The organism is Bradyrhizobium sp. SZCCT0148 (assembly GCF_018129985.1).
Classification (GTDB): Bacteria; Pseudomonadota; Alphaproteobacteria; order Rhizobiales; family Xanthobacteraceae; genus Bradyrhizobium; species Bradyrhizobium japonicum_H.
The window spans coordinates 113,086-168,276 of sequence record NZ_JAFCKT010000010.1 but is presented as its reverse complement, the minus strand read 5'-3'; the positions used below and the strand labels follow the sequence as shown (position 1 = coordinate 168,276).

Annotated in this window: 57 protein-coding genes and 1 pseudogene (2 of these 58 cut by a window edge); 23 read left to right on the top strand and 35 right to left on the bottom strand. The window is 64.4% G+C overall.

Going from position 1 to position 55,191, the window contains the following annotated elements; genetic code table 11:
* The 6 genes from JQ580_RS25755 to JQ580_RS25730 all read right to left on the bottom strand — a co-directional run.
* On the bottom strand, positions 1-342 hold the beginning of the coding sequence (locus JQ580_RS25755; RefSeq protein WP_212282990.1) for an MFS transporter. It extends 1,080 nt beyond the left edge of the window; only the first 342 of its 1,422 coding nucleotides appear in the window; the start codon lies at positions 340-342; its stop codon lies off the left edge, out of view.
* Between the two features lie 89 nt (positions 343-431).
* Entirely contained in the window at positions 432-770 is a 339-nt protein-coding gene (locus JQ580_RS25750) for a c-type cytochrome (protein ID WP_212282989.1), read from the bottom strand.
* A gap of 11 nt (positions 771-781) precedes the next feature.
* Positions 782-946, bottom strand: coding sequence for a hypothetical protein (locus JQ580_RS25745; RefSeq protein WP_212282988.1), 165 nt, complete (start codon positions 944-946; stop codon positions 782-784).
* Between the two features lie 72 nt (positions 947-1,018).
* Positions 1,019-2,044, bottom strand: a complete 1,026-nt coding sequence (locus tag JQ580_RS25740; RefSeq protein ID WP_212282987.1) for an aldo/keto reductase — start codon at positions 2,042-2,044, stop codon at positions 1,019-1,021.
* Between the two features lie 174 nt (positions 2,045-2,218).
* A complete protein-coding gene (locus tag JQ580_RS25735; protein ID WP_212282986.1) occupies positions 2,219-3,613 on the bottom strand; it encodes a methyl-accepting chemotaxis protein in 1,395 nt (464 codons plus the stop codon).
* Positions 3,614-3,804: 191 nt separating this feature from the next.
* Entirely contained in the window at positions 3,805-4,761 is a 957-nt protein-coding gene (locus tag JQ580_RS25730; protein ID WP_212282985.1) for an AraC-like ligand-binding domain-containing protein, read from the bottom strand.
* 197 nt (positions 4,762-4,958) lie between these two features.
* On the opposite strand from JQ580_RS25730, the gene JQ580_RS25725 reads away from it, so the two are divergent.
* Positions 4,959-5,975 carry a carbon-nitrogen hydrolase family protein gene (locus JQ580_RS25725; protein WP_212282984.1) on the top strand — a complete coding sequence of 339 codons (1,017 nt, stop codon included), beginning with the start codon at positions 4,959-4,961 and terminating at the stop codon, positions 5,973-5,975.
* 28 nt (positions 5,976-6,003) lie between these two features.
* The gene (locus JQ580_RS25720) at positions 6,004-7,044 is read left to right on the top strand and encodes a phenylacetaldoxime dehydratase family protein (RefSeq protein ID WP_212282983.1); all 1,041 of its coding nucleotides are present in this window, start codon (positions 6,004-6,006) and stop codon (positions 7,042-7,044) included.
* Here JQ580_RS25720 and JQ580_RS25715 read toward each other — a convergent pair.
* Positions 7,041-7,679: an HAD family hydrolase gene (locus JQ580_RS25715; RefSeq protein ID WP_212282982.1), complete on the bottom strand. Its 639-nt coding sequence runs from the start codon at positions 7,677-7,679 to the stop codon at positions 7,041-7,043. The two genes, JQ580_RS25720 and JQ580_RS25715, sit on opposite strands and share 4 nt — an antisense overlap.
* 442 nt (positions 7,680-8,121) lie before the next feature.
* Between JQ580_RS25715 and JQ580_RS25710 the strand changes: the two genes are divergently transcribed.
* The 7 genes from JQ580_RS25710 (at position 8,122) to JQ580_RS25680 (ending at position 13,737) form a co-directional block, all read left to right on the top strand.
* Positions 8,122-8,319: a hypothetical protein gene (locus JQ580_RS25710; RefSeq protein ID WP_249134424.1), complete on the top strand. Its 198-nt coding sequence runs from the start codon at positions 8,122-8,124 to the stop codon at positions 8,317-8,319.
* 8 nt (positions 8,320-8,327) lie between these two features.
* Positions 8,328-8,564: a type VI secretion system-associated protein TagO gene (locus JQ580_RS25705; RefSeq protein ID WP_249134423.1), complete on the top strand. Its 237-nt coding sequence runs from the start codon at positions 8,328-8,330 to the stop codon at positions 8,562-8,564.
* A 214-nt stretch (positions 8,565-8,778) separates the two neighbouring features.
* Positions 8,779-9,579, top strand: coding sequence for a class I mannose-6-phosphate isomerase (locus JQ580_RS25700; RefSeq protein ID WP_249134422.1), 801 nt, complete (start codon positions 8,779-8,781; stop codon positions 9,577-9,579).
* Positions 9,576-11,861: a glycosyltransferase family 4 protein gene (locus JQ580_RS25695; protein ID WP_212282979.1), complete on the top strand. Its 2,286-nt coding sequence runs from the start codon at positions 9,576-9,578 to the stop codon at positions 11,859-11,861. The genes JQ580_RS25700 and JQ580_RS25695 overlap by 4 nt, the downstream gene beginning before the upstream one ends.
* A gap of 35 nt (positions 11,862-11,896) precedes the next feature.
* A complete protein-coding gene (locus JQ580_RS25690; RefSeq protein ID WP_212283013.1) occupies positions 11,897-13,195 on the top strand; it encodes a glycoside hydrolase family 130 protein in 1,299 nt (432 codons plus the stop codon).
* 59 nt (positions 13,196-13,254) lie between these two features.
* Positions 13,255-13,494 carry a hypothetical protein gene (locus JQ580_RS25685; RefSeq protein ID WP_249134421.1) on the top strand — a complete coding sequence of 80 codons (240 nt, stop codon included), beginning with the start codon at positions 13,255-13,257 and terminating at the stop codon, positions 13,492-13,494.
* Between the two features lie 42 nt (positions 13,495-13,536).
* A complete protein-coding gene (locus JQ580_RS25680; protein WP_212282977.1) occupies positions 13,537-13,737 on the top strand; it encodes a hypothetical protein in 201 nt (66 codons plus the stop codon).
* 72 nt (positions 13,738-13,809) lie between these two features.
* On the opposite strand, the gene JQ580_RS25675 is transcribed toward JQ580_RS25680, so the two are convergent.
* Complete coding sequence (locus JQ580_RS25675) at positions 13,810-14,850, bottom strand: TRAP transporter substrate-binding protein (protein WP_212282976.1); 1,041 nt, start codon at positions 14,848-14,850, stop codon at positions 13,810-13,812.
* Between the two features lie 19 nt (positions 14,851-14,869).
* Between JQ580_RS25675 and JQ580_RS25670 the strand changes: the two genes are divergently transcribed.
* The 4 genes from JQ580_RS25670 to tsaA all read left to right on the top strand — a co-directional run bounded on the left by JQ580_RS25670 (position 14,870) and on the right by tsaA (position 17,628).
* A complete protein-coding gene (locus tag JQ580_RS25670; RefSeq protein ID WP_409363232.1) occupies positions 14,870-15,907 on the top strand; it encodes a transglycosylase SLT domain-containing protein in 1,038 nt (345 codons plus the stop codon).
* A 111-nt stretch (positions 15,908-16,018) separates the two neighbouring features.
* Entirely contained in the window at positions 16,019-16,759 is a 741-nt protein-coding gene (locus JQ580_RS25665) for an AzlC family ABC transporter permease (protein WP_212282974.1), read from the top strand.
* Complete coding sequence (locus tag JQ580_RS25660) at positions 16,756-17,106, top strand: AzlD domain-containing protein (protein WP_212282973.1); 351 nt, start codon at positions 16,756-16,758, stop codon at positions 17,104-17,106. The genes JQ580_RS25665 and JQ580_RS25660 overlap by 4 nt, the downstream gene beginning before the upstream one ends.
* Positions 17,107-17,136: 30 nt before the next feature.
* Positions 17,137-17,628, top strand: coding sequence for a tRNA (N6-threonylcarbamoyladenosine(37)-N6)-methyltransferase TrmO (gene tsaA / locus JQ580_RS25655; RefSeq protein WP_212282972.1), 492 nt, complete (start codon positions 17,137-17,139; stop codon positions 17,626-17,628).
* Between the two features lie 120 nt (positions 17,629-17,748).
* Here tsaA and JQ580_RS25650 read toward each other — a convergent pair whose 3' ends face one another.
* The 4 genes from JQ580_RS25650 to JQ580_RS25635 all read right to left on the bottom strand — a co-directional run bounded on the left by JQ580_RS25650 (position 17,749) and on the right by JQ580_RS25635 (position 20,893).
* A complete protein-coding gene (locus JQ580_RS25650; protein ID WP_212282971.1) occupies positions 17,749-18,177 on the bottom strand; it encodes an HIT family protein in 429 nt (142 codons plus the stop codon).
* A 52-nt stretch (positions 18,178-18,229) separates the two neighbouring features.
* Positions 18,230-19,468: a GNAT family N-acetyltransferase gene (locus tag JQ580_RS25645; RefSeq protein WP_212282970.1), complete on the bottom strand. Its 1,239-nt coding sequence runs from the start codon at positions 19,466-19,468 to the stop codon at positions 18,230-18,232.
* Between the two features lie 205 nt (positions 19,469-19,673).
* On the bottom strand, positions 19,674-20,420 hold the full coding sequence (locus JQ580_RS25640) for a glycerophosphodiester phosphodiesterase (protein ID WP_212282969.1): 747 nt from the start codon (positions 20,418-20,420) through the stop codon (positions 19,674-19,676).
* Between the two features lie 5 nt (positions 20,421-20,425).
* Positions 20,426-20,893 carry a RidA family protein gene (locus JQ580_RS25635; protein WP_071913057.1) on the bottom strand — a complete coding sequence of 156 codons (468 nt, stop codon included), beginning with the start codon at positions 20,891-20,893 and terminating at the stop codon, positions 20,426-20,428.
* A 264-nt stretch (positions 20,894-21,157) separates the two neighbouring features.
* Between JQ580_RS25635 and JQ580_RS25630 the strand changes: the two genes are divergently transcribed.
* The gene (locus tag JQ580_RS25630; protein WP_212282968.1) at positions 21,158-22,018 is read left to right on the top strand and encodes a cell envelope integrity EipB family protein; all 861 of its coding nucleotides are present in this window, start codon (positions 21,158-21,160) and stop codon (positions 22,016-22,018) included.
* A 218-nt stretch (positions 22,019-22,236) separates the two neighbouring features.
* Positions 22,237-22,638 (top strand): RidA family protein, encoded by a 402-nt coding sequence (locus JQ580_RS25625; protein ID WP_212282967.1) that lies wholly within the window; start codon positions 22,237-22,239, stop codon positions 22,636-22,638.
* Between the two features lie 35 nt (positions 22,639-22,673).
* Here JQ580_RS25625 and JQ580_RS25620 read toward each other — a convergent pair whose 3' ends face one another.
* From JQ580_RS25620 to JQ580_RS25610, 3 genes are read right to left on the bottom strand one after another with little or no spacing between them, the layout of a single operon-like run.
* A complete protein-coding gene (locus JQ580_RS25620) occupies positions 22,674-23,081 on the bottom strand; it encodes an ACT domain-containing protein (protein WP_212282966.1) in 408 nt (135 codons plus the stop codon).
* Positions 23,081-24,370 (bottom strand): DNA polymerase IV, encoded by a 1,290-nt coding sequence (locus JQ580_RS25615; RefSeq protein ID WP_212282965.1) that lies wholly within the window; start codon positions 24,368-24,370, stop codon positions 23,081-23,083. The genes JQ580_RS25620 and JQ580_RS25615 overlap by 1 nt, the downstream gene beginning before the upstream one ends.
* On the bottom strand, positions 24,367-24,678 hold the full coding sequence (locus JQ580_RS25610; RefSeq protein WP_212282964.1) for a DUF3572 domain-containing protein: 312 nt from the start codon (positions 24,676-24,678) through the stop codon (positions 24,367-24,369). Before JQ580_RS25610 ends, JQ580_RS25615 begins: the two co-directional genes overlap by 4 nt.
* 241 nt (positions 24,679-24,919) lie before the next feature.
* On the opposite strand from JQ580_RS25610, the gene JQ580_RS25605 reads away from it, so the two are divergent.
* Complete coding sequence (locus tag JQ580_RS25605; RefSeq protein WP_094977510.1) at positions 24,920-25,285, top strand: response regulator; 366 nt, start codon at positions 24,920-24,922, stop codon at positions 25,283-25,285.
* Positions 25,286-25,299: 14 nt separating this feature from the next.
* A complete protein-coding gene (locus JQ580_RS25600; RefSeq protein ID WP_212282963.1) occupies positions 25,300-26,673 on the top strand; it encodes a PleD family two-component system response regulator in 1,374 nt (457 codons plus the stop codon).
* 181 nt (positions 26,674-26,854) lie between these two features.
* Here the strand turns inward: JQ580_RS25600 and JQ580_RS25595 are convergent, their stop codons facing one another.
* Positions 26,855-27,040: a hypothetical protein gene (locus JQ580_RS25595; RefSeq protein ID WP_212282962.1), complete on the bottom strand. Its 186-nt coding sequence runs from the start codon at positions 27,038-27,040 to the stop codon at positions 26,855-26,857.
* Between the two features lie 329 nt (positions 27,041-27,369).
* Positions 27,370-27,933, bottom strand: coding sequence for a TetR/AcrR family transcriptional regulator (locus JQ580_RS25590; RefSeq protein ID WP_212282961.1), 564 nt, complete (start codon positions 27,931-27,933; stop codon positions 27,370-27,372).
* A 140-nt stretch (positions 27,934-28,073) separates the two neighbouring features.
* On the opposite strand from JQ580_RS25590, the gene JQ580_RS25585 reads away from it, so the two are divergent.
* On the top strand, positions 28,074-29,312 hold the full coding sequence (locus JQ580_RS25585; RefSeq protein ID WP_212282960.1) for an MFS transporter: 1,239 nt from the start codon (positions 28,074-28,076) through the stop codon (positions 29,310-29,312).
* A 144-nt stretch (positions 29,313-29,456) separates the two neighbouring features.
* Here the strand turns inward: JQ580_RS25585 and JQ580_RS25580 are convergent, their stop codons facing one another.
* The 15 genes from JQ580_RS25580 to topA all read right to left on the bottom strand — a co-directional run bounded on the left by JQ580_RS25580 (position 29,457) and on the right by topA (position 49,415).
* Positions 29,457-32,669: an efflux RND transporter permease subunit gene (locus tag JQ580_RS25580; RefSeq protein WP_212282959.1), complete on the bottom strand. Its 3,213-nt coding sequence runs from the start codon at positions 32,667-32,669 to the stop codon at positions 29,457-29,459.
* A gap of 3 nt (positions 32,670-32,672) precedes the next feature.
* Positions 32,673-33,914 (bottom strand): efflux RND transporter periplasmic adaptor subunit, encoded by a 1,242-nt coding sequence (locus JQ580_RS25575; protein ID WP_212282958.1) that lies wholly within the window; start codon positions 33,912-33,914, stop codon positions 32,673-32,675.
* A 273-nt stretch (positions 33,915-34,187) separates the two neighbouring features.
* Positions 34,188-34,451, bottom strand: coding sequence for a hypothetical protein (locus JQ580_RS25570; protein ID WP_311982485.1), 264 nt, complete (start codon positions 34,449-34,451; stop codon positions 34,188-34,190).
* A gap of 167 nt (positions 34,452-34,618) precedes the next feature.
* Positions 34,619-34,915, bottom strand: a complete 297-nt coding sequence (locus JQ580_RS25565) for an ATPase inhibitor subunit zeta (protein WP_212282957.1) — start codon at positions 34,913-34,915, stop codon at positions 34,619-34,621.
* 214 nt (positions 34,916-35,129) lie between these two features.
* Positions 35,130-36,002: a LysR substrate-binding domain-containing protein gene (locus tag JQ580_RS25560; protein ID WP_249134419.1), complete on the bottom strand. Its 873-nt coding sequence runs from the start codon at positions 36,000-36,002 to the stop codon at positions 35,130-35,132.
* A 212-nt stretch (positions 36,003-36,214) separates the two neighbouring features.
* Positions 36,215-37,450, bottom strand: a complete 1,236-nt coding sequence (locus JQ580_RS25555) for an acyltransferase family protein (protein ID WP_212282956.1) — start codon at positions 37,448-37,450, stop codon at positions 36,215-36,217.
* A 241-nt stretch (positions 37,451-37,691) separates the two neighbouring features.
* Positions 37,692-39,446 (bottom strand): arsenical pump-driving ATPase, encoded by a 1,755-nt coding sequence (gene arsA, locus JQ580_RS25550; RefSeq protein ID WP_212282955.1) that lies wholly within the window; start codon positions 39,444-39,446, stop codon positions 37,692-37,694.
* Positions 39,447-39,681: 235 nt separating this feature from the next.
* Positions 39,682-40,134 carry a DUF6789 family protein gene (locus tag JQ580_RS25545; protein WP_212282954.1) on the bottom strand — a complete coding sequence of 151 codons (453 nt, stop codon included), beginning with the start codon at positions 40,132-40,134 and terminating at the stop codon, positions 39,682-39,684.
* 42 nt (positions 40,135-40,176) lie between these two features.
* Entirely contained in the window at positions 40,177-40,863 is a 687-nt protein-coding gene (locus tag JQ580_RS25540) for a DUF6064 family protein (RefSeq protein ID WP_212282953.1), read from the bottom strand.
* 387 nt (positions 40,864-41,250) lie between these two features.
* Complete coding sequence (gene rpmG / locus JQ580_RS25535; RefSeq protein ID WP_008139339.1) at positions 41,251-41,418, bottom strand: 50S ribosomal protein L33; 168 nt, start codon at positions 41,416-41,418, stop codon at positions 41,251-41,253.
* 124 nt (positions 41,419-41,542) lie between these two features.
* Positions 41,543-42,868, bottom strand: coding sequence for an LLM class flavin-dependent oxidoreductase (locus tag JQ580_RS25530; RefSeq protein ID WP_212282952.1), 1,326 nt, complete (start codon positions 42,866-42,868; stop codon positions 41,543-41,545).
* Positions 42,869-43,093: 225 nt separating this feature from the next.
* A complete protein-coding gene (locus tag JQ580_RS25525) occupies positions 43,094-43,843 on the bottom strand; it encodes an NUDIX hydrolase (RefSeq protein WP_212282951.1) in 750 nt (249 codons plus the stop codon).
* Between the two features lie 30 nt (positions 43,844-43,873).
* On the bottom strand, positions 43,874-44,314 hold the full coding sequence (locus tag JQ580_RS25520; RefSeq protein WP_212282950.1) for a DUF983 domain-containing protein: 441 nt from the start codon (positions 44,312-44,314) through the stop codon (positions 43,874-43,876).
* The gene (gene rnr, locus JQ580_RS25515) at positions 44,308-46,653 is read right to left on the bottom strand and encodes a ribonuclease R (protein ID WP_212282949.1); all 2,346 of its coding nucleotides are present in this window, start codon (positions 46,651-46,653) and stop codon (positions 44,308-44,310) included. Before rnr ends, JQ580_RS25520 begins: the two co-directional genes overlap by 7 nt.
* A gap of 20 nt (positions 46,654-46,673) precedes the next feature.
* Positions 46,674-49,415 (bottom strand): type I DNA topoisomerase, encoded by a 2,742-nt coding sequence (gene topA / locus JQ580_RS25510; RefSeq protein WP_212282948.1) that lies wholly within the window; start codon positions 49,413-49,415, stop codon positions 46,674-46,676.
* A gap of 227 nt (positions 49,416-49,642) precedes the next feature.
* Between topA and JQ580_RS25505 the strand changes: the two genes are divergently transcribed.
* Entirely contained in the window at positions 49,643-49,882 is a 240-nt protein-coding gene (locus JQ580_RS25505; RefSeq protein WP_212282947.1) for a hypothetical protein, read from the top strand.
* 3 nt (positions 49,883-49,885) lie between these two features.
* On the opposite strand, the gene JQ580_RS25500 is transcribed toward JQ580_RS25505, so the two are convergent.
* Positions 49,886-50,353: a winged helix-turn-helix transcriptional regulator gene (locus JQ580_RS25500; protein ID WP_212283010.1), complete on the bottom strand. Its 468-nt coding sequence runs from the start codon at positions 50,351-50,353 to the stop codon at positions 49,886-49,888.
* A 121-nt stretch (positions 50,354-50,474) separates the two neighbouring features.
* On the opposite strand from JQ580_RS25500, the gene JQ580_RS25495 reads away from it, so the two are divergent.
* Together JQ580_RS25495 and JQ580_RS25490 are read left to right on the top strand one after the other, a co-directional pair.
* Positions 50,475-51,248: an SDR family oxidoreductase gene (locus JQ580_RS25495; RefSeq protein WP_212282946.1), complete on the top strand. Its 774-nt coding sequence runs from the start codon at positions 50,475-50,477 to the stop codon at positions 51,246-51,248.
* 175 nt (positions 51,249-51,423) lie between these two features.
* Positions 51,424-51,606: a hypothetical protein gene (locus tag JQ580_RS25490; protein WP_212282945.1), complete on the top strand. Its 183-nt coding sequence runs from the start codon at positions 51,424-51,426 to the stop codon at positions 51,604-51,606.
* A 57-nt stretch (positions 51,607-51,663) separates the two neighbouring features.
* Here JQ580_RS25490 and JQ580_RS25485 read toward each other — a convergent pair.
* Positions 51,664-52,270 (bottom strand): annotated as a pseudogene (locus JQ580_RS25485) (FMN-dependent NADH-azoreductase).
* 83 nt (positions 52,271-52,353) lie between these two features.
* Here JQ580_RS25485 and JQ580_RS25480 point away from each other — a divergent pair.
* Positions 52,354-52,764, top strand: a complete 411-nt coding sequence (locus tag JQ580_RS25480; RefSeq protein WP_212282944.1) for a winged helix-turn-helix transcriptional regulator — start codon at positions 52,354-52,356, stop codon at positions 52,762-52,764.
* Here the strand turns inward: JQ580_RS25480 and dprA are convergent.
* A complete protein-coding gene (gene dprA / locus JQ580_RS25475; protein WP_212282943.1) occupies positions 52,761-53,903 on the bottom strand; it encodes a DNA-processing protein DprA in 1,143 nt (380 codons plus the stop codon). The two genes, JQ580_RS25480 and dprA, sit on opposite strands and share 4 nt — an antisense overlap.
* Before the next feature lie 91 nt (positions 53,904-53,994).
* Here dprA and JQ580_RS25470 point away from each other — a divergent pair, with 91 nt between their 5' ends.
* Positions 53,995-55,191, top strand: the 5' portion of a protein-coding gene (locus tag JQ580_RS25470; protein ID WP_212282942.1) for an amidase. Its footprint extends 48 nt past the window's final position; 1,197 of the gene's 1,245 nt are visible here — the first part of the coding sequence; the start codon lies at positions 53,995-53,997; the stop codon falls past the right edge of the window.

Sequence of the window (55,191 nt, the reverse complement as noted above, 5' to 3'; positions counted from 1 at the left end):
GCGCGCGATCGTCAGCAGCGGCAGCGTATGCGCCAGCGCGCAAAAGGCGGATGCCAGCGTGAACAGCACCAGCCCGACCAGATAGACGCGGCGATAGCCGATGATCTCTCCGAGCGAAGCCAGCGGCAGCAGCGAGATCGTGATGGCGAGCTGGTAGCCGTTGACGATCCAGATCGAGAAGGCCGGGCTCGCGTCGAGGTCAGCCGCGATCGTCGGCAGCGCGACATTGGCGATGGCGCTGTCGACCACCGCCATGATGATGCCGAGCGCAATGGTCAGCACCGCCTGGTTGCGCTGTGGCTGCGGCAGGCCGTCAGCGTGCTCGATTGTGATTGACGACATCGTGGAGCGTATTCGGTTGAGGCGGGTTTGCTGGTCCGCAACTTGAACCAACCCGGGATGGTTCCAGTCGAAGCTGCAGCCGTTCAGCCCTATTTCGCCTTACGCGGTTCCTGAATCGCCCTGAGGTAGCTTACCACGGCCTCGGCGTCTTCGCGGCTGAATCGGGCCGTCGGCATGGCACGGTGAATGCTGCTGTAGCCGTCCTGGAGACGCTGCGTGAAGTCGGGGTCGTAGAGTTTGTTCTCGCCGAGATACCGGAACGGCGTTGCCAACGCGTTGGGGCTCGTGCCCGTCCGGCCGACCGCGTGGCACCGCGCGCACATCCGCTGCAGCATTGCTTCAACGCGGCGCTGTTCGAGGTCCAGGGCCTCACTCTCGCTGCTCCACAGAACACCAATGGCCAGCAGCGCCGGTGCGAACCTGTTCATCGCGCCCTCCGTCATTCCCAGCGCGAGGTTGCTTTGGCCCAGACGTAGAGTGTGATCAAGGCGATCGTGACTCCCGTCGAGAAGATCAGGATGCGGCGATCCCAATCGATCCGCTTCCCTTCGGCGCGGCTCAGATTGAGGGCCGTGAACAGGGCCTTCATGGCAAGTCGGCGCATCGGGAGCCCTCGCGACAAGGCACGATGCCACGGCTGCGATGCGCCGGCTTGATGCAGCTCAAGGGCGGGCCGCTACACCGCCGGCGGATTGCGGTCGGTGAAGGTCGTGCGCTGGTGCCAGTACGGATAGGGCAGCGTCACCTTGCTGGCCGCGTCGAGCTTTGCGATCTGGTCCTTGGTCAGGGACCAGCCGATTGCGCCGAGATTTTCGCGCAGCTGCGTCTCGTTGCGCGCGCCGATGATGAGCGTCGACACGGTCGGGCGCTGCAGCAGCCAGTTCAGCGCGATCTGCGTGACGCTCCTGCCGGTCTCCTTCGCGACCTCGTCGATGGCGTCGACGACGCGATAGACGTGCTCGTCCGGCACGGGCGGGCCGAACTCGGCGGTCTTGGGCAGGCGGCTGACCTCGGGCTTCGGCTGATCTCGGCGAATCTTGCCGGTGAGGCGTCCCCATCCGAGCGGCGACCAAACCACGGCACCTAATCCCTGGTCGAGGCCGAGCGGCATCAACTCCCATTCGTAATCGCGCCCGATCAGCGAATAATAGGTCTGGTTGGCGACGTAGCGCGGAAATCCGTGCTTGTCGGCAACAGAGAGCGACTTCATCAGGTGCCAGCCGGAAAAATTGGAAACGCCGACATAGCGGATCTTGCCGGCGCGCACGAGCACGTCGAGCGTCGAAAGCACCTCTTCGGGCGGAGTGAAGGCATCGAAGCCGTGCAGCTGGAACAGGTCGATGTGGTCGGTACCGAGCCGGCTCAGCGAAGCGTCGATGGCTGCGAGCAGATGCTGCCGTGACGAGCCGATATCGTTGGGACCATCGCCGAAGCGGAAGGTGGCCTTGGTCGAGATCAGCACCTTGTCCCGGCGGCCCTTGATGGCTTCGCCGAGCACCCGCTCGGACTCGCCGAGCGAATAGACGTCAGCGGTGTCGAACATCGACACGCCGGCCTCGAGGCAGATGTCCAGCAGGCGCCTCGCTTCGGTCGCATCCGTCGTGCCCCACGCCGCGAGGCGACCGACGCCGCCGAAAGTGCCGGTGCCAAGGCTCAGAGCGGGCACCATGAGGCCTGACCGGCCCAAGCGTCGGTATTCCATCGATATGCTCCCTGGCTGAGCGCTGTTTGCGGCGCGCGTCGGCGTTGGCCGATGGTAGCGCAGGGATTCGGCCCGGACCATTGCGCGCGCACATGGCGGCCCTGCGTTCAGTCGACGCGCTACGCCGTCGTGATTTGCAGGCTCGCGGCCGTGATCGCCGCGCGCGGCCGGACCTCAGCGACTAAGGTCGTCAAGAAGTCTCAGCACGTCGGCCGATGCCTCTTCGACGAGCGCGATTTCCCTGAGGGCGCCGGCGAGGTCGCCGTCCGCGAAAAGCTTCGCAGCCCGTTTTCCGTGGTCGTGAACAAGGGCGTGCGGCTTTTCGAGCGGTCCGAACGCCCGATGACCGCGCATCGTCAGAGATCCATCGCCGTAGTACCATTTGCCCAATCGGCAGGAATGATGATCTGCGAGTTCATCGGCCTTCAGCGTCGCGCGGCCGATCGCCATGTCTGCAAGGCGCTTCTTCCAGATGACGTGGTCCGCCTTGGCGAGCCGCGGAATCTTGTTGTCGAAAGACAGGCCGGCAATGTCCTGAAGCTGCCTTCCGGCGATCCCCTGGGAGACGTCGAGCTGAGAGGAAATGCTCTTGATCTGATCGACGTTCGCCAGCGTCATCCGCGCAATCGCCGCGATGCCTTCGGCCACTTCGCGAGACGCCTCGGTCTGCTGATTGAGGATGTTGGCGATCTCGTCCATGCCGCCCGTCAGGGTGACTGTCCGAGCTTCGACGCTGGACATCTCCTCGCCCAGTTGCGTAACGACGCCCTTGCTCTCGGCGGCCGCAGACTTGCAACCGGCCATGGCGGTTACGATGAGTTCGACCTCATCTCTCAGGCGCTGGATCCGCTCGCGAATGTCCTCGGTCGCCTTGCCGGTCTGTTGCGACAGTCCCTTGACCTCCGAGGCGACCACGGCAAAGCCACGTCCAGCTTCGCCGGCGCGTGCGGCTTCGATCGTCGCGTTCAGCGCCAGAAGGTTGGTTTGCCTTGCAATCGCATCGATCGAACCCACGATGGCGCCGATTTCTTCGGATGCGGCACTGAGGGCCAGGATCTTGTCCGACGCGTCGTTCGCAGTCGCCTCGACCCGCTCCATCGCCCTCGCTGCGAGCCGGACGGTGGACATTCCCTGTTCGGCGCCGACCTTCATCTGCGCGGCGCTTGCAGCCGCATCCTCGGCATTGGATCGGATCTGGCCCACCGAAGCGACCATCTCTTCGCTGGCAGCGGCGAGGGCTTGCGTGCGTTGATCGACTTCCCCGCAGGCGGTAAGCATCCGGGCTGCGGAAATCGCGGTTTCATTGCTCTGGACGTTGAGATCCACGATGGCGTCGAGCTTGTTGGAGGCATCACCGGCCAATCTCGCCGCGAGCTTCGAGACGGCCTTGGACAAGCGATCGTCTCCGTCGCAACCGGGTGCGAGGAAATTGCCTTCGGCCAAGGCCTCGATGTATGTCGCCAGAGCTTCGTCGCGGGCTTGCAACGCTATCAGTTGGTCCGGCGCGGCATTGGATACCTTCAGTGCGGCGATCGAGTGCTTGCGGTCGGCATTGGCGAACAGGGACATGCGGCTTTCCGGCAAGCTTGTGGACGAACCCCTTCATTTTAGGCGCCGAAGCTGAATGGCTCGTAAGCTTTCCTATCGGAATTCTGCAAACGGAGGGCGCTCGGCCGCGTGATGTCCCGAGGCGCGACATCGCTGCATCACAGCGTCGCCTTCGTGCCGGAAATCTCCAGGGACGCTCCCGCTGACCGAACTTAGTGACGCAGCTGGCTCTGCCTGAAATCGCGCGGCGACATGCCGAAATGGTCGCGGAAGACGCGCCCGAAATGCGAGAGGTCGTTGAAACCCCAGGCAAAGGCGATCTCGCTGATGTGGCGATGGACGAGCGCCGGCGAGGCGAGGTCGCGACGGCATTGCGCAAGGCGCTCGGCCAGCACGTAACGCTGAAACGAGGTCTGCTCGTCGGCGAGAAGGTCGTTCACGTAGCGCGGCGAGATGCCGAGCGCAGCCGCAGTGTCCGACAATGTCAGGTCGGGATCGGCCAGGTGGGCGCGGATGTGCGCCTTGAGCCGGAAGACCAGCGCGGAGCGGTGGGTCGAGGACGGCAGCGACGTCTTGCCCAGCCGTTCGCTCAGCGCCATCGCGAGCAGGTCGACGGCCTGTTCGGACAGGACGGCGGCGTTGCCAGGGGCGAGGCGGTCGGCGCTCTGGCAAAGCCGGAAGATGAAGTCATAGGCGAGCCGCTCGAGCGGTGCCTCGGCGCCGAACGACATCGCCGTCAACGTTTCACTGCCGTCGAGCCGGCGCCGCAACATCTCGTGCGGCACCTTGAAGATGGTCTGCGTGAAGGCGTCGTTGAACTTCAGCTCATAGGGTCGCGTGGTGTCGTAGAGCGCGAACTCGCCCGGATGGATCACGGTCTCGCGGCCGTCCTGCACCACCCCGCCGTCGCCGTGATGACCGAGCGCGACCAGGACAAAATCCTGATCGGAGCGCGCGATGCGGGAGGGCGTGCGGAGGACATGCTGACGGTCGGAGCAGACCTCGGAGCATGCGGCCTTGCCGAGCGGGACTTGCGTGACCGAGCCGCGAAAGGCGCTGCCGAGATCGGACTTGCAGTCGAGCCCGACGAAAACGTCGCAGACGATGTCCTGCCAGAGCGCGAGCCGCCGGTAGCCGGGGCTGCCGTCCGTCGTGAACTGGATTGGCATCTGGCCAGCCTCCCTTTTCCTGTCCAGCAACATCACCTGTGGGCGGATCCGGCGTGACCGGAGGCAAATCCCGTACCGGACCCGAAATCCTGGCCGGTCGAGTTTTTGTTCCGCCGCGGTCGAGCGTCCGGTCGCGCGCTTTGGCCCAATAGACTGCATCGGAGACGGCTTCCGATCAACCGGCAAGGGAGGCGGCAATGGGCATCGAACATCCGAAATACAAGGTGGCGGTGGTGCAGGCGGCGCCGGCCTGGCTCGATCTCGACGCCTCCATCGACAAGTCGATCGCGCTGATCAAAGAAGCAGCCGAGAAAGGGGCCAAGTTGATCGCCTTTCCGGAGGCCTTCATCCCCGGCTACCCCTGGCACATCTGGATGGATTCGCCGGCCTGGGCGATCGGGCGCGGCTTCGTGCAGCGCTATTTCGACAATTCGCTGTCTTATGACAGTCCGCAGGCCGCTCGGCTGCGCGATGCCGCGCGGACAGCAAGGCTCACCGCGGTGCTCGGCCTGTCCGAACGCGATGGCGGTAGCCTCTATCTGGCGCAATGGCTGATCGGGCCCGATGGCGAGACCATCGCCAAGCGCCGCAAGCTGCGGCCGACACATGCCGAGCGCACCGTCTACGGCGAGGGCGACGGTAGCGATCTCGCCGTGCACGCGAGGCCGGACATCGGCCGGATCGGCGCGCTGTGTTGTTGGGAGCATCTTCAGCCGCTGTCGAAATACGCGATGTACGCCCAGAACGAGCAGGTGCACGTCGCGGCCTGGCCGAGCTTCTCGCTCTACGACCCCTTCGCGCCGGCGCTTGGGGCGGAGGTCAACAACGCTGCCTCGCGCGTTTATGCAGTGGAGGGCTCCTGCTTCGTGCTCGCGCCCTGCGCGACGGTGTCGCAAGCGATGATCGACGAGCTCTGCGACCGGCCGGACAAGCACGCGCTGCTGCATGCCGGCGGCGGCTTTGCTGCGATCTACGGGCCGGACGGCAGCCAGATCGGCGACAAGCTCGCGCCGGACCAGGAGGGACTATTAATCGCCGAGATCGATCTCGGCGCCATCGGCGTCGCCAAGAACGCGGCGGATCCGGCCGGGCATTATTCGCGCCCCGACGTGACGCGGCTGCTGCTCAACAAGAAGCGGTATCAGCGCGTCGAGCAGTTCGCATTGCCGGCGGATGCCGTCGAGCCCACGGACATTGCCGCGGCGGCGAGCTGATCACCGGGGGCGAGGGGAGGGGACGATCATGGAATCTGCAATTCCTCAGCATCTCGAGACCGTGCGCACGCGCCACAAGCGCGTGCCTGATGATTACCAGCCGCCGTATCCGTCTTTCGTCGCGCGCTACAAACTGGCCGTGAGCCGCGTCGTGATGGCTTATTTCGGCGTGCAGTATTGCGGCCCGGCGCCGGCGGCCGCAATGGAGGCATTGCTTGAGATCGCGAAGCGCTTCTCGGCGGAGAGCGGGCCCTTGCATTGGGATCGCGCGCGCTATGTCGACCAGGCCGGCCATGAGACCATCGTTTCGGTTGGCTATTGGGACGACACCGCACGCTTCGACGCCTGGTTCGAACCGGCGCGCGCGGCATGGACCGGACGGCAGCGCGAGGGCGTCGGCACCTTCATCGAGGTGCTGCGTCCCGTTGTGGCACGGCACGAGACGTTGTTCTCCTCGCCCGACCGGACCGAGGGTATCGCGGCGATTGCCGGCGGCATGAGCGGAGAGGTGCAGGAGCACGCTTATTGGGGCGGCATGCGCGACCGTATTCCGCTGTCGCAAACCGACGCGATGGCGCCTGGCGGCGTGCCGGAGCTGATCCGGGACGGAGCGCGGCTACGGGTGGCGGCGCACGACAATCTCTGCCTGATCCGATCCGGACAGGATTGGAGCGATACCGCTGCGTCGGAGCGAAAGCTCTATCTCGACGATGTCGAGCCGGTGCTGCGCGAAGGCATGGATTTCCTACGCGACCAGGGGCTCGCAATCGGCTGCTATGCCAACCGCTACATGCAGGTGATTCAAGCCGATGGCAGCGTGAGCGAAAAGTCCTACGGCCAGAGTTGGTGGAAGAGCCTGGCGGCGTTGGAACGCTGGGCGGAGTCGCATCCGACCCATGTCAGGATTTTTGGTGCCGCGATGAAATATCTGTCGACGCTCGGGCCGTCAGCCAGGCTACGGCTCTATCACGAGGTCACGGTGGCAGCCGCGGACGAGCAGTTCTTCGAATACCGGGATTGTCATCCGAAGACAGGCATGCTGGCCGCGGTCGAGACGGTCGCCGCTTAGGCTACGCAATGGCCGAGCAGCTCGGGATGCGCGGCGCAGATGTGATGGGCGCCGGCGTCCCTGAGTTCGGCCTCGCTGCCATAGCCGTAGAGCACGCCGATTGCGGTCATGCCGTTGGTCCTGGCGCCGACCACGTCGTGGCTGCGGTCGCCGATCATGATGGCGCTGCCAGCATCGACCTTGGTCTCGTCGAGCGCGTAGCGCAGCAGGTCGCGCTTGTCGACGCGCGTGCCGTCAAGCTCGGAGCCGAACACGCGCTCGAAATAGGGCTTCAGGCCAAAATGATCGACGATGCGGGTGGCGTAGACCGCGGGCTTGCTGGTCGCAACGAACATGCGCTGGCCGGTCGCAGCGAGCGTCGTCAGCGTGTCCACGATGCCGGCATAGGCCTCGTTCTCGAACAGGCCGATATCGGAAAAACGCTCGCGATAGAGCAGCAGCGCGCGGTCGGCGAGTTCGTCGGTTCCTGTGAGCTTCTTGAGGCTGGCGTGCAGGGGCGGCCCGATGCACCAGGTCAGTTCGTCCTCGCTCGGCACCGCGACGTCCAGCCGCTCCAGCGCGAACTGGATCGAGCGCGTGATCCCCGGCTTCGGGTTGGTGAGCGTGCCGTCGAGATCAAAGAAGATTGTAACCATCAAGGGCAGGCCTAGGTTAAGAGCGCCGCCCCGTTACGCTGGCGTGACGCATAGCTGCGAATTGGCGGCTCCGAGTTCCTGCCACTATGTTTGACCATCGCGACAGGTCTGAAGAAGTACCGCCCAGAGCCACGGAACCTGGCATGACGTAAACGAGGCGGACCGCAGGCGCAACTCTCGACATGCAATGGCCCTTTACGCTGACATCGGGGCTGGCTGACGTCCTACGGCACTTTAAAAGCTCGCTATCCGCACAAGCAAAGCGTAGGGTCATCGCATCACCGCCCTTCCCACGGCTTCCATCGGTGACTGAGGGTCACGAGCGCTCCCGCCGACTGAGGAGGAGGGTGCATGCCTCGATTTCGTTTGGCCGATTGGATCGTGCCGCCGGTGATAGTGCCGCTGTTTCTGCTGCTCCTGATAGCGGCGGCGGCTCTCCTGCATGGATAAAGCGCTGCAACTGCAATATCTGGTCAGCGGTCGCGATCAAAGCGGATATGTCAGCTTGAGCCGCGATACGACCAGCGCTGCCCTGAAGAAGGCGCGGGAACTCTTGCAGGAAGGCTATCTCGATGTGCGCATATGCACACCCCAAGGCCGGCTGCTGCTCCCTGACGAGTTCGATGGGTTCGAGACATGAAAACCCTTTTGGTCGCATTGGCGCTCGGCACGTTTGCGCACGGCGCGCTCGCCGCTGAATCCGATTGTCGCGTAATCGAAAGCACCAGCGGACGTCTCGCCTGCTACGACGCCGCGTTCCCTCCGAAATTGAAGAAGCACAGTGCCGTGGAGAACGACGCATCCCGGCCTCCTTACAAGGACCCGTTCGTTGCAGAAGAGGCGCGAACCGCGGCGAAGCTGAAGAACATCTGCCGCGGTTGTTGAGGTGTTCACCGAGCGGCGCGGGCTTGGCAGACGACCGATGGCGCGAACAGGCGCCGTGAACAGGAGGATCTGCCATGCTTGAATCGAACACCAGATGACCATCGAGCATGCCTTGGTCGAGATCGCTCGCAAACCCTGGGGCCGCCTCGATTTGCGACCCTGGAGCAGCATCGACGCCTCGACTGATCCAATCGGAGAGTTGTGGCTGGAGCGGATGGACAAGAGCACGCCCAATCCGGCACTTTTGCTCAAGCTGCTGTTCACCAGCCAGCCCTTGTCGATCCAGGTTCATCCTGATGATGCATTCGCGTGCTCGATCGGCTTGCCGAACGGGAAAACCGAGGCGTGGTACATCCTTTCGGCGCTGCCGGGCGCGCGGATTGCGCTGGGATTGAATCGGCATCTCACGCAGCAAGAGTTGCGCGCAGCCGTCAAGGACGGCTCGATTGCGGACCTCGTGCAATGGCGTCCTGTGGCGCAAGGCGATGTCATCTTCGTTCCCGGCGGTACGATCCACGCGATCGGCGCCGATATCGTGCTCGCCGAAATCCAGCAGCGGAGCGACACGACATTTCGCCTGTTCGACTTTGGCCGGCATCGCGAGTTGCATGAGGACAGTGTCGTGGCTGCCTCCGAAGCCGGGCCACCTCCGACACAACCGCCTCCGAGACGCCTCACCGAAGCGCGCGTGGTTCTGGTCGCGAGTTCGCAATTCGTGTTCGAGCGGATCGACCTTCGGGCGAATTCGCTTTGGGGACTCCAGACTGATCGGGAAGCCTGGGTTCTCGTGATCGAGGGGGAGGGACGCATCGGACGGGCCAATGCCACTGTCGGGGACGCTATCTTCATTGAGTCCGATAGCGCCGGCATCGATGTCGGCTCGAGCGGGATGAGCATCCTGATCGCCTATCCGGGACCGGACCCAATTGCGTCCCTGCTGCAGGAGCGCTGCGAACGCATGACAAGACCCAGCGACGCTCTCTCCGGCAGTGAAACCATCGAGGTGCTGACATGACGCCGCTCCGCCGTATCGCCGTCATCGGCAACTCGTTGCCTCGCCGGTGCGGAATTGCGACCTATACGACCGACCTGAAGAACGCGATAGCGATTGCGCGCCCGGACTTGGAGGCTTGCATCGTGGCGATGACCGATCGCGGCCAGACCTATGATTATCCTCCAGCGGTCGCCTTCCAGATCCAGGAGGGCAACATCGAAGACTACATGCGTGCCGCGGACTTCCTCAACGCCGGTCAGTTCGACGCCGTGTGCCTGCAGCACGAATTCGGCATTTTCGGCGGTGAAGCCGGCGCCCATATCCTGGTGTTGCTGTCACGCCTTGCCATGCCGGTGGTGACGACATTCCATACGGTGCTGGACAAGCCGTCACCGGCGCAACGGACGGTCATGGAGCGCATCATCGATGCGTCGGCGAAGGTCGTGGTGATGGCCCACAAGGGCCGCGAGTTGCTGCGCGACGTCTACCGGGTGCCCGACGACAAGATCGAGGTCATCCCCCACGGCATTCCCGATGTCGCCTTCGTCGAACCCGATGCCGCAAAGGCCAGGCTCGGATTTGAACAAAAATCGGTGATCCTGACATTCGGCCTGCTGTCGCCCAACAAGGGCATCGACGTGATGATCGATGCGATGCCTTCGATCTTGAAGCGCTGCGAGAACGCATTGTACGTCGTGCTCGGCGCGACGCACCCCAACCTGGTTCGGAACGAGGGCGAAGCCTATCGCGAACGTTTGATGGCGCGGGTTCGCGTACTCGGAATAGACGATCACGTGGTGTTCCTCGACCGGTTCGCCGATTTGGCGACGCTCCTCGAATTCATCTCGATGTGCGACGTCTATGTCACGCCTTATCTCAACGAGGCTCAGATGACGTCGGGCACCCTGGCCTACAGCTTTGGAATGGGGAAGCCGGTTGTCTCGACTCCCTATTGGCACGCACGCGAGCTGCTTGCTGACGAGTGCGGAGTCCTGGTGCCGTTCGGCGACGCTGCAGCGATCGGCAGCGAGATCGCCAACCTGCTGACCGACGCCGCGCGCCGGCAGGCGATGTCCCGGCGCGCCTATGCGGCGAGCCGGACCATGACATGGGAGCGGGTGGCTGAGCGCTACGCGGCCGTCTTCGAGAATGCTCGGCTGGGACATCGGTTGAAGGTCTTCGTGCGCCCCGAGGCGAGCGCGCCGGAAATTCGTAGTCCCGCGCCCCCCGATATGCAGATCGGCTACTTTCTATCGATGTGCGATGATGTCGGCCTGTTTCAGCATGCGGTACATTCGGTGCCCGATCGCGCGCACGGCTATTGCGTCGATGACAATGCGCGAGCGTTGCTTCTCGCCTGCGCCCTCAACGGTCCGGGCGAACGGCCGCTGCCGGATGTCCTGACGACCCGATTTGCAGCCTTCGTACAGCATGCCTGGAATCCCGACACCAGGCAGTTTCGCAACTTCATGGGCTTCAATCGAACCTGGCTCGAGGACAGGGGCTCCGAAGACAGTCACGGACGGACGCTATGGGCGTTGGGCGAAGCCGCGCGCAGAGACGCGAGCCCGGCCCGGCGCCTGTGGGCCGGTGCCTTGTTCGCCCAGGCATTGTCGATCGCGGAGAGCTTCCGCTCGCCTCGGGCGTGGTCGTTCACGCTGCTGGGTCTGGACGCCTACTGCGCCGTAGCGCCGGACGATGTTCACGCCAGGGAGGTCCGGCATTCCCTGGCCGACAGGTTGATGTCCTGCCTGGCGTCGGTCGAGACGCCGGATTGGATATGGTTCGAGGAGGGGCTGGCCTACGACAACGCGCGATTGCCGCAGGCCCTGATCCTCACGGGCATGGCGACACAGATGCCTGATTATCTCGATGCCGGATTGAGGTCTCTGCGCTGGCTCATGACGCAGCAAACGTCCGCGGCGGGCCATTTCCGGCCGGTCGGTACCGCTGGCTTCGGAGAGCAGCGGCAGCCCCCTCGTGCCTTCGATCAGCAGCCGGTGGAGGCGACGGCGACGATTGCCGCGTGCTTGGCCGCGTGGCGTGGCGACGGCGATGCCGAATGGAAAGCCCTGGCCATGCGAGCCTTCGCGTGGTTTCTTGGCAGGAATGATCTCTCGGTGGCGCTGGTCGATCCGATCGCCGGCAGCTGCCGTGATGGATTGCACCCCGACCGTGCGAACGAAAACCGCGGGGGCGAGTCGGTCGTTTGCTATCTCCTTGCCCTTGCCGAGATGCGTCAGCTCGCGCGTGCCCAGAGCCTGATGACGAAACCCGCACCCTTGCGCGCCGTCGGCGCCTGATTTCTTCCCTCCCAATTCAACTAGCCGAGGATACCGTGCCACACGCTTCTTTCCTGAACCGGCAGGGGCTGCATCTGCGCCCCGATCCGGCACGAGTCATCGTGCGGCCGTTCAAGCCGGCAACCGAGCCCCGCGACTTGAACCCGACCGACAAGCGGCGCGCAAACCATATCGTCGACCGGGTTCTGGCGCTTAATTCGGAAGCCGTCGCCGCGCAGCTGGCGGACGTCCTGGACAATTTCGAGGGGCGACATCGTAACTTGCTGGAGACGTTCGAGGCCCGCGCCGACGAAATGGAGGATGCTTTCGAAGCGCACGGCCTCTTCTCGAAGTCCCAGCGTCAGCTGATCGGCGCCTATTTTCTCAGTGAGTATTCGTTCGAAGCCTCCGCCTTGTTCAACCCCAGTATCGTCCCGCACCCCGATCAATCGGCGGCACCAAAGGGAGGCTTGCGCTTCATCATCAGTCTCCGGGCCGTCGGCGAGGGCCATGTGTCGTCATTGACGTTTCGCACCGGAACGATTGCGGCTGACGGAAGCCTGGCCGTCGATCCGACGGCGCGTCTTGCCTCGGTTCCTCGCATCAGCCATCGCGCATCCGGGCCGGATGGCGATCGTGTGGAATTGATGTTCGGACCCGAGCAAGACCTCAGCGAGCGCGTCATCTTTCCCGTGACCGATTCCCAATCCAACGGCATCGAGGATGCGCGCTTCGTCAAATTCAGCGACGGCGGTCGAGAGACCTACTATGCGACCTATACGGCGTATAGCGGACGGGCGATCCGGTCCGAGTTGATCGAAACCCGTGACTTCATGTCATTTCGAATGACACCTCTGCGAGGGGCCGCCGCACAGAACAAGGGCATGGCGCTATTTCCAGGCAAGATCGACGGCCGCTACGCAATGATAGGCCGGCAGGACAATGAGAATCTATATCTGCTTTACTCGGACGACCTCCATACGTGGGAGGGCGGCCGGCTCCTTCTGAAGCCGCAATTTCCATGGGAGTTCGTCCAGATCGGCAATTGCGGGTCGCCGGTCGAGCTCGACGAGGGTTGGCTACTGCTGACCCACGGCGTCGGCCCGATCCGCAAGTACTCGATCGGGGCAGCACTGCTCGACAAACATGACCCATCGAAGGTGCTGGCGCGTTCGCGCGAGCCGCTGTTGCGGCCGGACCCGTCCGAGCGCGAAGGGTATGTTCCCAACGTCGTCTACACCTGCGGCGCGATGAGGCACAATGACCAGATCATCCTGCCATATGCCGTGTCCGACACATTCTCTAATTTCGCGACGATCAAGATTGCGGCGCTCTTGGATACGATGCGGCGCTGAGCGCGCTTCGCAATCGTCGACGTTATCTGGATCCGACAACGGGCAAAGGAGGCTTCGTGATGCGAGCAACAACCTACGTGGTGCAGGCATTCAATGCCGGCAAGGGTGGAAACCTGAAAGCCGACGCACCGATCGTCTGCAAATCGGAAAGTGGCGCTCTGCGAACCGCGGAGAGGCTGGCCCTCAGCAAGCTCGGCGTGGTTGCGTTCTCGTCCAGCGGCGATCCGGAAATGGGGGACTATGACGATGAACCCGTCGTGTTCTTCCGGAAGGGCGAACTGCCTCCGGGCCTCGACTGAGAATTTGGCCGGCATCGGACAAATCTGCGCAGAGGAGACTCCATGAGCGAGCGACTTGAGACACTGAAGAAGGCCCGTGATCGCATGATCGAGGACAGGGACGCGCATGCGAAAGTGCTTGCGGCGCCTTTCGAGCGCGAAACGGCCGAGCGGGCGCGCAACAAGTTCGTCGAATATCAGGCGCTGATCGACGCCCTTGACCGCGCCATCGGCGGCGAAAGCCTGGTTCCGGTCAAGAATTGACGACGAGAGGCGAGGCAGGTTGCCGTTCCGGCGCAGTGAGCCGGGGGCACGCCAACAGCGAGCGCGCGCGCGTCATTGCTGCCGGGCCCATTCGACGATCGCGGCGGCGTCCGCGCCGGCCTGCGTCTCCCAGGCGGTGACCGTGGCCGTCGCAGCCTTCCGGAGCGCGGCGAGGAGAGATTGCGGCGCCGGGTCGGCGATGGCGACGCCATTGTCGCGCATGCGCGCATAATTCTCGGAGGTGCGGTGGGCCAATAGCGCGAACTGGCTTTGCTCGGTTTCCGCGGCCGCGGCCAGCACCTCGCGCTGCATCGGCTCGGACAGAGCGGCAAAGACGTCGTTGCGGACGAACGCGATCGAGACCGGCATCGCGTAATTGATGGCGGTGAAGTGCGGCAGGAAGTCCCAGAGCTTGCGCCCCGCGCCGCCGTCACCGGAGGTGAGAAACGCGTTCAGCCGATGCTCCTTCAAACCCGCCAACGCGGCATCCATCGGCAGGAACTGCGCATTGGCGCCGGCCGCGCGCATGACCTCGCTGGAATTGGTATCGTAGGCCCGCAAGTTCAGCGCCGGCAGGTCGTCCGCGCCTTGGAGCGCACGTTCCGACCACAGGCCGGTGGCCGGCCAGATCGTCACGTAAAGCAGCTTGAGGCCGCGCGCCGCCAGCGCCTTCTCGTAGAGCGGGCGCGCCCGCAGATTGGTGGCACGGGCGATTTCGGCCGACTGTACGAGGAACGGCAGGGTGGACAATCCGAGGACCGGATCGACCCCGGAGAGCGCGCCCGCAAAAGCATCGCCGCCGGCGATCCGGCCATCGAGCGCGGCGCGCGGCATCTCGCCGGAATTGATTTTGAGCCGGTTGTCGAAGGCGTTTGTCACGGTCACGACACCGTTCGTACGCTCGGACACGCGGCTGGCAAAGGTCACAAGTCCGATCCCGGAGATGTTAGTCTCGGGGTATTCCGTGGTCATCTGCCAGGTTATCTGAGAGGTGCCCGGAGAGGTCACCTGGGCGACCGCCGGCGCGAGGCTCAGCACCAGTGCGACCAGGGCGAATATGACGCGGATCCGTTTGACGGGGTAACGCATTGGGAGAGGCAGGTCAGGCAGCATATTGGCAGCTTATCGAACCATGGCAGGATGCCACAACTGGGCAGATGATCTTGTTGCATGCCGCACCGGGGCGCGCCACAGCGCGGCGTGCCCTTGGTTGAGGCGGATTGCATGGCCCGTCATCGCCGCGCTGCTTGTCTCGACGATTCCGGCACTGGCGGCGGATGATCCGCCCGCAAAGCCCGACACCACGGTACCTAGCGCGGAGCAGCCCGCGAAACCGCCGGAGAAATCCGATGCGCGCGAGAGCGACACGCGGGAGTCGATCTGCCTGATCGTGGAAGCCGCCGCGCGCGATGCCAATCTCCCGCTGGAATTCTTCGCCCGGGTGATCTGGCAGGAGAGCCGCTTCCAGCCTGATGCGGTCGGCCCCACGACACGCAGCGGCGCCCAAGCACAGGGGATCGCGCAGTTCATGCCGGGCACGGCAAGCGAGCGCGGGCTGCTCAATCCGTTCAATCCGGTTCAGGCATTGCCGAAATCGGCGGAATTCCTCAACGAGCTGCGCAACCAGTTCGGCAATCTCGGTCTTGCCGCGGCGGCGTACAATGCCGGCCCGCGGCGCGTACAGGAATGGCTCGCCGGCACCGGCGGAATGCCGGAGCAGACCCGTAACTACGTCCTCGCCATCACCGGCACGAGCGTCGATGCCTGGGCCAAGGCAGGCGCCACCGGAAAGGGACCGCCGAGCGCGCCGCCGACGAGCTGCCGCGACCTGATGGCACTGCTCAAGCGCGCGCCGAATGCCTTCGTGGCCGAGCTCGAGCAGCATGTCGAGCTCGCCGCCGCCAAGGCCTGGGGCGTGCAGCTCGCCGCAGGCTTCGACCGCAACAGGGCGCTGGCGATGTATTCCCGCGCGGTCACCCGGCTCGGCTCAGCGATCGGCGAGCGCGATCCGAGCCTGCTGAGTTCGGTGATGCGCAGCCGCGGCACACGTGCGTTCTATCAGGTCCGGATCGGCGCAGACACGCGCAGCGAGGCGGATGATCTCTGCAACCGGATCAGGAAGGCGGGCGGGGCTTGCTTCGTGCTGAAGAACAAGGGTCTGAGCGGGTAGGGCGGCGGTGAGGGGCGTCGCGCATGCCAGCCCCGCCGCGTGCTTCCTTGACGCGAGCCGCCGTATTGCCCGTTATGCGGGCACGATTCCGCAACCCATCCAAAAAGCTCCGTGGCACTTCCCCCACTCGACTCACCGCAATGGAATAGTTCCTGGCTTGCCTTCGGCTGGGGGCTCCGCTCGGTCACGCAGACGATCCTCACGCTCGTCCTGTTCGCGACCTATCTCGGCATCGGCGCGCTCGCCCACGACACTCATTTCAGCCTGCTCTGGGCGCTCTGCTCGACGCTGTTCGTCTGGGCCGGTCCGGCGCAGATCATCCTGATCACCACGCTCGGCTCGGGCGCCACCATCATCCAGTCGGCGATCGCGGTCACCGTGAGCGCCATCAGGCTGTTTCCGATGGTGGTTTCGGTACTGCCCTTGATGCGAACGCCGACCACCAAACGGCGTGAGCTGTTCTTCGCGGCGCATCTCACGGCCGTGACGCTGTGGGTCGAATGCCATCGCTTCCTGCCGCTCGTGCCGCGGGAGCGGCGGATCGCCTTCGTCAACGGACTTGGCTTTGGTCTGGTCTCGGTATGTCTCACCGCCAACACGGTGGGCTATTTCCTCGCCGCCAACCTGACGCAGACGCTTGGCGCCGCGATCTTGATGCTGACGCCGCTGTCCTTCCTGTTCTCGACTGCGCGCAACAGCCGCGAAGCCGCCGATGTGGTCGCGCTGACGCTCGGTGTTTTGCTCTATCCGCTGGCCGCGAAGATGAACTCCGGCGTCGACATTCTCGTCAGCGGGCTCGCGGCCGGTACCATCGCCTATGGCGTGCACTGGTGGCGGGAGGTGCGCGCATGAGCTACGCGCAGCTGATCGGCGACTGGCAGGCGCTCGCCGTGCTGTTCGTCGCCGGCGTCGTTCCCAACCAGATCTGGCGTATGCTCGGCCTATGGTTCGGCGGCGGCCTCGACGAGGGCTCCGAACTGCTTGTCTGGGTGCGGGCGGTCGCAACCGCGATCCTGGCCGGCGTCATTGCCCAGATCGTGGTCGAGCCGCCGGGTGCGCTCGCAAGCGTGCCGGATGCCCTGCGTTATGGCGCGGTTGGCGCCGGCCTCGTCGTATTCCTGCTGACCCGCCGTTCGATCTTTGCCGGTGTTGTGACCGGCGAAGTCTTCATGCTGGCCGGCAAGTGGTGGTTGGGCTAAAATCCTACCCACCAGCAAGGAATCGGAAATATGGTTCGCAAGAACGAGCTCCGCGAGGGCGAGGTCGCCATCGAGCTGCCGCCCGCGCAGGATGCCGGCCTGGTCTTCATTGGCCGCGTCCGCACTCCCTGGACCTCGCGGATGGAGACGCCGAGGCAGGGCCGTCAGGACGGCCCGATCTGCCGGCTCGAGATATTCGAGCCGTTCGTGCCGGCCATCAAGGGCGTGGATTTCTACAGCAATCTGGAAGTGCTCTACTGGCTCGACCAATCGCGCCGCGACATCATCCTGCAAAGCCCGAAGAACAACGAGAAGACCCGCGGCACCTTTTCGCTGCGCTCGCCGGTGCGTCCCAATCCGATCGGCACCTCGATCGTGAAGCTGGTCGGCATCGAGGGCAATGCGATCCTGGTGCGCGGGCTCGATTGTCTCGACAACACGCCGCTGGTCGACATCAAGCCCGACCGCTGCGAGTTCACGCCGCTGGCGGCGCCGCAGAAGGGCGATTTCGAGACGGAGTGAGGGGCGTTCTCTCCGTCGTCATTGCGAGCGAAGCGAAGCAATCCAGGCTGCCTCCGAGGAAGCGGTCTGGATTGCTTCGTCGCAAGGCGCCTCGCAAAGACGGGTGGATGGGGCCGAGCCTTAGCCCGCCTTCAACGCCGCAATCAGCTTGGTTGCGTTTTCTTCGAGCACCTTGACGTCTTCCTTGCGGCTGGCGGGCGGCAGCATCGCCACGCCGTCGTGGCGCGGCATCACGTGCATGTGCAGGTGAAACACCACTTGGCCACCGGCGGGCTCGTTGAACTGCTGCACGGTGATGCCATCGGCCTTGAACGCCTTCATCGCGGCGATCGCGATCTTCTTCGCACCGCGGGCGACGTGGGCGTAATCGTCCGGCGCGATGTCGAGGATGTTGCGCGCGGGGGCCTTCGGAATCACCAGCGTATGGCCGGGAACGCGCGGCATGATGTCGAGGAAGGCGAAGACGTGCTCGTCCTCGTAGACCTTGTGACAGGGCAGCTCGCCGCGCAGAATTTTTGCGAAGATGTTGTTGGTGTCGTAGGCGGTCATGGCGACGGCTCCCTCAGGATTTAAGCTTACTGTCACCCGCGAGGGTACAGCGTCAAGGCGCCTCGTCGATGCCTTTGCGGAACGGCCCGAGCTCGGCGAGCTCCCGTCCTGCCTCGGCGACGTAGGCCCGCTCCCGCTTGAGGTAATCGTCGATGGCGCGGCGCAGGCCGGGATCGGCGATGAAGTGCGCGGAATGAGTCGTGCGAGGCAGATAGCCGCGCGCGATCTTGTGCTCGCCCTGCGCGCCGGCCTCGACATGGGTGAGGCCACGTTTGATGGCGAAGTCGATCGCCTGGTAATAGCAGACCTCGAAATGCAGGAACGGATGATGCTCGACCGCGCCCCAGTTGCGGCCGAACAGCGTGTCCGAGCCGATGAAGTTGATCGCGCCCGCGATCCAGCGATCGTTGCGGCGGGCCATGACCAGCAGTACGTCCTCAGCCATGGTCTCGCCGATCAGCGAGAAGAATTCGCGGGTGAGATAAGGCCGGCCCCATTTGCGCGAGCCGGTCTCCATGTAGAATTCGAAGAAGGCGTCCCAGGCATCCTCGGTGATGTCCTTGCCCGTCAGCCAGTGGATGGTGATCCCGGCGGGGAGCGCGTCCCGCCGCTCGCGCTTGATCGATTTGCGGTGGCGCGAGTTCAGCGTGCCGAGGAAATCATCGAAGCTCGCAAAGCCCTCATTGCGCCAGTGGAACTGCTGGTCGGTGCGCTGCAGGAAGCCGTGCTCGGCGAGCAGCTTCCATTCCTCCTCGCGCGCGAAGGTGACGTGGACGGAGGAGGCCTTGCTGACCCCGCATAGCGCCAAGAGGCCGCCCGCCAACGCGTCCATGATGCGCTCGCGATCGACGCCGTCGCGGACCAGCAGGCGCGGACCCGTTGCCGGCGTGAAGGGAACCGAAACCTGCAGCTTCGGATAGTAACGCCCGCCGGCGCGCTCATAGGCGTCGGCCCAGCCGCGGTCGAACACGTACTCGCCTTGCGAATGCGATTTCAGATAGCAGGGCACGACGCCGGCGACGCGGCCATCGACCTTGGCCACCAGGTGCCGCGGTCCCCAGCCGGTGCGGATCGTGGCCGAACCCGATGTCTCGACGGCCGAGAGAAAGGCGTGTGAGACGAACGGGTTATAGGCGAGCTTTGAGACGCTGAGAGAATCGCCTGGAGGGATGAGTGAGGTTCCCGCGCCAGGCCCGCATTTGCCGCCGGGATTGGCGCAGGCGTCCCAATCTTCGGCGGACACCTCGCCAATGGACGGTACGGCCTCGAGCGTGATTTCAGATGATGCCATCGTGCCCAAGATCGTGCATTGCAGCAGCGACTTCAAGAGGTGGAAACTGAGCTCCCTCTTGTGCCCCGGACGCAGCGCAGCGCACAGCGGTGCGATGCAGAGCCGGGGCTCATCTCACCACATAGCGTGCCGCCTCCCGGGACCCGGCTCTGCGCAGCGACGCTGCTCGGTGCAGCGCGTCCGTGACACAACAGCCGGCCGCGCCCTACGGCACGAACCCCTCAAAGATCATCTGATCGGCATATTGCCCGACCCGCGTCCGCTGCTCCGGGGTGCGGACGGTCCAGCCGAGCAGGGCGCAGCCGAAGACGTTGCGGGCGATCCAGGGGGCGGGAGCCGGGAGGTGGTCGACTTTGAAGGCGACGAAATGGGGCTGGGTCTGAAAGCCGTGGCGCAGGTACAGCATGCTGTCGCGCTGGGGCTGCGTGAGCTTGGCCCAATAGTCGTCCTCATAGGTCCGCTGCGCGACGATGCCGCGCGGGCGGGAGGGCAGCAGCTCGCGCAACGCCAGCACCTGGTCGGGATCGAACGACATGCCGACGGCACGCCCCTGATAGGACGCCAGCACCTCGGCCATCCGCTTCACCAGCTTGCGGTCGCCGTCAAAATGGCTCTTCACCTCGATCACCAGCGGCACGCGACCGGCGACCATGGCGCAGAGGTCAGTGAGCGACATCATTCGCTCGTCCGTGTCCTTGAATTTGACCGCCTTCAGCTCCGCGGCGGTCTTCGACACCACCTCGCCGGTGGCCTCGGTGAGGCGGCCGAGCGCATGGTCGTGATGCACCATGGCCTCGCCGTCGGCGGAGAGCTGGATGTCGACCTCGATCGAGAAATTACCTGCAATCGCAGCCTGCACCGCGCCCGGCATGTTCTCGACGATGCCGCGGGAAATGTCGTGCAGGCCGCGATGGGCGACCGGCCGGGCTGTCAGCCAATCCGGAGCGCGCATGCCGGTCAGGCGACTTCGAACACGCCCTCGACCTCGACCGCCGCGTCCGCGGGCAGCGAGGCAACACCGACGGTGGTGCGTGCGTGGCGGCCCTTATCGCCGAAGGCCGCGACCATCAGGTCGGAGGCGCCGTTGAGCACCTTCGGTCCGTCCAGGAAGTCCGGCGCCGAGTTGATGAAGCCGCCGAGGCGAACCACGCGCACCACCTTGTCGAGGTCGCCGAGCGCCGCCTTGACCTGGGCCAGCAGATTGACCGCGCAGCCGCGGGCCGCCGCAGCGCCGTCCTCGATGGAGACACCTGCACCCAGCTTGCCCTTGGCGATCAGCTTGCCGGAGGGGTCGAAGCAGACCTGGCCAGAGACGAACAGCAGGTTACCGGTGCGCACGAAGGGCACATAATTGGCCACGGGGGTGGGGGCCTCGTGCAGCTTGATGCCCTGTTCCGCCAGCTTCTGTTCGACCGTGCCCGCCATGTTCGCCGCCCTTGTTGTCCGAAAATTCCATTCGCGCCGGCGCGTCCATCGGAGGCCGGCTGCGCCCTGTTTCGCCCATCGTGCCGCCACATGCAAGCAAGCCGCAAGAGATCACCCTTTTGCCGAGGCGAGGCCGCAGGTTCAACGGCAAGGCTGCAACTTTACGTGAAACGGCCTCAGTTGCGACGCAATGGAACGGTCATTAAAATGTCGAATCTGCGCATCCCCAAGGATTACCCAAGGACGCGTTCCCAAGGATCAGACATGGTGCACCTCTTCCGGACTTCGCTCGGTGTCATGACGCTCGCAGCGGCCAGTTTGGGCCTCGGCAATTTAGGCGTTGGCAATGGCGCACAGGCCGCCAATGGCCCATTCCTCGCGCATCAGGCGCTTTACGACCTGAGCTTGGTGAAATCGCGCTCCAACTCGGTCAACAGCGCGCGCGGCCGCATCCTCTACAACTTCACCGGAAGCTCGTGCGAGGGCTACACCTCGGAATTCCGCCAGGTCTCGGAGCTCGACAGCGGCGAGGGCAAGGTCACGCTCAGCGACCTCCGCTCCAACTCCTGGGAAGATGCCGCGGGCAAAAGCTACCGCTTCAAGATCGAGACCCGCATGAACGAGGCGGATGCGGGCCGTGTCGATGGTTCGGCCGAGCGCGACGGCGACCACATCAACGTCAAGCTGAAGCTGCCGGCGCCCAAGAGCTTCACCCTCGACGGCAATATCGTATTCCCGACCGAGCAGATCCAGCGCATCATCTCCGCCGCCAAGGACGGCAAGCCGCTGCTCGAGCTCTCCGTCTATGACGGCTCCGATGACGGCCAGAAGGTGTACAACACGCTGACCGTGATCGGCCAGCCGATCCCCGCCGATCGCGCCGCCTCGCCGGATCCGTCGACCGCCGACGAGCACATGAAGTCGCTGAAGCGCTGGCCCGTCACGGTCAGCTATTTCGACCGCGAGGCCCAGCAGAAAGAGGGCGAGCAGACGCCGGTCTATGCAATGGCGTTCGAGCTCTACGAAAACGGCGTCTCGCGCCAGCTGGTGCTCGACTACAACGATTTCGTCATTTCCGGAGCGATGGGCAAGTTCGACGTCAAGGACAGCAAGCCCTGTAATTGAGGGCAGAGCTCTCCGCGCAAGCGGTGCCGTAGGGTGGGCAAAGCGTAGCGTGCCCACGCATGCTCTCGATAATCATCGATAGATGGTGGGCACGGCGGAAGTGCGCCTTTGCCCATCCAGAGATCGGTCTCTGCGCATCGCTCCCCGCCATGACAGACTAGCTCTCGTCACACTCTCCAGCTACGCTTGCGCCCAATCACAAACTCCGGGAGGCCCCCATGCCGAAGCTCGATCATCTCCGCCCCAGCGGGCTGCATCACAATCCCGCTTATTCTCACGTCGTGACAGCTACCGGTGCACGCACGATCTACATCTCCGGCCAGGTGTCGGTGGACGAGGAGGGGCGGATCGTCGGCGAGGGCGATCTCGCCGCGCAGACCACGCAGGTGATGCAGAATCTCGGGCACGCGCTGAAGGCGGCCGGCGCGAGCTATTCCAACATCGTGAAGATCACGACCTTCGTCGTGAACTACAAGCCGGAGCTTCGCCCGATCATCGGCAAGGCCCGCTCGGCCTTCTTCGACGGCATGGAGCCGCCGGCCTCGACCCTGGTCGGCGTCTCCGCGCTCGCCGCGCCGGAATGGCTGATCGAGATCGAGGCGATCGCCGTCGCGGACTGAGGTCGTATCCCGGATTGCGCTGCGCTCCATCCGGGCTACAAGCGCTTTGCATCCGACATCTCTTGCAGCAGCATGATCGCTTCATCGGCTCTGTCGCCAGGCACGAACAGATGGTCATGATGGAAGGCCGAAACCGCATTCACGCTGATGCCGGCTTCGGCCAGACGCGCCGTGATGGCTGCCAGGAAGCCGACCGCATCGAGCGCGGAGTGAACCGTCAGGGTGATCAGGCGCGAGGGGAACGCGTAGCGTAGTCCTGCGGCTTCAGCCTCGTCGCGAGGCATCACGAGCGTCGTTCCTTCCTGCTCGCGGAACGTCAGCAGCGGATTGAGTGCTGCGGGAACGCCTTCGTTCGCCGCAATCGTGCAGAACACGAAGGTGCCCGGCCGCAGCTCCGGCCTCACGTGCCTCAGCAGTGCGTCGAGATCGCGTTCGCCCGTCATCACTCCGGCGCTTTCTCCGGCCCGTCATACGCGATGCCGCGGATCACGGCGGCACTGCCGAACTTCTTGCGCAGGCTGTCGACCGCACGCTCGGCATGGGCGGCGCGGCGGTCGAGCATGTCGGTGTCGTCGGCGGGCGAGCCCTCGCGCAGCGCGCTGACGCCGGCGCCCATCAGGCGGAAGGCGGTGCCGTCGATCTCTTTCGCCAGCATCTCGCGGCAGATCGCGAAGATCTTGGCGGCGAGCTGGGTCGGCGCCGCAATCGATTGTGAGCGGGTGCGCTGGCGGAAATCGGCGGTCTTCAGCTTCAGGGTGACGGTCGAACCGCCGAGCTCGCTGCTCTTCAGCCGCGACGAGGTCTTCTCGCACAGCCGCCACAGGATCTTCTCCAGCGTCGCGAAATCGCGGATGTCGGTCTCGAAGGTGGTCTCGCTGGAAATGGTCTTGGCGCCCCGGTCAGGCTCGACGCGGCGGTCGTCGATGCCGCGGGCGAGCCGCCACAGCCGGCGACCGTCGCTCGGAAACTGCCGCATCATCTCGATCTCGTCGACTTTCTGCAGGTCGGCGATGACGCGGAAGCCGCGCTGCACCAGCCGCTCCTGCGTGGCGGGGCCGACGCCGAAGATGAAGCCGACCGGCTTCTCGGCGAGCATCGTGCGCGCTTCCTCCTGGTCGAGCGCGGCAAAGCCGCGCGGCTTGTCGAGATCGGAAGCAATCTTGGCCAGGAACTTGTTGGAGGACAGGCCGACCGAGACGGAGATGCCGATGTCGCGTTCGACCTCACGGGCAAAGCGCGCCAGCACCTTGGCCGGGATCATGCCGTGCACCCGCTCGGTGCCGGAGAGATCGAGAAAGGCCTCGTCGATCGACAGCGGTTCGACCAGCGGCGTCAGTGCCTGCATGGCCTGCCGCACCTCGCGACCGACGCGGACGTACTTCGCCATGTCGGGCGGGATCACGGTCGCGTGCGGGCAGGCTTCCAGGGCTTTGAACATCGGCATGGCCGAGCGCACGCCGTAGGTGCGCGCGATGTAGCAGGCGGCCGAAACCACGCCGCGTTTTCCACCGCCGATGATGACGGGCTTGTCGGCGATGTCAGGATTGTCGCGCTTCTCGACCGTCGCATAGAAGGCGTCGCAGTCGATGTGGGCGATGGTCAGGCCCGCGAGCGCGGCGTGGCGGACCAGGCGAGGGGAACCGCAGGCCGAGCAGCGCCGCACGCCCATATCGAGGTCGGCCAGACAATCCCGGCAGAAACAGCGGGGCCCGGCCGCCTCAGGGACGCTCACGGCACGTCGTGCTCCCAGGTCCGGTCCCCCAGCGCGTCGCCGAGGACCTGTCGCGCCGCTGCGACGTTGGTTGGATGCAATTCCGCCGAACTGGCAAAGGCCTTCACGGTGGCGTCGTCGCGCATCACGAAATCGAGCACGCTGAGGAGGAAATTGGGGTCGGCGGCGGCATTGCGCAGGCTCTCGGGCCCCACCCCCGTCTCAGCCAGGAACAGGCCCAGCCTTTCAGGGTCGCCCGCAACAAAAGACAGCGCCTGAATCGCAACGATTTCAGCGACTTCGCGGGGGTTGTGAACAGGCTTTTTCAAGGGGGCGGTTTGCCTTTCCGTTAACTTTCGGTGTCTACTTTGGAGTCATCATGCCCGAGTCTCGGCCTCAAGTCTTCCGGTCCCAGGCAAGCAACTGGAAACCACATCGCAGAAAGTCGGCCCTTGGGTTTAACGAAACTCAAGCGAATCTGAGGCTAGTTTGAATCCAGTTTTCAAAACGCCGGAAAGCGGCGTCTGAGGCGGCACATGTACCGGTCTGCGGACCAATCAGGAGGGCGGGATGGCTAAGACCGTCCTGATCGTGGAAGACAACGAGCTCAACATGAAGCTCTTCCGCGACCTGTTGGAGGCGCACGGCTACCAGACCACGGGCACCAGCAACGGCTACGAGGCGCTGGACCTCGTTCGAAAACTGCGCCCCGACCTCGTGCTGATGGACATCCAGTTGCCGCAGGTCTCCGGCCTCGAGGTGACGCGCTGGATCAAGGACGATCCGGAGCTGCGTTCCATTCCCGTCGTCGCGGTCACCGCGTTTGCGATGAAGGGCGACGAAGAACGCATCCGCGAGGGCGGCTGCGAGGCTTATTTGTCCAAGCCGATCTCGGTCGGCAAATTCATTGAGACGGTCCGACGTTTTATCGGATAGGAAGTGAGTTCACAGTGTCCGCGCGTATTTTGGTCGTCGACGACGTCCCCGCCAACGTCAAGCTGTTAGAGGCCCGTCTCTCCGCCGAGTATTTCGACGTGATGACCGCCTCGAACGGCACCGAGGCGCTGGCGATGGCCAGCCGCGCCGAATGCGACATCATCCTGCTCGACGTGATGATGCCCGACATGGACGGTTTCGAAGTCTGCCGCCGGCTCAAGACCGACCCGGCGACGCACCACATTCCCGTCGTCATGGTCACCGCGCTCGACAGCCCCTCCGACCGCAACCGCGGTTTGGAAGCGGGCGCCGACGACTTCCTGACCAAGCCTGTCTCCGACGTCGTGCTGATCGCACGCGTGCGCTCGCTGACGCGGCTGAAGATGATGACCGATGAGCTGCGCATGCGCGCCATCACCTCGCTCGAGATCGGCATGCAGGCGCCCGAGCGCAGCGCTGTCGCCGACACCGGCAAGGGCGGCCGAATCCTGCTGGTCGACGACCGCGAGTCCTCCTACGAGCGGCTGGCGACGATCCTCGCCGCCGAGCACACCATCGACGTCGAGCCCAACCCGACGGAGGCGCTGTTCCACGCCGCCGAGGGCAATTACGATCTGCTGATCGTCTCGCTCGACCTCAACAATTTCGACGGCCTCAGGCTCTGCAGCCAGGCCCGCTCGCTGGAGCGCACGCGCCACGTGCCGATCCTGGCGATCGCCGACCCCGAGAATTCGACGCGGCTGCTCCGCGGCCTCGAGATCGGCGTCAACGACTATCTGCTGCGCCCGATCGACAAGACCGAGCTGCTGGCCCGCGCCCGCACCCAGATCCGCCGCCGCCGCTACACCGATCATTTGCGCGACAACGTGCAGAACTCGATCGAGATGGCGATCACCGACGCGCTCACCGGCCTGCACAATCGCCGCTACATGGAGAGCCATCTGGCCACGCTCGCAGAGCAGGCCGCGACCCGCGGCAAGCCGCTGGCGCTGATGATCCTGGACATCGACTTTTTCAAGTCGATCAACGACAATTACGGCCACGACGCCGGCGACGACGTGCTGCGCGAATTCGCAGTGCGGGTGCGCAAGTCGATCCGCGGCATCGATCTGGCCTGCCGCTACGGCGGCGAGGAGTTCGTCATCGTGATGCCTGAGACCGATCTCCACGTCGCCGGCATGGTCGCCGAGCGCCTGCGCCGCTCGATTGCGGGCGAGCCGTTCGCGATCCATAAGGGCGCCAAGCGCATTGAGGTCACGATCTCGATCGGCCTCACCACGCTGGAGCGAAAGGGCGAGGCGGTCGCCGACGTCCTCAAGCGCGCCGACACCGCGCTTTACCGGGCCAAGCACGATGGCCGCAATCGGGTGGTGTCGCAGGCGGCATGAGGGCTGCTCACGCAAAAATTTGCGAAAACAACCCCATGCACAGTAGAAACTGCCAAATGAATCAAAGGGTTATGGCGGGCGAAAAGTGCCTCTTGGACCGCTGGCTTTGACGCGTCGGGCGAAACAGGGGCATCGCGAAGCGTGACGGTTTCCTGGATGGGACCGCAAAGTCCGGCCACTATCAGCTCGGCGGACGGTCGAAACCTTCAAAACCGACGAATAGCACGCCGAACATGATTGCCACGATCCCGGCAGAGCCGAGCACAACAAGCAGCGCTGCCTTCCAGCCGGCCAAGCCCTGCTTTTGAAGCCGAACCGCATACAGAATGAGAGCGATGAACAGGATGGGGCCGACGAGAACGAGCATCGCCAATTCTAAATCTGCGCGCGATGCGGAGTCCACATCTCTCTGGATTGCGCAGGGAAGGTCCGCATTCAAGCCGAAAGCGGACCAGGCGGCTGGTGCCGGCAAGGACGGCTAAGGGGCTGCATAGATCCTTCGAGAGACGGTCGATGCGGCCCGTGCCGCGACCTGAGCAGGGAATAGGCCTTCGCGGTGAACTGGAAGCCCCTGAATAGATCCTCGGGCTCGGCGTCGGACAGCGTCTTCTTGCCATCGTAATAGTCGTGAATGAGCGCGGGATGGGTGCCCATCCTAGCAGTGAGGCGTTGCCGCGCTTCATCGCGGCTGCTCGCTCACGCCACATCAACTCCCGCATTCCGCAACAACACCTTCGCCGCTTGCTTCGCAGCTCTTGCCATCGCCGGATCATCGCGCACGAGGTCCTGTGCGATGGAGCCGTCGACCAGCAGCACGAGCTGCGTCGCCAGCGCCTCCGCATCTGCGACCCCGAGCTCGTTCAACCGGTCGCGAAACCAGAGGCGGCGGCTTTCCTTGAAGGCGATGGCGATCTTCTTCACGGCGCGGTCGGCCGGGCCGAGCTCGGCGACGGCGTTCACGAACGGGCAGCCGCGAAAATCCTTGGCCGCAAAGCGCCGCTCCAGCGAATCGAACGTGGCGAGGATCTGCTCGGCCGGAGGCTTGTCGGAGGGCGCGGCATGGACGAAGCGGCGCTCCAGATAGGCCGCGATCAGGGCGTCCTTGGAGGGGAAGTGGTTGTAGAGCGTGCGTTTGGAGATGCCGATCTCGGCCGCGATGGTGTCGACGCCGATGGCGCGAATGCCCTGCAGATAGAACAGCTTGTCGGCCGTCTGAAGGATCCGCTCTTTCATCGTCTGTGGGGCGGGCGGGGGAGCCATGCAGCGACGCGCATCCTTTTGTCGGTCCCGTGGCTTGACAGCCGCGGTTGAGCATAGCCTAAGTACACAGGTCTGTGTAACCAAAATCAACGGCAACAGCGGACGACGGCATTTGCGCCGTGCCCATGAGGGAGAAGAATATGCCCCTGCTGCAGGTCCTGCGTCCCACATTGCCCATCCTGATCGGCGCATCGATCATGCTGACGCTAAGTATGGGGCTGCGGCAGAGCCTCGGCATCTTCATGCAGCCGTTGACGCACGACATCCACATTTCGATCTCGGATTTCACGCTGGCGCTGGCGGTGCAGAACCTCGCCTGGGGCTTCCTCCAGCCGCTCGCCGGCGCGATGACGGTGCGCTACGGCTTCCGCCCGATCATGATTGCGGGCTCGCTGATGTATATTGCGGGTCTCGCGCTGATGGCGACCGCGCACGGGCTGGTCAGCATCATGATCGGTGCCGGCGTGCTGATCGGGACGTCGATGGCTTGCACGGCAGCCGCGATCGCGATGTCGGTGGCGGCGCGCGCGGTGCCGGCAACGGTGCGTTCCACCGTGCTCGGCATCGTCTCCGGCGCGGGCTCGCTCGGTGCGCTGCTGTCGGCGCCGATCGGACAGATGCTCAATGAGGGCTTCGGCTGGCGCGTCGGGCTCGCCGGCTTCGTCGTCATGTCGGTGCTGATGATTCCGGCCGCGTGGTATGCCGGGCGCGTCGACCAAGTCCCGCTGCCGAAGCCAACCGCCGACGACATCGGCGATGCCACCGCGGCGACCGCGGCGAAGACCGCGTTCGGCAATGCGTCCTTCGTCGTGATGACCTGCGCCTATCTCGTCTGCGGCATGCAGCTCGTCTTCCTCACCACGCATCTGCCGTCATATCTCGCCATTTGCGGCCTTGATCCCATGTTGAGCGCGCAGACGCTCGGCATGATCGGCGGCTTCAACGTGCTGGGCTCGCTGTTCTTCGGCTGGGCCGGCCAGCGCTGGAACAAGCTGGCGCTGCTCGGCGGCATCTACATCCTGCGCTCGCTGGCACTCGCCTGGTATTTCATGTTGCCGGCCACGCCGTTTTCGACGCTGCTGTTCGGCGCCATCATGGGATTCCTGTGGATGGGCGTTGGGCCGCTGGTCGCCGGCGCGGTCGCCGAGATGTTCGGCCTGCGCTGGCAGGCAATGATCCAGGGTCTCGCCTTCATGAGCCACCAGATCGGCAGCTTCCTCGGCGCGTACGGAGGAGGGGTGCTCTACGACGCGCTCGGATCGTACACGATGGCCTGGCGCATCGGTGTGGCGCTGGGCCTCGCCGGCGGCATCGTGCAAGTGGCGTTCGCGCTTCTCAGGCCGTCGCAGCCACCGGCGCCGGTGCTGCGGGCGGCTTAGGCGGGAAGGGGCTCACGATCGTCCGCTCTTGTCGCCCGCGCCGTTGTCTCACCGCCTGAAGATGACGACAAGCGAGCGGCCAAGGTGCGCGAGCCGCCGCGATGTCTGCCCGTCTGCGGAAGAGCGCGCCTTGCCTCAGCAGGTTTACGCGCGCTCTACCTTGACAAGCTCGCTGACCGCCCGCTGCCCCGATGTGGGGCGGGCCGCTTCCGGTGAGGGAGCCTGTTCCGGCGTAGCCATTCCGGTGGCGAGGTTCGGCTCCGGCACATTCGCGAGGAGCACGCGTTCACTTCTGGGCAGGCCGAATCTCGCATACAGGACGGGCAGCAGCAGCAGCGTGAGCGCGGTTGCCGTGACGAGTCCGCCGATGACGACAATGGCGAGCGGCCGCTGGATTTCGGCGCCGGGTCCGGTGGCAAACAGGAATGGCACCAGGCCGAGCGCAGCGATAGAGGCGGTAAGCATCACCGGCCGAAGGCGGCGCTTGGCACCTTCCATGACCGCCTCCGTCAAGGGCAGTTCGCGTCGCGCTACGACCTCGTTGATGTAGGAAATCAGAACCACACCGTTGAGAACGGCGATCCCCATCAGGGCGATGAAGCCGACCGATGCAGGAACGGACAGAAATTCGCCCGAAGCCCACAGGGCGACCACGCCGCCGATGGTGGCGAACGGCACGTTGCAGAACACCAGAACCGCCTGGCGTACCGAATTGAAAGTCAGGTACAGCAGCAGGAAGATCATGGCGAGCGCCATCGGGACGACAAGCGCGAGCCGGGCCGATGCACGCTGCTGGTTTTCGAACTGGCCGCCCCAAACCAGGGTATAGCCGCGCGGAATCTCGAGCTTGCCGGCGACGGCAGCCTTCGCTTCGTCTACGAAGCCAACCAGGTCGCGTCCGCGTACGTTGCTCAGAATGGTCGCGAAGCGCTGCCCATCCTCGCGGATCACCTGGATGGGACCGTCCTCGACGCGAACGTCCGCGATCTGCGACAGCTCGACGGTCCCTCCGCCCGGCAGCACGATCGGCACGCGCGCGAGGTCGGATGCCGAGGCCCGTTGCCGTTCCTCGCCGCGAACCACCAGCGGCGTGCGAACCTGCCCTTCAAGGACGACGCCGAGATCGCGTCCATCCACCCAGACGCGAATCGCCTCCTGGACCTGTTCAGCGTTCAATCCAAATCTGCCGGCTTTGGCGCGGTCGACCGCGACCGTGAGATATTTCATCCCGGCATTGCGAAGGGCGAAGACGTCCACGGCACCCGGAATCTGCTGAATGACCCCAGCGATGTCCCGCGAAAGCCGGTTGAGCGTACCAATGTCGTCGCCCAGAACCTTCACCACCACGTCGCCGCGTGCGCCGATGATCATTTCCTGGACGCGCATATCGATCGGCTGCGTGAACGCGTAGACAATGCCTGGAATGGAGTCGAGCACGCGCCTGAGTTCGCCCAGAAACCACTGCTTGTCGGGCTTAGGCCACTCGGATTTCGGCGCCAGCGACATGAACATGTCGGTCTCGTTCAGACCAACGGGGTCGATGCCGAGTTCATCGGCGCCGGCGCGGGCCATGATGCCCTTGATCACCGGGATTTCCGCCATCAGCACCTGCTGGATCCGGAGGTCCGTCTGCGCGGCCTCTTCGACGGAAACCGTGGGAAATTTGCGGATGGTCACGACCGGCGTGCCCTCGTCCATGACGGGCATGAAGGTCGCGCCAATTCGCGGAAACACAGCTCCGACCGACGCGATGCCGAGGACGAGCCCGATCACGAGGACCAGGGGACGCCTCATGACATGTGCGAGCGCAGGGTCGTAGACGGCGTGAAGCTTGCGCACGAGCCAGGGCTCCTTGGCCGAACCCGCACGCAACAGATAGGTCGCCAGTGTCGGAACGACCGTCAGCGAAAGCAGCAAGGCCGCACCGAGCGCGAAGGCGATGGTCAACGCCACCGGACTGAACAGGCGCCCCTCGAGTCCCTGCAACGAGAGCAGCGGCGTAAACACCATGACGATGATGGCGACGCCAGACACAAGAGGCAGCGCGACTTCGCGCGTTGCCTCGAAAGTCAGCCGGAGGCGCGTCTTCAGATCCGGGTTGCGCGCGTGCGCGAGCCGATGCTCGACATTCTCCACGACCACCACGGCGCAGTCCACCAGAAGCCCGATGGCGATCGCGAGGCCTCCGAGCGACATGATGTTGGCCGACCAACCGAACAACCGCATGATGCCAAAGGTGATCAGCACGGCGAGCGGGAGAATGACGGATACCACCAGCGCCGAACGCAGATTGCCCAGGAACACGAGCAGCAGGATTACGACCAGCGCAATCGCTTCCAGCAGCACCTTCTGGACCGTCCACACGGCTTGACCGATCAGCTCGCTACGATCGTAGAAGATCTCGATCCGGGCGCCCTCAGGGAGCAAGGGTTTGAGCTCCTCGAACTTCGCTTTGACGCCGTCCACGACAGTGCGGGCATTGGCGCCCCGCAGGCCCAGGACCATTCCCCAGACGGTCTCTTGCTCGCCGTTGGTGGTCACCACGCCATTGCGGGCGAGCGAACCGAACCGAACGTCCGCCACGTCACCGACCCTGACGACGGACGAATTCCGCGTCGTGATGATGATATTGCGGATATCGTCGAGTGTCCGGATGCGGCCTTCCGACCGAACCAACAGGGCCTCTTCGCCGTTGCGGATGCGTCCGGCGCCGTCGTTGCGGTTGTTCGACCGGACCGCGTTCTCGAGCACTTCGGTCGTGATTCCACGCGCGGCCATCGCCGCTGCCGAGGGGACGACCTCGAAGGTCCGCACGAAGCCGCCCAGCACATTGACGTCCGCGACTCCGGGAAGGCCGCGCAAGGCGGGGCGGATGGTCCAGTCAACCAAGAAGCGCTTCTCCTGGGGGCTCAGCACGTCGGACTGGATGGTGAACATCACCATTTCCGCCAACGGGGTGACGATCGGCGCGAGGCCGCCGTCCGCGCCGGCGGGCAACTGGTTGCGCACATCCGACAACCGCTCGTTGACCTGTGCACGTGCCCAGAAGATGTCGGTTCCGTCGGCAAACTCGAAAGTCAGCAGCGCGACCGAGTAACGCGTCGTCGACCGCATCTTGACCAGCTGCGGAATCCCGCGCATTGCCAGTTCGATCGGCTGTGTGATCCGGCTTTCCAACTCCTCAGGCGTGAGTCCAGGAGCTCTCATCGAGACCAGAACCTGAGTCGGGGCCACATCCGGGAACGCGTCGATCGACAGCTGCCGGTAGGCGTTGGCTCCCCAGATCGCCAACGCTATGGCGCCCAGAGCCACGAGAATGCGCTGCTTCAGCGCACCGTTGATGAGACTTGCCCACATGGGTCAGCCCTTGTCCGCTGCGGCGAGTTCGGACAGAAGCGCAATCAGCCCCCGATCGGCGACCAGGTCGTCCGGGCCCAAGTCGGCTCGGATTGACGTACGCGCCGACGACTCAGACAGCACCTGCACCGGGCGCGCGACAAAGCCGTCCTTGTTGCGAATGAAGACCCAGCTACGGTCGCGATGCCTGATGACCGCTGCAGCCGGGACCGACCATTGCGTGCCCGGACCCAGGTCGAGACGGATGGTCGCCGTGGTCGCCAGCCCGGGTCGTACGCTGCCTCCGTTGGAGTCGATTTCCGCTACGGCGATCGCCGATTGGGTTTGCGGATCGACGGTACGGGCGATGCGTATCAGGCGACCGCGCGCGCCATGGGCCGGAAGCACGACAGAGGCGCCCGTCTTGAGCGCCGAGAGGCGCGAGGCCGGCACCTGAATGTTGACCCACAGCGGATTGAGACTCGCGATCGTATAGAGGGGAGCGGCGGCATCGACACGTTCGCCCGGTGAGACGTGCCGCTTCACGACCATCCCGCTGACCGGTGCATGAACGGTCACGGCCGGAACGATCTTTCTCGTATTCTGCAAGGACACGATCTCGATCTCAGACAGCTCCATCAGCGCCAGTATCTGCCGTCGCTCATCGAGATGCGCTTTCGCATTGGCAGCCGAGGTCTCTGCCATCCGCAACTCGCGCTCGGGAGTGGCGCGCCCTTCGAAAAGTTGCTGCATTCGCCGCAATCGATCAGCGGCCAGAGCCTCATCAGACAGCGCGGCGAGAAACTGACGCTGAGCCTCGACGATCTCCATGGAGCGTAGTTGCGCGACGGCGTCGCCGGCATTCACGGGCTCGTCCGCCGCAACCAACATCGATTCGACCAGGCCGTTCGCAGGCGCCGCGACCACCCGCATCTGCTGGGGCGGAATGGCGACAGTACCGGGGAACGACAACTCGATTTCCGGCTGTTCCTTGTCCGGACGTGTGGTGGTGATCCCGGCGAACCGGATCTCCCGCTCGTCCATCGAAATCGCAATTTCGTCCTCTGCGGCGCTGGACTGGGCATGGGGCGCCATCACGAGCGCCAGCACCAGGCCTGCCAGCGCCGGATGCAGGAGAGTCCGCCGTTTCCCGAATATCTCCACATGACCGACGTGATCGGGCACGCCCGTCGTCTCAGGCGATCGCCTTGGAGAACCGAGAGCACATGAGATGACATTGCGGAAAAGTTCGACGAACTGGTTCATGACCTTCTTCGAGACTGATTGAACGTTTGATGCTGAGAATGGCGTCCGGCATGTTGCAAGGCTGAGATGGGGGTCCTCGATCGACTTCCGCAACAGCCACAACCCCTCCATTGGCATTTCAAATGGAAGGCATTGAAACTGCCAAAATCCTGCGAGTGGTATCCGGACGGCGGCGAGCCGCCGCCGACAGGCGCCTTTCGTGGGCGACCGGCGGACTTCCCGACAGGCCGATTGGTGCAGGGCAGGACTGCCAATCCGGAGCTTGGCTCACGCTCAATCGGCGGGTTCATCCTTCGGACAAGCGCGGATATTGGACCGAGCGAGCCTGGCGTCGTCGAGCGATTTATACGGACCGCTTCCGAACCAGATGACGGCACCATCGATGGTCGGGTTGGAAGTGACGATGTCGCATGTCTTGGTCGTATGATTGCCCACGACCCAAAATCCGACGTACTCCGGCCAACGCGCGAAAACGGCCGAAGCATTGGCAAACGTCGCAGCAGCTAACAAAAAAGACATCACGGCCAGCGACTTCACAGTCCTTCTCCTCCAAGGCGGGTTGATCCAACATGATCCAGAGAGCGGCAGCGCTTGTCGGAAGCCATGAGTTGCAGCCGACTCGCCTCAGGCGAGGCTTGCCAGGAATTGCGACGCCACCTCGCGGTCGGCCTCCGTTTGCCAATTTCCGACGACGTTCGGAGACGCTACAGAGCGGCTCGCATCGCCATCTCGCGAAAACGAGCTCGCAACTGCCGATCGCTCATCGGCTTCCCGCACGCCTTCAGGTCGGTTGCAACCTTCGCAACCACGTCATCGTGACCCGGGCTACGGAGATCGGCGATGTGAACCGCAAGAGCGTAAGCCTCAAGGGCGTCGTCCTTAAGTCCCGCATGCCGTCCGGCCCACAATCCGAAAAGCACGTTTCTGCGGGCGATCTCGCCTTCTCTCGTGTCCTCATCAATCCGTTTCGTGAAGGTGCTCGTGTTCAAATCCAGGGTCATTGTGCAGGCCTTTGTCTGTCTCTGCACTCTTGGATAGGGGGCCGACCGACCGAACGCCAATTGAAACGATCAATGCCGTCGATTGAAGGATTGCACGACCGGCCGACGAGCGCGGGATGCCAAGCCGCTGACCTTGTCGGTCCCTGAGTGACGCCTCCGGACGCCCCCGTAGCGCCGGCCGTGCGCTCACATTTTCCTCAGGGCATCACTTCGGCTATTCCGGCCGCCGATATTCGAGCGAATGAGTGATGTGCTCGGCCAACATTTCGGCCGCACGGGACAATTTGCCTGGGGAGCGGTAGAGGGCGATTTCAGAATCCGGAAGTTGTGGCAGCTGTTGCTCCGCGCCGACGATCTTCAAGCCTGGCGGCACCATATCCTTCGATAGTATGGTGATACCTAGCCCGGCGCGAACGGCGGCCTGCAAACCCTCGCTGCTGACACTCGTATAGACGATACGCCAGTCGCGTCCCTGCGATTGCAGACTCGCCAATGCTCTCTTGCGATAGACATCGGGGGCCGGGGCCAACGCCAGCGGGATCGGACTTCCGGTTTCGAAGACAAACTGAGGCGAGCAAACCCAGACAAGAATATCGCGCCAGACCGGCACTCCCCCCAAGGGGGCCTGCGGCTCGCGCTTAATCAGAACGAGATCGTACTCCCCTTTGGAAAATCCCTCGAGAAGGCTGAAACTGAAATTGCAGTTCACGTCCAGCGTGACGCGCGGATGGGCCCTCGCAAAGCGCGCCAGAATGTCGGGCAGGTAGACGGTTGCGAAATCCTCCGTAGTCCCGAGGCGGATCGTGCCTTCGATGTCGGGTTCCATGAGCCGGGCGCGGGCTTCATCGGCGATATGCAAGAGCTGCCGGGCATAGGCCAACAGAATTTCGCCGTCCGCCGTCAGCAGAACCTCACGCCCGCTACGCTCAAACAGCGGCCTCTTCAGATTATCCTCGAGCTTCTTGATCTGCAGGCTGACCGTCGACTGGGTCCGGCCAATGCGCTCCCCGGCTTTCGTGAAGCTGTTGTTGTCGACCACCGCCACGAAGGTGCGCAACAAGTCGAAATCAAAGGGTGGCGTACTCAAGATGACCGATCCCCCACACAGCGCTCCGAGCGAATGGCATTGAGCTGAACCGGACCTTCAGCATACGCGAAAATGCGAATTGTCCAAGAAGCCACGCAACAACAAGAGGGAGGGGAAGGCCTCTCAAGCCGATCCAGACCGCCATCCACGGCGTTCCCTTCGGGCGGCCCTATAAGGCGCCGATCCGAACGAGATGAGATGGCAGAGAGCAGCTAGGACGGCGCGACGTTCACCTTGACCGCGACGGGCCGCGGAAGGCGCAGCCCACGAGTCAACACTGAACGGCGCGGTGTCCGCAGCCGCTTCGGCAGTGTTCCAAAACGCATGAGGGCTTGCATCAGCGCAGCCCGGATGGCCGGCTCGATCTTCGTGCAAATGAACCAGCAGACCAGCACGAGCAGGCCCAGCGCGATCCAGAGTGCCGAGGTGGCATCCAGGCCGGCATCGACCAGCGCGCGGATGATCGCAGCCCCGATGACGTTGTGAGTGAGATAGAGCGGGTAGGTGATCAGCCCGAGCGTTCTCAAATAGGCCGGTGCTTCGGGTGCGGCGCCTGCAGAGCGCCTGTTCCTGTTCGCGGCGAGGGCGATGAGGAGCACCGCGGCGGCCCAGACCAGGATCGGCGCCAGGGCCGATTGATCCGCGATGGCGGGGATGGACTCCAGGAAGAAGGAGGCGAAGAAATAGATTTCCGCCGCGCCAGACAGACAGGTGACGGCGACGGCGACCTGTTCGAGCGCCGTCAATTGCCTGTTGGCGGAGATGAACAGCCAGATGCCAAGGGCGAAGAAGCAGCCATGGCTCAGCAGGAACGCCGCGCACGGCACCCGGAACATCAGGATGACGAGATAGGGCAGGTCGGACGGCGTCGTGCATGACGCGACCAGCAGCGCGACGGCATTGAAGATTGCGCTGTAGACGGTGAGGCCAAAGGCCAGGTGCCGCAGCGTGATCTTCCGCGTCAGCATCGCGCAGAACACGAGGCCATAAAACGCCGTCTCGGCGGCCAGCGTCCAGTAGACCTCGTCGAGCCACTGGCCCGTGACGCCCTTGGGCACCATCAGCATGGCGTGGATATAGGGCAGGATGATTTCGGAGGCCGGCCCGCTGCCGAACAGCAGCAGCACGAGCAGGGTCGCGGTGGCGCAGACCCAGACCGCCGGATAGAGCCTGAGAACGCGGCCGAGAAGGAACGCGCCCGGCGAAGACTGGCTCGCGGAATTTGCGATCACGAAACCGGAAATGACGAAGAAGATTTCGACGCCGACCCAGCCGAACCATGTGAAGGGCGCAGCGGAGGGGTAGAGGACATCGGCGGCGACGGTGCGCTCGAAGCCCGGGACGCCGATCGAGGTCCAGGCCCATGACCAGAACATCTGGTGAAACATGGCAACGCCGAGCGCGGCGGCGAAGCGCAGCGGATCCAGCAAGGGCAAATGGCTTTTCACGGGAATGGACCGGATTCATGCAACGATCCCGCTGGGGATATTGAATCCGGTCATGGCACTCTGCGAGGTGGGTCACACTTGCGCTGGCACGATCCAAATTGCACCGGTCGCGGCGGGCGCCTGACGCAACGGGGCCAGGCGTGCCGAGCAGTAACCATGGCGCTTACGACAACTCCAACTCCCAGGGCTCGACCTTGATGGGAAGTTTCTGGCCGCGAGCATCCTCACTCCTCGAGCGGGCTCATGACATCGCGCGAAGCTCTTCCACGCCGACCGGGGGGTTGCTCCGCCAGCCGACGATGAAGGCGCGTCTTGCGAGCCCGTTCTGAACCCGGGCGATCTGCGTCCGCTCCGCAGCGAGCCGAAGCCGCAACAGGGGATCGCGGGAGCCCGAGACGGTGAGGCTTTTATTGATGACCCAGCCATATGGTTCGACGCCGGCACGCCGCAAGTCATCCTGGAGAGAGGCGGCCTCGGACACCGGCGTCGTCTCCGGCAGCGTCACCAGGATCACCTTCGTGTGGGTCGGGTCCTGCAGCCGCATCAGAGGGGTAACGATCCGCCCCGCACCGCTCGGTGCGAGTTGGCTCGTCATCTGGCGATGATAGGCGCCGGTGGCGTCCAGCAGGAGCAGCGTGTGGCCGGTCGGCGCCGTATCGAGCACCACGAAGGCGCTCCGGGCTTCCGCGACGACGTGCGAGAAGGCATGGAAAACAGCGACCTCCTCGGTACACGGCGACGCCAGATCTTCCAGCAGAAGGGCCTTGCCCTGTGCGTCGAGGTCACGGCCACGGCTCGACATTATCTTCGCGACGTAGCGCTCGGTCTCGACCCGGGGATCGATCCGGTCGACCGTGAGACCCGGCATGACGCCATCGACAACGAAACTGACGTGAGCTGCGGGATCGGTCGTGCTGAGATGGACGGCATGACCCCGCTTCGCTAACCCCACCGCGATGGCGGCAGCGAGCGTCGTCTTTCCGACACCGCCCTTGCCCATGACCATGATGAGGCCGCGCTTGCCCTGCGCGATGTCGTCAACCAACCGGTCGAGGCCCGGCAGGTCGACCGGCTCCGAGCTTCTTTCAGTGGAGACGACCGATGGTCGATTGGAGGGCGACAGCAGCGCCCTCAGAGCCGTCACGCCGACGATGTCGAAGCCAAGCAAAGGAATTTCGTCTCGCGGCAGTTTCGCGAGCGATGCCGGCATCGCGGCCAGCGCCTCGTCCTGGTCCCGCTCAAGCGCCCCTGCAACGACATCGGTCGGGTCCGCGGCGTGAAAGCGCCCGTTCACCACGAGAAGCTGGTTCGATAGATTAAGCCCATCAAGTTCGCCCGATGTCCTCGCCGCCTCGCGGACGGCGCCGCGATCGGCGCGGGTGACCAGAATGATGGTGGTCTGCCTGGAATCGCCCAGGGCCTGCAGCGCCTTGCGAAAGCGGTCCTCCTGCATCTTCAGGCCGGAGTGCGGCCCGAGGCAGGATGCGCCCCGATCGTTGTCCTTGAGGAAGCCGCTCCATGCCTTTGGCAGGCTCAGCAGTCGCAGCGTGTGACCGGTCGGAGCCGTATCGAATATGATGTGATCGAACCCCGTCATATCGCCGTCCAGCAGGCCCACGAACTCGTCGAAGGCCGCTATTTCGGTGGTGCAGGCGCCGGAGAGCTGCTCACGCACGGTCGATCGTTCGTCCGTGGTCATTTCGGGCCCGAGCTGGTCGAGGACGCGGCTGCGATAGGCCTCGGCAGCTAGCTCGGGATCGATGTTCATTGCCGAAAGCCCGGTCACGTTCGGCACCGGCGTAGGGCGATCGCTCAACGTGGTTTCGAGTATCTCGTCCAGGTTGGACGCCGGGTCGGTGCTGACGATCAGAACGCGAAGTCCACGGTCGGCGAGGGCAACGGCCGTGGCGCATGCAAGAGAGGTCTTTCCGACTCCGCCCTTTCCGGTGAAGAACAGATAGGGCGTCGGGGCGGTCAGCGCGAGAAATTGGTGCATCTTAGGGTATCCTGCAGCCGCAGTGGTCATACGGCGACGTGTCGAGCGGTCCGGGCGCCGCGGAGCATTGTGTTGAAAGATGGTTCAACGCTTCGCGACGGGATCTCGATCGAAACTTGGTAACAACGTCCGCCGGAAGCTGATTGAGCTGAATCAACGGGCGAAGGAAATCGCCGGCAAAGTAACGGCCATGCCTGACCCAAAGCGGAGTGCCCTGATCTCCTTTTCCAGCAGGTCAGGAATTGAGTGCGTCGTAAACGATGCCCAGGACGACGCTGTAAGCCAGGAGCATGGCCAGCGAGAAGAATGCCGGCGAAACGCCAAGTCCAACCTGGAATGCGAAAAATCCAAGTCCGATCATGGGAAAGAACACCAGCCCCATCATCGCCCATCCCAGCACGCCGTACGCCATGCCTTTGATCGCTCCGGTATCGCCCGGCAGCCATCGATAAAGATGTCCAAAGGCGAGGCTGACGAAGGTTGAGCCATTCAGGAACGACAGCAGCCAGGGCACCACGGGATGGACTGCAGTGCCGGCCGCATGGCTCAGCGTCGTCTGGAGACTCTCGTAGGGCTCGAATGACGGAAGTAGTCCGGTCCAGGACTTGAAGGACATCAGCAGCGAATGGGCGATGCTTCCACACGCCCCGGCAACGACTGCCTTCCAAATCTTGTTGTCAGAAGGCATGCCGGGTTACCCGTTCTCAGCGGTCGCTGCTGCTCGTCGCGATCATGGGCGCAACTCGATTGAGGGCGTCAACCCGGCCTCGTCAGCTGCGGCGCGTACACGTCGGTTGCCGACGATGAGGATCGGGACGGCAATGAAGCCACTCACCAGGAGCACCCAGTCCTGCCGAACGTCGAGGAGGATGGCAGCGCTCCCGCCGATGACTGACCATAGGAAGGGGATCACCAGAAGCCAGTACGAGAATCGGGCGGTCGTCATGAGCAACAGACCGAAGGTGAAGATCGTGACAGGGCAGGGAGAAACGCCGAACATCGGTAACGTCGGCCAGGAATGCCCCGTCGCGATCCCGATCAGCGGATAAACGAGAGATGCGTAGAGAATGAAGCCCGCGCCGATCGCCGCTCGAAAGCCGGAATCGATCGCGAAGCGAAGACCATCGCGGACGATGCCAGCGTAGAGCAGTGCCGCGCCCTCTGCCACGAACAAGGCGCCGAAGGCGAACGCGGCCTTGTTTATCGGCGCGAAGAAGACGCCATGATAGAGAATGCCGGTGCCGAGCCACATCGCTCCAAGGACGGCCGAGACAACGCGGTCGGAGGCACGGCCTTTCCGAAAAAGGGCGGCCACGGCGACGGCTCCAAGCACGTAAGCCAAAATTTGCGCGGGCCAGATCGCCTTGTTGTAGGCCGCGAAGACGTTGAGGAACTGCTCAAGCGTAAAGGGAAGCATGGTGCGCTTCTCCCGGACAATTTCGATTGAGCGTAGAGAACTGCGCGGCTTCGCCGCTTGATGAGGATCAACGTCGCCCCTCGCTGCCCGAGGTTGACATGGACCCCGTCCGGCTTCGACGCGTCTGCTGCGCGCATGGCGGACGCCAACTTCGACGGTATGCATGGCGCAGCGCTCATGCTCCCGCGCAGCGCTTCGGCGAATGCGAAGCATCGCCCGGTGCGGTGCACGAGGCCCAGGTCTCCGCATGATGTCGTGTCACGTTCCGGGTCCCGGCTCAGCGGAGCAGCGTTGCACGCTGCACCGCGTCCGGGACACGAACGCAGTCGAAACGAAAAACGGGGCCCGAAGGGGCCCCGCAAAACTCTTCGACGCTTGTCCGCGATCTTACTTGATCTTGGCTTCGCGGAATTCGACGTGCTTGCGCGCGACCGGATCGTACTTCTTCTTGACCAGCTTGTCGGTCATGGTGCGCGAATTCTTCTTGGCGGTGTAGTAGAAGCCGGTGTCGGCCGAGGACACGAGCTTGACCTTGATGGTGACCGCTTTGGCCATGTTCTGAACCTCAGAAAATTGGGGAATCTGGAGCCGGCCAAATGGCCCGCGTTGGCCGGCAACCTAGCCAGAAACCGCCTGATGTCAAGGTTTTACACCTCGAAAACCACCCAAAGCGGCCCCATTAGGCCTCGAAGAACCGGTTTTTCGGCCGCGGCAGGCCCAAATTCTCCCTCAAAGTGGCCCCTTCGTACTCTGTGCGGAAGATCCCCCGCCGCTGCAGTTCCGGGACCACCTTGTCGACGAAATCATCGAGGCCGGCCGGCAGGAACGGGAACATGATGTTGAAGCCGTCGGAGCCGCGCCCGACCAGCCACTCCTCCATCTGGTCGGCGATGGTCTTGGCGGTGCCGACGAACGAGAGCCCGCCATAGCCGCCGACGCGCTGGGCGAGTTGGCGCACCGTGAGCTTGTCGCGTGCGGCGAGGTCGACCATGCGCTGGCGGCCGCTCTTGCTGGCGTTGGTCTCGGGGATTTCAGGGAGCGGACCATCCGGATCGAAGCCGGAGGCGTCGGTGCCAAGGATGACCGACAGCGAGGCGATCGCGCTCTCGTAATGCACGCGGCTGTCGAGCAGAGCGCGCTTCTCCCTTGCCTCGTCAACGCTGTCGCCGACCACGACGAAGGCGCCGGGCAGGATCTTGAGATGTTCCGGATCTCGGCCCACCTTTCCCATGCGGCCCTTGATGTCGGCGTAGAGCTTTTGTCCGTCGGCGAGGCTGCCGCCGCCGGTGAACACGGCTTCCGCCGTCTCGGCGGCGAGCTGCTTGCCGTCTTCGGAGGCGCCGGCCTGTACGATCACCGGCCAACCCTGCACGGGACGGGCGATGTTCAGGGGGCCGCGTACCTTCAGATATTTGCCGTGGTGATCGAGCGTGTGCATCTTCGCTGGATCGAAGAACAAGCCGCTCTCGACATCGCGCACGAAGGCGTCGTCGGCGAAGGAATCCCACAAGCCGGTGACGACGTCGTAGAATTCGCGGGCGCGCTTGTAGCGCTCGGCGTGCTCCATGTGGTCGTCGAGGCCGAAATTCAGAGCCGCGTCCGGATTCGATGTGGTCACGATGTTCCAGCCTGCGCGCCCGCCGCTGAGATGATCGAGCGAGGCGAAGCGGCGCGCGACGTGATAGGGCTCGTCGAACGTTGTCGAGCCCGTCGCGATCAGGCCGATCCGCTCGGTGACGGCCGATAGCGCCGACAAGAGCGTGAACGGCTCGAACGAGGTCACAGTGTGGCTGCGCTTGAGCGCATCGATCGGCATGTTCAGCACGGCGAGGTGATCGGCCATGAAGAAGGCGTCGAACTTGCCGGCCTCGAGCTTCCGGATCAGCGTCTTGATGTGCGAGAAGTTGAAATTGGCGTCGGGCCAAGCCCCGGGATAGCGCCAGGCGCCGGTGTGGATGCTGATCGGGCGCATGAACGCGCCAAGCTTGAGTTGCCGTTGTGCCATCGCCCGGTGTCCGTTCTTGGTGACGCTCGGGAAGACATAGGGACGCGGCGGAACTCCGCTAGCGGCATGGAAGGGAGGATTATTTCGTTTTTCGCCGGGCGTTCAGCAAAATCGCATCATTGCGGGGGCGCGCCTCTTGGCGCGAGCCCGGAATCCATCGCACAGCGGAGATGATCGATGAATGGATTCCTGACTCGCGCTGCGCGCGCCCCGGAAGGACCGAGCTCAGCCCAGAATATCCTTTTGCATCTTGCCGCCGTAGAAATGGAAGAACGGCACCGGCGCGTCGTGGCGGAGCGGGCCGGTGGCGAGGCGGGTGTGCAGCTCGTTGAGCACGTTGCGCGTCATCGGATGCAGGTCGGCCAGCGGCTTGGAGCCGAGCTCGACCCAGACCAGCTCGACCAGTTCAGCATCGGCATGGATCACACCGTCGACGCGGTGGGTGATCGCGGAGGCATCTGCGGTGAAGAAGCGGGTGTCGAAACGCTTGACGCGGCCGGGCGGGGTGATCGCGCGGGCGATCAGGAACAGGCTGGAGGGATCGGGCAGCAGGCCCGCGTCGGCGAACGGCTGCCACGGACCTTCGAGCTTCGCCTTGATCTCCGCCTTGCGGCCGAGGCAAAGACCGGTCTCCTCGCAGGCCTCGCGGATCGCGGCAATGGCGAGCGACTTCGCCCGTGAAGCCGGTGTCTTCGGACTGCCCTTGGCGAGGTTGGCTTCCAGCTCGGGGGTGATCGGCGCGGCACAGGGCACGCGATAGTCGGCCTTGTCGACGCGCCCGCCCGGGAACACGAACTTGCCGGGCATGAACACCACCTTGTCGTGGCGCTTGCCGACCAGGACTTTCGGCGTAGTGCTGCTGCGGTCGACCAGGATCAGCGTCGCCGCATCCCTCGGGCGGAAATAGGGATGGTGATCGGCTTCCTTGCCCTCGTGGATCTTTACCTTCTCATCGGCTTGCGTCGTATCCGTCATATCCTCACCCCAACGCTTTTTGCTTCTTGCTTACACAGGCGGAATACCATCCGGAGGGGTGTCGTCAAACCCATGCATGCGCAGAGCCCATTGCAGGCCGACCACAGCTCCCTTGACGGGCTGCAGCAGCGCGAGCGAGGCGACGAAGGTGAAGGGCAGATAGGCCGCGAAGCTGAGCCAGACCGGCGTAGTATAGTTGGTCTCGATCCAGAGGATCGATGGCACCACGACGTGGCCGACGATGACGATGACGAGATAGGCCGGCAGATCGTCAGCGCGGTGCGGCGTGAAATCGAGGTCGCACACCGAGCAATTGTCCGCCGTCTTCAGGAAGGCGCGGAACAGTTTGCCCTCGCCACAGCGCGGGCAGCGGCCGCGAAAGCCGCGCTTCATGGCCGTCCAGAGATCGCGCTTCTCGACGAGACCCGTCTCGCGCGTCCAGATCTTCGGGGCCGTGCTCATGGTCACCATGCCTTGCCCTTCTTGCCTTTGCCCTTGCTCTTGCCTTTGCCCTTCTTGCCGGGCTTTGGCTTCGGCGGCTTGCGTTTTCTGTCCGGGCTGCGGCCGGGATGCGCCTTGAGCGAGGGGCGGCGTTGCGGACCTGGTTGCCTGCGGTCGTGCGGCGCGGCCTCACTGGAGGACGACAGCAGCTCGAAACGCAGTGCGCCTGCGATCGGGGCCGCCTCGATCAGGCGGACATCCACCAAGTCGCCCAGCTGATACATGGTGCGGCTGCGTGTGCCGACCAGGGCGTGCCGGTTCTCATCATAGTTGAAATATTCCGTACCGAGGGATCGGATCGGGATCAGTCCGTCGGCGCCGGTTTCAGCCAGCTTGACGAAGAGCCCGGCGCGGGTGACGCCGGAGACGCGGCCCTGGAAACTCGCGCCGATGCGGTCGGCGAGGTGATGGGCGATCAGCCGGTCGACGGTCTCGCGCTCCGCCTTCATCGCCCGCCGTTCAGTCACCGAGATGTGGGCGGCGACCTCGCTCAGGGTTTCCGGCGTCTCGCTGTCGGGCAGGGCACCTTCGCCGAGGCCGAGCGCGCGGACCAACGCGCGGTGCACGACGAGATCGGCATAACGGCGGATCGGCGAGGTGAAATGCGCGTAGCGGCGCAAATTCAGGCCGAAGTGACCGTAATTCTCGGAGGAGTATTCGGCCTGCGCCTGGGCGCGCAGCACGACCTCGCTGACCAGCGGATAGTAATCATGGCCTTCGAGCTGGGCCAGCACGCGGTTGAACGTGGTGGGACGCAGCGCGCCTGATTTGGCGAAGGGAACGTCGAGCGTCTCCAGAAACTCCGCGAGCGCGTGGACCTTCTCCAAGGTCGGCTCGTCGTGCACGCGGTAGATCAGCGGGAGCGATTTCTTCTCCAGCATCTCCGCGGCCGCGACATTGGCGAGGATCATGAACTCCTCGATCAGCTTGTGCGCATCAAGACGTTCGGGCACCACGACGCGGTCGACCGTACCATCGCTTTTCAGGAGGATCTTGCGTTCGGGCAGATCGAGATTGAGCGGATCGCGCTCGTCGCGCGCGCGCTTGGCGCAGGCATAGGCCGCATAGAGCGGTCTCAGGATGGGATCGAGCAGGGGACCGGTGGTGTCGTCCGGCCGGCCGTCGATCGCGGCCTGCGCCTGCGCGTAGCTGAGCTTTGCCGCCGAGCGCATCAGGATGCGATGAAAACTGTGTGAGCGCTTGCGGCCGTCGGGGCCGAGTACCATGCGCACCGCGAGCGCGCCCCGCGGCTCGCCCGGCACCAGCGAGCAGAGATCGTTGGAGATCCGCTCGGGCAACATCGGCACGACGCGGTCGGGGAAATAGACCGAGTTACCGCGATCGAGTGCGTCGCGGTCGAGCGCGCTGCCCGGCCGGACGTAGAAGCTGACGTCGGCGATGGCGACGTTGACGATGAAGCCGCCCTTGTTGTTGGGATCGTCATCCGGCTGCGCATGCACCGCGTCGTCATGATCCTTGGCATCCGGCGGATCGATGGTGAGAAGCGGCACGTCGCGCCAATCCTCGCGGCCCTTCAAATTGGCCGGCTCGGCCGCTTCCGCATCGCGTATCGCGGCAGGCGAGAACTGTAGCGGGATGTCGTGGGCATAGATCGCGATCAGGCTGATCGCCTTCTCCGACTTGACGGAACCGAGCTTCTCTTTGACGCGGCCGGAGGCGAGGCCAAAGCTGCGCGTGCGGACGATGTCGACGCTGACGAGATCGCCGTCCTGCGCACCGTTTGTGTCAGCCTGGGCGATGTTCAGCTCGCGGTCGGCGGATTTCTTGTCGACGGGGACCAGCCGTCCGCCGCCTTCGGGGAGCGCGCGGAACACGCCGAGGATGCGGCTCTTGGCCTTGTCGAAGACCTTGATGATGTGGCCGAGATAGGCCGGGCCTTCGGTCTCGGAGGACGGCTCGACGCGCAGCAGCACGCGGTCGCGGACGCCGGCGACGGTGCCCGGCTTCGGCCGGCGCGGCATCTGGATGCGAATTTTGGGGGGCTCGCCGCTTTCGACCTCGTCCCATTCGGTGGGGGAGGCGATCAACTCGCCGTCAGCATCGCGGCCGGTAATGTCGGCGACCAGGGTCGGCGGCAGCGCGTCCGGCTCGGACACCTTGTGACGCTTCTTCTTGATGGTCCCGTCATCGGCCAGCTCGCGCAGCATGCGCTTGAGCTCGGCGCGATCGGCGTTCTTCAGACCGAACTCGCGCGCAATTTCGCGGGTCCCGACCTTTCCGGGATTTGCCTTGATGAAGGCGACGATGGCTTGCCGCTCGGGAAAGCCATGGTCATTCTTGCGTTTCACTTAACCTCTAATTCTTGATCTCAAGTCTTGCCGGCAGTCTTCTTGGCCGGAGCCTTGGCGGCGGCGGCCTTGGTCGGCGACGTCTTTGCGGTCGACGACACGGCGGCGCGCGCCTTGCTGGTGGATTCGGATTTGGTTTTGGCCGCCTTCTTCGCGGCCGGTTTCTTCTTGGGTGCGGCGTCATCGCCGTCCGCGGCCTTTTCTGACGCCTTCTTGGCCTTGGCGGGCTTCGCCGCCTTCTTTGGCTTCTTGCCGCCGCCCTTGGCCGCGCGCTCGTCGATCAGCGCGATCGCCTGCGCAATCGTCACCGTGTCCTTTTCGAACTCGGCCGGGATCGTCGCGTTGACGCCACCCGCCGTGACATAGGCGCCGTAGCGGCCGCTCTTCACGGTGACGGTGCCGAGCGTCGGATGATCGCCGATCGCCTTGCCTGGATCGGCGCCGAAGCGGCGGCTCGGGCCCTTGGCGACCTTTTCCGCGATCAGCGTCACCGCGCGATTGAGGCCGATGTCGAATACCTCGTCGCCGGCTTCCAGGCTGGCATAGGTCTTCTCATGCTTGACGAACGGCCCGAAGCGGCCGAGGCCTGCGGTGATCGGCTCACCGGTCTCGGGATGCTTGCCGATCTCGCGCGGCAGCGACAGCAGCTTGAGCGCAAGTTCGAGGTCGACATCGCCGGGCGAGGTGCCCTTCGGGATGCCGGCGCGCTTCGGTTTCTCGCCTTCCGCATAATCCTTCTGCTCGCCGAGCTGGATATAGGGACCGAACCGGCCGGCCTTGACCCAGACATCGCGACCGGTCTCGGGATCCTGGCCGAGCGAACGATCGGCGCTGGCCTCGCCATCGGCGGCGAGCTGACGGGTGAAGCGGCACTCCGGATAGTTCGAGCAGCCGACGAAGGCGCCGAACTTGCCGGCCTTGAGATTGAGACGGCCGGTGCCGCAGTTCGGGCACTGCCTGATATCGCCGCCGTCGGTGCGCGGCGGATAGATGTGCTGTCCGAGCATGTCGTCGAGCACGTCCAGCACCTGCGCGACGCGCAGGTCCTTGATCTCGTCGACGGCGCCGATGAAGCCGGTCCAGAAATCCTTCAGGACCTGCTGCCAGGAGATCTCGTTGTTGGAGATGCGGTCGAGCTGCTCTTCCAGATTGGCGGTGAAGTCGTATTCGACGTAGCGGCTGAAGAAGCTTTCGAGGAACGCGACCACGACGCGGCCCTTGTCCTCGCCATGCAGGCGCTTCTTCTCAAGCTTGACGTAGCCGCGGTCCTTCAGCACCTGCAAAATCGAGGCATAGGTCGACGGCCGGCCGATGCCGAGCTCTTCCATGCGCTTGACCAGCGAGGCCTCGGAGAAGCGCGGCGGCGGCTCGGTGAAATGCTGGGTGACGGACAGCGATTGCCGCTTGAGCGCATCGTTCGGGCTCATCGCGGGCAGGCGGCGGGAATCCTCGTCCTCTTCGTCGTCGCGGCCTTCCTGGTAGAGCGCGAGGAAGCCGTCGAACTTGACGACCTGGCCGGTGGCGCGCAGCTCCAGCGTGCGGGAACCTGCCTTTGCCGTGATGTCGACCGTGGTGCGCTCGAGCTCGGCCGATTCCATCTGGCTGGCGATCGTGCGCTTCCAGATCAGCTCGTAAAGCCGGGCCTGATCGGCATCGAGCTTGCGGCTCATGCTGTCGGGGCGGCGCGACAGGTCGGTTGGGCGGATCGCTTCGTGCGCTTCCTGGGCGTTCTTGGCCTTGGCCTGGTACTGGCGCGGCGCGTCCGGCACGTAGGCGTTGCCGTAGTCCTCGCCGATCACCTTGCGGGCCTGGGTGATCGCGGATGGATCGATCTGCACGCCGTCGGTACGCATATAAGTAATGAGTCCGGTGGTCTCGCCGCCGATGTCGATGCCCTCATAGAGCCGCTGGGCTATGCGCATGGTGTGCGCCGGCGCAAAGCCGTATTTGCGGCTGGCCTCCTGCTGCAGCGTCGAGGTGGTGAAGGGCGCCTGCGGATTGCGCCGGGCGGGCTTGGCGTCAACCGAGGTCACGGCGTAGGCGGCTGTTTCCAGCGCCTTCTTGAAGTCTTCGGCTTCCGCGCCGGTGCCGATGTCGAGGCGCTGGATCTTCTTGCCGTCGGCGCCGACCAGTCGGGCCTCGAAGGCATCGCCGCGCGGCGTCAGCAGGGTTGCGATCAGCGACCAATATTCGCGCGCGACGAACTTCTCGATCTCGAGCTCGCGATCGCAGACCAGCCGCAGCGCCACCGACTGCACGCGGCCGGCCGAGCGGGCGCCCGGCAGCTTGCGCCACAGCACGGGGGAGAGGGTGAAGCCGACCAGATAGTCGAGCGCACGGCGCGCCATGTAGGCGTCCACCAGCGCACCGTCGATCTGGCGCGGATGCTTCATCGCGTCGGTGACCGCCTGCTTGGTGATGGCGTTGAACACCACGCGCTCGATCTTCTGGTCCTTCAGCGCTCGCTTTTCCTTCAGAACCTCCAGCACGTGCCAGGAGATGGCTTCGCCCTCACGATCGGGGTCGGTGGCGAGAATCAGGCGGTCGGCATTCTTCAGGGACTTGGCGATGTCGTTGAGCCGGCCGGCCGCCTTGGGGTCGACCTCCCAGATCATCTTGAAATTGGCATCGGGATCGACGGAGCCGTTCTTCGCGGGCAAGTCTCGGACATGACCGAACGAGGCCAGAACCTCATAGGACGAGCCCAAATACTTGTTGATCGTCTTGGCTTTCGCCGGCGACTCCACAATGACGATATTCATGTAGTTCCAGTAACTTATGGGAAAATCTGGGGCCGAAAACGAAAGGATTCGGGTCGGCCGTTTCGACCCGAACATGGGTGGTGAGGCCTCCGCTGTCAAATCGGGGGCTGTTGAAGACCCCGCGGATGGGAAAAGTTTCATATCGAAAAAGTTGCAAAATACCACCTTGGAGTTGCGAATAATGTCGGCGTAAGGTTCGTGCGGGGCATGGATTCGGGTGGGGTCGGGTGACTAAGCCGGGAAAGAAACGGGCGCGCGCCGTATCAGGCACGCCGGGAGGCTCGCGTCACGAGGAACCAGGGGAGGGCGGCGCGGACGAGGCCGTCACCTTCATCGCCGAGCAGGTCGGCGCGTTGCGCAAGCTCGCCGAGCGTCACAAGCTCGACGTGCTGCATTATCTCCTTGGCATGACCAAGCTGGAGGCCGACGAGCACCTGCGGTTGCGGAGCAAGCGCAAGCTGTCGTGAAGCTCAAGCCGATCGCCGACGCGGCGCCGGTCGCGTCTTCAGCGTCGTATCCGCCGGGCTGAGCAGCCGTCCGTCCTCCGCACGCAATTCGAGCGTCTTCACCGGGCGGCCTTTTTCGCGATCCACCAAAATGGTCGTGATCTCCTCCGGATGATCGTCGAACGCTTCGCTCCATTGCCGCAGCGCGACCAGGATCGGGAAGGTGCCGCGGCCCTTCGTGGTCAGTACATACTCTTGATAGGCGCTGCCGTCGGAGGCGGGGGCGGTTGCCAGGATGCCGTGGTCGACGAGCGAGCGCAGCCGTGCTGCCAGGATATTCTTGGCCATGCCGAGCTTGCTCTGGAATTCGCCGAACCGACGCAGACCGAACAACGCCTCGCGGATGATCAGCAGCGACCACCAATCGCCCAGCGCATCCAGCGACCGCGCGATCGGGCAGGCATCGCCCTCGAAGCTTGTTCGTTTCACCATCATTCCGGTCCTGTCGCGTTCGCACGATTGATGTGACGATCACGCGCTTGTGTGGTTGCATCATAAAACCATCTGCCCTAGATGGCAACATGGTGTTATGATGCAACCACTGGAGGCAAATGTGCGACTGAAGAACAAGACGGCCCTGATCACCGGAGGCAACAGCGGCATTGGGCTGGCAACGGCCAAGCTATTCGTGGCCGAAGGTGCCAAGGTGGTGGTCACCGGACGCAACAAGCAGACGCTGGAGGCGGCGGCGAAGGAGCTGGGGCCCAATGCGCTTGCGCTCGCTGCGGACGCTACCGACATCGCCGCGACCGAAGCCGCCATCAAGCAGGGCGCCGAGAAATTCGGCAAGTTCGACATCGTGTTCGCCAATGCCGGCATCGCCGGCGGCACGCCGCTCGGCTCAGCCGCGCTCGAGGTCTTCGAGAAGGTCATCAGTACCAACCTGACCAGCGTGTTCTTCACGGTGCAGTCGGCGCTACCTTACCTCAACGACAACGCTTCGATCGTCCTCAACGGCTCGGTGATCTCCGTGCTCGGCATCCCCGGCTACTCCGCTTACGGCGCGGCGAAAGCCGGCGTGCGGGCGATGGCGCGGATCATGGCCTCTGAGCTCTCACCGCGCGGGATCCGCGTCAACGTGGTCGCGCCCGGCGCCATCCGCACACCGATCTGGGGACCTGCAACGGCAACGCCGGAAGCCGAAAAGGCGTTCGAGAAGCGGATCGCGCTGTCGACGCCGCTGGGGCGCCTCGGCGAAACCGATCACGTTGCGAAGACGGTGCTGTTCCTCGCCTCCGACGATTCCGCACATGTGCAGGGCCAGGAGATCTTCGTCGACGGCGGCGCGGTGGCCTCGCCGAGCGGCGCGCCGATCTATCGCGGCTGATCAGTGAAGTGAGGATTGAACCGGCTGACGCGATCATCGCGGGTTGCGCCGGCCGGTTCCCACGTCTTGCGAGACGTGTTTGCTGAACCTTTGCGTGAAGAGTTGAACCTTCGCGCGTGCTGCGCAGACGCCTTTACGGGCAGGGGTCGAAGGACTCATTTCAAGGGAGCCCGTGATGCCAAAGGCAGCTCGCATTTTTTCGTCGATTTCAGCACCGCGCATTTTCACCGATCATTCCGCCGCTCCGGCCAAACGCTCCGACACGTCCGAACTCGTCGGAGTGGTTCTGTTCGCCGGCATTGGGTTGTTCGTCTCGCTCGTCGCCGTCATCCTGGGCATTCAAGGCGCCTGGTTCTAGCGAAAACGCACATGTCAGCCGCCGCGCCATCCGGCGGCGGCTGATCTTGCCGAAGCCTCAGGCCGCGCGCAGGGTCGTTGCCGACTGCAGCGCGCCGGCAATCGCCTTTTCGCGGTGCTCCGGGCCGAGCTGGATGCCGTCTGCGAAGATGAATTCGGGATTGGTGATGCCGATGAAGCCGAACACCCAGCGCAGATAAGTTTCGAGATGCTCGCCAGCGGCGGTCGGCATGTCCGCGCCGTAATAGCCCCCGCGCGAGATTGCAAAGATGACACGCTTGCCGCCGGCAAGGCCCTGCGGCCCATTCGCTCCGTAGCTGAACGTCTTGCCTGCCACCAGGATGCGGTCGATCCACGCCTTGAGCTGGCTTGGGATCGTGAAATTGTACATGGGCGCGCCGATCACGACGATGTCGGCGGCGAGGAATTCGTTGCGCGGCCGCGCTTGCGGCAAGGTCCGGCCCAAGTTCTGCGGGGGCAGGAGCGCCTTGCGCTGCCGCGAGGTGCGAGCCGGAGAGGTGGGCCAGCGGCATCTGGGTCAGGTCGCGGTAGACGATCTCAAGCGAGGGCGTCGCCTGCCTGAGCCGGTCGACGATGGCCGCAGAGACCTGTCTGGAGACGGAGTGGGGGCCGAGCACGCTGGAGTCGATATGGAGCAGTTTCATTTTTGGGTAGCCTGGTATAAGTTTGTAACCAGAGCTACATGAGTGACTGCCGAAATCCTCGCAAGAACGCACTTTTTTGAGCCATGGGCACATCCCTGAAACCTGAGAACACCGATTTGCCTGCACCACGGCTGCCGGATCCGGACCATGCCGACTGCCGCGGCGTGGCTTCGGTCCTGTCGCGCGTCGGCGACAAATGGAGCGTGTTCGTCATCATGATGCTCAGCGATGGGCCGAAGCGCTTCAACGAGCTCAAGCGCATGATCAACGGCATCTCGCAGCGGATGCTGACCTTGACGCTGCGCGGACTGGAGCGTGACGGCCTGGTCACGCGCACGATCTTTCCGACCATTCCGCCACGCGTCGATTACGAGCTGACCGATCTCGGTCGCGGGCTGCAACAGCCGGTGAAAGCGCTCGGGGAGTGGGCGATCGACCATTTGATGCAGATCGAGGCGGCCCGCACGAAGTTCGATCAGCGCAACGACAGCTAAAGCAGCGACACCAATCCGCCGCCGTGGCGTTCGAGCCGGCCGGCGAGCTCGAGCTCCAGCAGCACGGTGCGCACGATCGCGGGCGAAGCGCCTGACATCCGCACCAGATCGTCGATCGAGAGGGGCGTGGGGCCGAGCAGGCCGGTGATCTGGTCGCGGTCGTGGCCTTGCGGATCGGTTTCGAACGGCTCGCTGTCGGGCTCGCTCATGGGCTGCATCAGCGGCCGTTCCATGATCGGTGCGACAGCATTGATGATGTCGGCGGCTTCGGTGACGAGGGTCGCGCCCTGCTTGATCAGGTCGTTGGCGCCGGCGGCACGCGGATCGAGCGGCGAGCCCGGCACCGCGAACACCTCGCGGCCCTGTTCGGCGGCCATGCGTGCCGTGATCAGCGAGCCCGATCGGTGCGCGGCTTCGACCACGACGACGCCGAGCGAGGCGCCCGAGATCAGCCTGTTGCGGCGAGGGAAATCGCGGGCGCGCGGCTCGTGGCCGAGCGGCATCTCGGAGATCGCAGCGCCTTCGTGGTCGAGGATCGCTGTGAGCAAATCGCCATGCTCGGGCGGATAGATGCAGTCGTGGCCGCCAGCGAGCACCGCGACGGTACCGCTTGCGACGCTGGCGCGATGCGCGGCCTGGTCGACGCCGCGGGCAAGCCCGGAAATGATCATGAAGCCGGCTTCGCCAAGCTCGCGCGCCAGCAGGCCTGCGAATTTCAGCCCTGCGCCGGAGGCGTTGCGCGAGCCCACGATGGCGATCATCGGCCGCATCAAGGTCTTGGTATCGCCGCGCACCGCAAGCAGCGGCGGCGCATCGTCGATCATCGCGAGCCGGGCCGGATAGCCGTCTTCGCCGGGCGCGCGCCAGGCAATGCCGAATTTGCGGCTCGCGGCGAGCTCGGCCTTGGCCTCATCCGCGCTGCAGATACGCCCCGACCGCTGCGCACCGCCGCGGCGCGCCAGATCAGGCAGCCGCTCCAGCGCTGCGCGCGCGGTGCCGAAATGATCGACCAGCGAACGGAATGTGCGCGGGCCGACATTGTCGGAGCGGATCAGCCGCAGGCGGTCGATCCGTTCAGCCTCGGTCAGCTCCATGCTCGGATTGATGGCGTCCACGGGGTCTCCTTGCAGGGACAGCATGGAACAACCAGAGGGCGTTGCGCAACAGCGGCGTGCGCTTGCGTGGCCACGCCCCGATGCTAAAAGCGATGCCAATAAGAAGGGTATTTCCATGATCTCACTCGCCGACCTCCAGCGCCGCATCGAAGCGGGCGAGCTTTCGCCTGAAGCCGCCATCGCCCAGTCGCATGCGGCGATCGAGGCCAGGGAGAAAGACGTCCACGCCTTCGTCCGCCACGACAAGGCTGCGAAGGCGCAAAGCTCAGGCCCGCTGCGCGGCATCGCGGTCGGCATCAAGGATATCATCGACACCGCCAACATGCCGACCGAGATGGGCTCGGAGATCTATCGCGGCTGGCAGCCGCGCGCCGATGCGCCGGTCGTGATGATGCTGAAGCGGGCGGGCGCCACCATCATCGGCAAGACCACGACCACGGCGTTCGCCTCGCGCGATCCGACGCCGACACTCAACCCGCATCATCTCGGGCACACGCCGGGCGGCTCGTCCTCGGGCTCGGCGGCAGCGGTCGGTGCCGGCATGATCCCGCTGGCTCTGGGCACGCAGACCGGCGGCTCGGTGATCCGGCCGGCCGCCTATTGCGGGACCGCCGCGATCAAGCCCTCGTTCCGGATGCTGCCGACGGTCGGGGTGAAGTGCTATTCGTGGGCGCTCGACACCGTCGGCCTGTTCGGCGCGCGCGCCGAAGACCTTGCGCGTGGCCTGCTGGCGATAACGGGCCGCACTGAATTTTCCGGCATCGTTCCGGCCAGGGCGCCGCGCATCGGCGTGGTCAGGCAGGAGTTTGCAGGCAGCGTCGAGCCGGCGGCCGAAGAGGGCTTGCAGGCCGCGATCAAGGCGGCGGAGCGCGCCGGTGCCAGCGTGCAGGCGATCGACCTGCCCGAGGCAGTGCAGGAGGCCTGGCGCATCCACCCCATCGTCCAGGATTTCGAAGCGCATCGCGCGCTGGCCTGGGAGTTTTCGGAGCGTCACGACGAGATCGCGCCGATGCTGCGCGCAAGCCTCGATGCCACCGCCCACCTGACGCCGAAGGAATACGACGAGGCGCGCCGGATCAGCCGCCGCGGCCGCCGCGAACTCGGCGAAGTGTTCGAGGGCGTCGACGTGCTCCTGACCTATTCCGCGCCAGGCACGCCGCCGGCGAAGGAGCTCGCGAGCACAGGCGATCCCCGCTACAACCGGCTGTGGACGCTGATGGGCAATCCCTGCGTCAACGTGCCGGTGCTGAAGGTCGGTGGCCTGCCTGTCGGCGTGCAGGTGATCGCGCGCTTCGGCAACGATCCGGTCGCA

What these genes read in the sequence shown, in the direction of transcription:
- JQ580_RS25750 (WP_212282989.1), bottom strand. Translation starts at nt 770, where the DNA reads ATGAACAGGTTCGCACCGGCGCTGCTGGCCATTGGTGTTCTGTGGAGC.
- JQ580_RS25645 (WP_212282970.1), bottom strand. Translation starts at nt 19,468, where the DNA reads ATGGCATCATCTGAAATCACGCTCGAGGCCGTACCGTCCATTGGCGAG.
- JQ580_RS25740 (WP_212282987.1), bottom strand. Translation starts at nt 2,044, where the DNA reads ATGGAATACCGACGCTTGGGCCGGTCAGGCCTCATGGTGCCCGCTCTG.
- JQ580_RS25660 (WP_212282973.1), top strand. Translation starts at nt 16,756, where the DNA reads ATGAGCTACGCGCAGCTGATCGGCGACTGGCAGGCGCTCGCCGTGCTG.
- JQ580_RS25480 (WP_212282944.1), top strand. Translation starts at nt 52,354, where the DNA reads ATGGGCACATCCCTGAAACCTGAGAACACCGATTTGCCTGCACCACGG.
- JQ580_RS25670 (WP_409363232.1), top strand. Translation starts at nt 14,870, where the DNA reads ATGGCAGGATGCCACAACTGGGCAGATGATCTTGTTGCATGCCGCACC.
- JQ580_RS25530 (WP_212282952.1), bottom strand. Translation starts at nt 42,868, where the DNA reads ATGGCACAACGGCAACTCAAGCTTGGCGCGTTCATGCGCCCGATCAGC.
- JQ580_RS25520 (WP_212282950.1), bottom strand. Translation starts at nt 44,314, where the DNA reads ATGGTGACCATGAGCACGGCCCCGAAGATCTGGACGCGCGAGACGGGT.
- JQ580_RS25500 (WP_212283010.1), bottom strand. Translation starts at nt 50,353, where the DNA reads ATGGTGAAACGAACAAGCTTCGAGGGCGATGCCTGCCCGATCGCGCGG.
- JQ580_RS25575 (WP_212282958.1), bottom strand. Translation starts at nt 33,914, where the DNA reads ATGAACCAGTTCGTCGAACTTTTCCGCAATGTCATCTCATGTGCTCTC.
- JQ580_RS25540 (WP_212282953.1), bottom strand. Translation starts at nt 40,863, where the DNA reads ATGCTTCCCTTTACGCTTGAGCAGTTCCTCAACGTCTTCGCGGCCTAC.
- JQ580_RS25625 (WP_212282967.1), top strand. Translation starts at nt 22,237, where the DNA reads ATGCCGAAGCTCGATCATCTCCGCCCCAGCGGGCTGCATCACAATCCC.
- JQ580_RS25525 (WP_212282951.1), bottom strand. Translation starts at nt 43,843, where the DNA reads ATGACGGATACGACGCAAGCCGATGAGAAGGTAAAGATCCACGAGGGC.
- JQ580_RS25490 (WP_212282945.1), top strand. Translation starts at nt 51,424, where the DNA reads ATGCCAAAGGCAGCTCGCATTTTTTCGTCGATTTCAGCACCGCGCATT.
- JQ580_RS25745 (WP_212282988.1), bottom strand. Translation starts at nt 946, where the DNA reads ATGCGCCGACTTGCCATGAAGGCCCTGTTCACGGCCCTCAATCTGAGC.
- JQ580_RS25565 (WP_212282957.1), bottom strand. Translation starts at nt 34,915, where the DNA reads ATGACCCTGGATTTGAACACGAGCACCTTCACGAAACGGATTGATGAG.
- JQ580_RS25715 (WP_212282982.1), bottom strand. Translation starts at nt 7,679, where the DNA reads ATGGTTACAATCTTCTTTGATCTCGACGGCACGCTCACCAACCCGAAG.
- JQ580_RS25730 (WP_212282985.1), bottom strand. Translation starts at nt 4,761, where the DNA reads ATGCCAATCCAGTTCACGACGGACGGCAGCCCCGGCTACCGGCGGCTC.
- JQ580_RS25680 (WP_212282977.1), top strand. Translation starts at nt 13,537, where the DNA reads ATGAGCGAGCGACTTGAGACACTGAAGAAGGCCCGTGATCGCATGATC.
- JQ580_RS25605 (WP_094977510.1), top strand. Translation starts at nt 24,920, where the DNA reads ATGGCTAAGACCGTCCTGATCGTGGAAGACAACGAGCTCAACATGAAG.
- JQ580_RS25700 (WP_249134422.1), top strand. Translation starts at nt 8,779, where the DNA reads ATGGACAAGAGCACGCCCAATCCGGCACTTTTGCTCAAGCTGCTGTTC.
- JQ580_RS25720 (WP_212282983.1), top strand. Translation starts at nt 6,004, where the DNA reads ATGGAATCTGCAATTCCTCAGCATCTCGAGACCGTGCGCACGCGCCAC.
- JQ580_RS25695 (WP_212282979.1), top strand. Translation starts at nt 9,576, where the DNA reads ATGACGCCGCTCCGCCGTATCGCCGTCATCGGCAACTCGTTGCCTCGC.
- JQ580_RS25710 (WP_249134424.1), top strand. Translation starts at nt 8,122, where the DNA reads ATGGATAAAGCGCTGCAACTGCAATATCTGGTCAGCGGTCGCGATCAA.
- tsaA (WP_212282972.1), top strand. Translation starts at nt 17,137, where the DNA reads ATGGTTCGCAAGAACGAGCTCCGCGAGGGCGAGGTCGCCATCGAGCTG.
- JQ580_RS25630 (WP_212282968.1), top strand. Translation starts at nt 21,158, where the DNA reads ATGGTGCACCTCTTCCGGACTTCGCTCGGTGTCATGACGCTCGCAGCG.
- JQ580_RS25590 (WP_212282961.1), bottom strand. Translation starts at nt 27,933, where the DNA reads ATGGCTCCCCCGCCCGCCCCACAGACGATGAAAGAGCGGATCCTTCAG.
- JQ580_RS25635 (WP_071913057.1), bottom strand. Translation starts at nt 20,893, where the DNA reads ATGGCGGGCACGGTCGAACAGAAGCTGGCGGAACAGGGCATCAAGCTG.
- topA (WP_212282948.1), bottom strand. Translation starts at nt 49,415, where the DNA reads ATGAATATCGTCATTGTGGAGTCGCCGGCGAAAGCCAAGACGATCAAC.
- JQ580_RS25595 (WP_212282962.1), bottom strand. Translation starts at nt 27,040, where the DNA reads ATGCTCGTTCTCGTCGGCCCCATCCTGTTCATCGCTCTCATTCTGTAT.
- JQ580_RS25675 (WP_212282976.1), bottom strand. Translation starts at nt 14,850, where the DNA reads ATGCTGCCTGACCTGCCTCTCCCAATGCGTTACCCCGTCAAACGGATC.
- dprA (WP_212282943.1), bottom strand. Translation starts at nt 53,903, where the DNA reads ATGCTGTCCCTGCAAGGAGACCCCGTGGACGCCATCAATCCGAGCATG.
- JQ580_RS25685 (WP_249134421.1), top strand. Translation starts at nt 13,255, where the DNA reads ATGCGAGCAACAACCTACGTGGTGCAGGCATTCAATGCCGGCAAGGGT.
- rpmG (WP_008139339.1), bottom strand. Translation starts at nt 41,418, where the DNA reads ATGGCCAAAGCGGTCACCATCAAGGTCAAGCTCGTGTCCTCGGCCGAC.
- JQ580_RS25620 (WP_212282966.1), bottom strand. Translation starts at nt 23,081, where the DNA reads ATGACGGGCGAACGCGATCTCGACGCACTGCTGAGGCACGTGAGGCCG.
- JQ580_RS25580 (WP_212282959.1), bottom strand. Translation starts at nt 32,669, where the DNA reads ATGTGGGCAAGTCTCATCAACGGTGCGCTGAAGCAGCGCATTCTCGTG.
- JQ580_RS25650 (WP_212282971.1), bottom strand. Translation starts at nt 18,177, where the DNA reads ATGACCGCCTACGACACCAACAACATCTTCGCAAAAATTCTGCGCGGC.
- JQ580_RS25585 (WP_212282960.1), top strand. Translation starts at nt 28,074, where the DNA reads ATGCCCCTGCTGCAGGTCCTGCGTCCCACATTGCCCATCCTGATCGGC.
- JQ580_RS25735 (WP_212282986.1), bottom strand. Translation starts at nt 3,613, where the DNA reads ATGTCCCTGTTCGCCAATGCCGACCGCAAGCACTCGATCGCCGCACTG.
- arsA (WP_212282955.1), bottom strand. Translation starts at nt 39,446, where the DNA reads ATGCACCAATTTCTCGCGCTGACCGCCCCGACGCCCTATCTGTTCTTC.
- JQ580_RS25545 (WP_212282954.1), bottom strand. Translation starts at nt 40,134, where the DNA reads ATGCCTTCTGACAACAAGATTTGGAAGGCAGTCGTTGCCGGGGCGTGT.
- JQ580_RS25725 (WP_212282984.1), top strand. Translation starts at nt 4,959, where the DNA reads ATGGGCATCGAACATCCGAAATACAAGGTGGCGGTGGTGCAGGCGGCG.
- JQ580_RS25640 (WP_212282969.1), bottom strand. Translation starts at nt 20,420, where the DNA reads ATGCGCGCTCCGGATTGGCTGACAGCCCGGCCGGTCGCCCATCGCGGC.